This is a genomic window from Archangium violaceum Cb vi76 (assembly GCF_000733295.1).
In the GTDB taxonomy this organism is placed as follows: Bacteria; Myxococcota; Myxococcia; order Myxococcales; family Myxococcaceae; genus Archangium; species Archangium violaceum.
This window is the reverse complement of the sequence record NZ_JPMI01000017.1, coordinates 1-57,671: the sequence shown is the minus strand read 5'-3', so window position 1 is coordinate 57,671 and position 57,671 is coordinate 1. Positions and strand designations below refer to the sequence as shown.

Annotated in this window: 38 protein-coding genes, 2 tRNA genes and 1 pseudogene (1 of these 41 running past the window's edge); 28 read left to right on the top strand and 13 right to left on the bottom strand. The window is 69.4% G+C overall.

From position 1 onward, the window contains the following. The 7 genes from Q664_RS03405 to Q664_RS03375 form a co-directional block, all read right to left on the bottom strand. Positions 1-3,148, bottom strand: the 5' end (the start) of a protein-coding gene (locus tag Q664_RS03405; protein ID WP_043389797.1) for a tetratricopeptide repeat protein. Its footprint begins 9,119 nt before the window's first position; 3,148 of the gene's 12,267 nt are visible here — the first part of the coding sequence; its start codon is at positions 3,146-3,148; its stop codon lies off the left edge, out of view. Between the two features lie 95 nt (positions 3,149-3,243). Beyond that, the gene (locus tag Q664_RS03400; RefSeq protein ID WP_043389794.1) at positions 3,244-5,175 is read right to left on the bottom strand and encodes a tetratricopeptide repeat protein; all 1,932 of its coding nucleotides are present in this window, start codon (positions 5,173-5,175) and stop codon (positions 3,244-3,246) included. Positions 5,176-5,187: 12 nt separating this feature from the next. After that, entirely contained in the window at positions 5,188-5,802 is a 615-nt protein-coding gene (cglE, locus tag Q664_RS03395) for an adventurous gliding motility protein CglE (protein WP_043389793.1), read from the bottom strand. 111 nt (positions 5,803-5,913) lie between these two features. Next, entirely contained in the window at positions 5,914-7,833 is a 1,920-nt protein-coding gene (gltG, locus tag Q664_RS03390; protein WP_043389792.1) for an adventurous gliding motility protein GltG, read from the bottom strand. Positions 7,834-7,902: 69 nt separating this feature from the next. Further along, positions 7,903-8,181, bottom strand: coding sequence for an adventurous gliding motility protein CglF (gene cglF, locus Q664_RS03385; protein ID WP_043389790.1), 279 nt, complete (start codon positions 8,179-8,181; stop codon positions 7,903-7,905). A 113-nt stretch (positions 8,182-8,294) separates the two neighbouring features. After that, positions 8,295-9,713 carry an adventurous gliding motility TPR repeat lipoprotein GltE gene (gene gltE, locus Q664_RS03380; RefSeq protein ID WP_425117391.1) on the bottom strand — a complete coding sequence of 473 codons (1,419 nt, stop codon included), beginning with the start codon at positions 9,711-9,713 and terminating at the stop codon, positions 8,295-8,297. Positions 9,714-9,727: 14 nt separating this feature from the next. Then, positions 9,728-13,324: a tetratricopeptide repeat protein gene (locus tag Q664_RS03375; protein WP_235216533.1), complete on the bottom strand. Its 3,597-nt coding sequence runs from the start codon at positions 13,322-13,324 to the stop codon at positions 9,728-9,730. A 279-nt stretch (positions 13,325-13,603) separates the two neighbouring features. On the opposite strand from Q664_RS03375, the gene Q664_RS03370 reads away from it, so the two are divergent. After that, complete coding sequence (locus Q664_RS03370; protein WP_043389787.1) at positions 13,604-14,254, top strand: hypothetical protein; 651 nt, start codon at positions 13,604-13,606, stop codon at positions 14,252-14,254. Positions 14,255-14,324: 70 nt separating this feature from the next. Continuing rightward, positions 14,325-15,272, top strand: coding sequence for an ATP-binding protein (locus Q664_RS03365; protein ID WP_043389785.1), 948 nt, complete (start codon positions 14,325-14,327; stop codon positions 15,270-15,272). Between the two features lie 101 nt (positions 15,273-15,373). On the opposite strand, the gene Q664_RS03360 is transcribed toward Q664_RS03365, so the two are convergent. Beyond that, a complete protein-coding gene (locus Q664_RS03360) occupies positions 15,374-17,920 on the bottom strand; it encodes a N,N-dimethylformamidase beta subunit family domain-containing protein (protein WP_043389784.1) in 2,547 nt (848 codons plus the stop codon). A 168-nt stretch (positions 17,921-18,088) separates the two neighbouring features. Between Q664_RS03360 and Q664_RS03355 the strand changes: the two genes are divergently transcribed. Next, a complete protein-coding gene (locus Q664_RS03355) occupies positions 18,089-21,592 on the top strand; it encodes a LamG domain-containing protein (RefSeq protein ID WP_043389783.1) in 3,504 nt (1,167 codons plus the stop codon). 25 nt (positions 21,593-21,617) lie between these two features. On the opposite strand, the gene Q664_RS03350 is transcribed toward Q664_RS03355, so the two are convergent. The 5 genes from Q664_RS03350 to Q664_RS03330 all read right to left on the bottom strand — a co-directional run bounded on the left by Q664_RS03350 (position 21,618) and on the right by Q664_RS03330 (position 26,686). Then, positions 21,618-22,826: a hypothetical protein gene (locus tag Q664_RS03350; RefSeq protein WP_043389781.1), complete on the bottom strand. Its 1,209-nt coding sequence runs from the start codon at positions 22,824-22,826 to the stop codon at positions 21,618-21,620. Positions 22,827-22,845: 19 nt separating this feature from the next. Further along, positions 22,846-25,218, bottom strand: coding sequence for a hypothetical protein (locus Q664_RS03345; RefSeq protein WP_052517617.1), 2,373 nt, complete (start codon positions 25,216-25,218; stop codon positions 22,846-22,848). 22 nt (positions 25,219-25,240) lie between these two features. After that, a tRNA-Lys gene (locus tag Q664_RS03340) sits at positions 25,241-25,312 on the bottom strand. Between the two features lie 19 nt (positions 25,313-25,331). Then, a tRNA-Arg gene (locus Q664_RS03335) sits at positions 25,332-25,403 on the bottom strand. 89 nt (positions 25,404-25,492) lie between these two features. Beyond that, on the bottom strand, positions 25,493-26,686 hold the full coding sequence (locus Q664_RS03330) for an aspartate kinase (RefSeq protein ID WP_043389779.1): 1,194 nt from the start codon (positions 26,684-26,686) through the stop codon (positions 25,493-25,495). Between the two features lie 207 nt (positions 26,687-26,893). Here Q664_RS03330 and Q664_RS03325 point away from each other — a divergent pair, with 207 nt between their 5' ends. The 25 genes and pseudogenes from Q664_RS03325 to Q664_RS62020 all read left to right on the top strand — a co-directional run. Next, complete coding sequence (locus Q664_RS03325; RefSeq protein WP_235216532.1) at positions 26,894-27,625, top strand: ABC transporter ATP-binding protein; 732 nt, start codon at positions 26,894-26,896, stop codon at positions 27,623-27,625. Between the two features lie 39 nt (positions 27,626-27,664). Continuing rightward, positions 27,665-28,459 (top strand): ABC transporter permease, encoded by a 795-nt coding sequence (locus Q664_RS03320; protein WP_043389777.1) that lies wholly within the window; start codon positions 27,665-27,667, stop codon positions 28,457-28,459. A gap of 21 nt (positions 28,460-28,480) precedes the next feature. Next, complete coding sequence (locus Q664_RS03315; protein WP_043389776.1) at positions 28,481-30,064, top strand: GldG family protein; 1,584 nt, start codon at positions 28,481-28,483, stop codon at positions 30,062-30,064. Further along, positions 30,061-31,560, top strand: a complete 1,500-nt coding sequence (locus Q664_RS03310; RefSeq protein ID WP_043389775.1) for a DUF4340 domain-containing protein — start codon at positions 30,061-30,063, stop codon at positions 31,558-31,560. The genes Q664_RS03315 and Q664_RS03310 overlap by 4 nt, the downstream gene beginning before the upstream one ends. Before the next feature lie 142 nt (positions 31,561-31,702). Then, a complete protein-coding gene (locus Q664_RS03305; protein ID WP_052517616.1) occupies positions 31,703-32,695 on the top strand; it encodes a sigma-54 interaction domain-containing protein in 993 nt (330 codons plus the stop codon). 285 nt (positions 32,696-32,980) lie between these two features. Continuing rightward, on the top strand, positions 32,981-33,574 hold the full coding sequence (locus Q664_RS03300; protein ID WP_043389772.1) for a Pvc16 family protein: 594 nt from the start codon (positions 32,981-32,983) through the stop codon (positions 33,572-33,574). After that, the gene (locus Q664_RS03295; protein ID WP_043389770.1) at positions 33,571-34,380 is read left to right on the top strand and encodes a hypothetical protein; all 810 of its coding nucleotides are present in this window, start codon (positions 33,571-33,573) and stop codon (positions 34,378-34,380) included. Before Q664_RS03300 ends, Q664_RS03295 begins: the two co-directional genes overlap by 4 nt. A gap of 14 nt (positions 34,381-34,394) precedes the next feature. Then, positions 34,395-36,440: a phage tail sheath family protein gene (locus tag Q664_RS03290; RefSeq protein ID WP_043389768.1), complete on the top strand. Its 2,046-nt coding sequence runs from the start codon at positions 34,395-34,397 to the stop codon at positions 36,438-36,440. 15 nt (positions 36,441-36,455) lie between these two features. Continuing rightward, on the top strand, positions 36,456-38,456 hold the full coding sequence (locus tag Q664_RS03285; protein WP_043389765.1) for a phage tail sheath family protein: 2,001 nt from the start codon (positions 36,456-36,458) through the stop codon (positions 38,454-38,456). A 20-nt stretch (positions 38,457-38,476) separates the two neighbouring features. Beyond that, entirely contained in the window at positions 38,477-38,929 is a 453-nt protein-coding gene (locus Q664_RS03280) for a phage tail protein (protein WP_043389764.1), read from the top strand. Position 38,930: 1 nt separating this feature from the next. Then, complete coding sequence (locus tag Q664_RS03275) at positions 38,931-41,738, top strand: hypothetical protein (RefSeq protein ID WP_043389763.1); 2,808 nt, start codon at positions 38,931-38,933, stop codon at positions 41,736-41,738. After that, positions 41,739-42,224, top strand: coding sequence for a phage tail protein (locus Q664_RS03270; RefSeq protein ID WP_043389762.1), 486 nt, complete (start codon positions 41,739-41,741; stop codon positions 42,222-42,224). A gap of 2 nt (positions 42,225-42,226) precedes the next feature. Then, on the top strand, positions 42,227-42,955 hold the full coding sequence (locus tag Q664_RS03265) for a CIS tube protein (protein WP_052517615.1): 729 nt from the start codon (positions 42,227-42,229) through the stop codon (positions 42,953-42,955). 33 nt (positions 42,956-42,988) lie between these two features. After that, positions 42,989-43,162: a hypothetical protein gene (locus tag Q664_RS58805; protein ID WP_160174323.1), complete on the top strand. Its 174-nt coding sequence runs from the start codon at positions 42,989-42,991 to the stop codon at positions 43,160-43,162. Positions 43,163-43,168: 6 nt separating this feature from the next. Next, the gene (locus Q664_RS03260; protein WP_043389760.1) at positions 43,169-44,248 is read left to right on the top strand and encodes a phage late control D family protein; all 1,080 of its coding nucleotides are present in this window, start codon (positions 43,169-43,171) and stop codon (positions 44,246-44,248) included. Then, positions 44,245-45,048 (top strand): phage baseplate assembly protein V, encoded by an 804-nt coding sequence (locus Q664_RS03255; protein WP_043389758.1) that lies wholly within the window; start codon positions 44,245-44,247, stop codon positions 45,046-45,048. Before Q664_RS03260 ends, Q664_RS03255 begins: the two co-directional genes overlap by 4 nt. After that, entirely contained in the window at positions 45,045-45,815 is a 771-nt protein-coding gene (locus Q664_RS03250; RefSeq protein ID WP_043389756.1) for a hypothetical protein, read from the top strand. The genes Q664_RS03255 and Q664_RS03250 overlap by 4 nt, the downstream gene beginning before the upstream one ends. Positions 45,816-45,820: 5 nt before the next feature. Beyond that, on the top strand, positions 45,821-46,213 hold the full coding sequence (locus Q664_RS03245; RefSeq protein ID WP_043389754.1) for a GPW/gp25 family protein: 393 nt from the start codon (positions 45,821-45,823) through the stop codon (positions 46,211-46,213). 8 nt (positions 46,214-46,221) lie between these two features. After that, positions 46,222-48,618 carry a baseplate J/gp47 family protein gene (locus Q664_RS03240; protein WP_052517614.1) on the top strand — a complete coding sequence of 799 codons (2,397 nt, stop codon included), beginning with the start codon at positions 46,222-46,224 and terminating at the stop codon, positions 48,616-48,618. A gap of 524 nt (positions 48,619-49,142) precedes the next feature. Beyond that, positions 49,143-50,846, top strand: a complete 1,704-nt coding sequence (locus tag Q664_RS62580) for a phage tail protein (RefSeq protein WP_326938660.1) — start codon at positions 49,143-49,145, stop codon at positions 50,844-50,846. Between the two features lie 29 nt (positions 50,847-50,875). Beyond that, positions 50,876-52,237 carry a hypothetical protein gene (locus Q664_RS03230; protein ID WP_152621885.1) on the top strand — a complete coding sequence of 454 codons (1,362 nt, stop codon included), beginning with the start codon at positions 50,876-50,878 and terminating at the stop codon, positions 52,235-52,237. Then, positions 52,234-53,538 carry a hypothetical protein gene (locus Q664_RS03225; RefSeq protein ID WP_043389751.1) on the top strand — a complete coding sequence of 435 codons (1,305 nt, stop codon included), beginning with the start codon at positions 52,234-52,236 and terminating at the stop codon, positions 53,536-53,538. Before Q664_RS03230 ends, Q664_RS03225 begins: the two co-directional genes overlap by 4 nt. Positions 53,539-53,572: 34 nt before the next feature. Further along, positions 53,573-54,730: an IPT/TIG domain-containing protein gene (locus tag Q664_RS03220; RefSeq protein WP_043389749.1), complete on the top strand. Its 1,158-nt coding sequence runs from the start codon at positions 53,573-53,575 to the stop codon at positions 54,728-54,730. Positions 54,731-54,747: 17 nt separating this feature from the next. Further along, entirely contained in the window at positions 54,748-56,013 is a 1,266-nt protein-coding gene (locus tag Q664_RS03215) for a hypothetical protein (RefSeq protein WP_043389748.1), read from the top strand. After that, positions 56,000-57,671: pseudogene (locus tag Q664_RS62020) on the top strand (hypothetical protein); the annotation flags it as partial. The gene Q664_RS03215 and the pseudogene Q664_RS62020, both read left to right, overlap by 14 nt.

Sequence of the window (57,671 nt, the reverse complement as noted above, 5' to 3'; positions counted from 1 at the left end):
CCTTCGTGGCCTCGTAGGCGGGAATGAGGGCACGCGCCGCCTCCTCGCGGGCGTTGCCGGAGCCGAGCATCCCCTCGAGCGCGGCACGGGCGTCCACGTCGGAGGGGCGCTGGCGGAGGATGTCCGCGAAGCTGCGCACCACGTCGGTGCGGTCGCCCGACGAGTCCTGCAGCACCTGCGAGCGCTTGAGCGTCAGGCGCGCCACGCGATCCAGGTCACCCGCGTCCTCCGCGAGCGCGATCTGCCGCGCGAGCACCTCGCCCAGCTCCCGGTTGCGTCCGGCCTTCTCGTACAGCTCGGCCAGGCGAGGCAGGTGACGCACCTCGTCCGCGCCGGAGTGGATGGCGGCCTGGAGGGCCTCGGCGGCCTGCTGCGGCCGGCCCAGCCCGGCGTTGAGCTCCACGAGCTGCATCTGCAACTCGATCTTCTCCGCCTTCGTGGCCGTGGCGATCCGCTTGCGCAGCAGGGCATCCGCGTCCGCCGCGCGCCCCGCCTTGCCGTACAGGGTGATCAGCCGGCCGAGCACGTCGGGAGACTCGGGCTGCCGCTGCAGCGCCGTCTCCAGAGAGCCGATGGCCTCCGGGAGCGCTCCGGACTGCTCGGCCAGCGTCGCCGCCTCGGAGAGCAGCTGCACCGCGAGCGCGGGCGCCTCCGCCTCGGTGGCCAGCGCCCGCAGCACGCGCACCAGCTCGGCGTGGGAGGACAGGTCATGCGCCAGACGCGACGCCTCCGCGCGGTTCACCTCGTCCGCGGGAGCCTCGCGCAGGGCCTTCACGCGCAGGTCGAAGGCGGCCCGGCCATCGGCCAGCTGCTTCTCCTGGATGTTGGCGATCTGGCCGGCCAGCCGCTGCCGCAGCGCCACATCCTTCGTGGCCTCGAGCTGCTGCAGCAGTGCGGACACCTGACGCTGGTGGTCGCCCGCGCGGCCGTAGTGGCCGGCCAGCGCCTCGGAGATCTCCGCCGTGCGCACACCGGCCGCCGAGAGCCGCTCGAGCCCGCCCAGCACCACGCCCGTGGCGACGTTCTCCGCGAGCAGCTGGAGGAAGATGCCCACCGCGTCCTGCGGACGGTTCAGGCGCTCGGCGTACAGACGGGCCTGGCGAGCCGCCCAGTCGCTGCGCTCCACCTGCGTCTCGGCCAGCTTCGCCAGCTTGCCGGCCAGCGCCGCGGCCTCCTCGAACTTCGACAGCGCGACACACACCGCCTGCAGGCGCCGCACGGGGCCCGGATCCTCCGGAGAGAGCTTCACCAGCTCGCGCACCATCGGCTCCAGCTCGGACGGAGCCACGCCGGTGGCCTCGCGCCGGGAGATCTCCGCCTCCAGACGTGCCTTCGGGTCATCCGCGAGCGCGGCGGCGGCCCGGAGCGCCTTCACCGCTTCCTGCGCGGCGTTGTCGCCCGGAGCACGCGCGAGCACCTCCCGCCAGGCCGCCTCGGCCCCCGCTGGATCCGCCAGCGTGCCCTGGAGCAGCTGCGCGAGGTGCCGCCAGAGCGAGAGGGCCGACTCGGGAGGCGCGACCACGGCCGCCCGGCGCAGCGCCACCGCCAGCGCGGGCTCCGCGTGGGCCTTGCCCGCCTGCTCCATCACGGAGTCCAGCAGCATGGGACGGCCGGGCTCCAGTGCCAGGGCCCGGGCGAGCACCTCGAAGGCACCGCGCGCGTTGTCCGCCTCCTCGTAGAGGAGCGCGAGTCCCTCGCAGAAGGCCACGCGCTCGGCGCGCGGACGGGGAGCGAGCAGCGCCAGATCCAGCAGCGGCTCCATCGCCTCGAAGTTCTCTTCCTCCGCCAGGAGACGGGCCAGCTGGAAGGCCGCGAGCGCGTTGGCCGGGTCCAGCTTGAGCGCGGCCTCGAGGTGCGCGCGCGCCGCGTCTCCATCCTTCTGATGCAGGCAGAGGTCCGCCAACCGCAGCCGCAGGGCCACCTGCGTCACGCGATCCTTCACCGTGCCGAGGTAGCGCTCCAGCAGGGCGAGGGCATCCGCCGCCCGGCCCTGCTCGAGCATCAACTCAGCGCCGAGGCTCGCCACGTCCGCGCGCGCCGGATCCACGCTGGTGGCCTTCTCGAAGGCGGCGAGCGCCCCGGCCACGTCGTTGAGCCGGGTGAGGCGCAGCGTGCCCAGCCGCAGCCACAGGTCCACCTGGGCGTTGCGCTCGCGCGCCTCGCCCGCCATCGTCTCGAACCAGCTCTGCGCCGGCCCGAAGTCACCGTTGCGCTCGGCCACGCGCTCGATGAGGTTGAGGGCCTCGGGCATGCCGGGCCACAGCAGGAAGCAGCGGTCCAGCGCCTCCTTCACCTTGTCCGCGGCGGCCGGCTCGTACCAGGCATGCAGCTTGGCCACCAGGAGGGACAGCCGCGCCGCGCTCTTGCGATCGCGCTCCTCCAGGGACATGCCGCGCAGCATGCGCGCGCGCTCGCGCCACGCCTGCTCGAAGCGCTGCAACGTCTGCGTGGCCTTCTCCGCCCGGGCATTCTGTGGCTCCAGCTCCCGCACGACGGCCAGCGCCTGCTGCGCGAGCACGTGCTCGGTGGGATCCTCCACCAGCCGCTCGGCGAAGGCGGCGTACTCCTCCACCATGCCCTCGCCACCGAGCGCACCACGCTCCCGCTCCAGCGACTCGAAGACGGGCTGGAAGCGCTCCTCGGACATCAGGAGCTGACGGGCGCGCTTGAAGGTGGCGCGCTCCGGCTTCGCACGCGCGGCCCGCTGCAGGCACAGCACCGCGCGATCCCTCCGGAACAGCTTCTGCTCGTGGAGGTTGGCCGCCTTCATGAAGAAGGCCGCGGCCTCGTCACCGTGGCTCAGGCCGCCGAGCCGCTCCAGCACGTCCACGAGCCCGACCATGTCCTGGCGCGCCTCGTAGACGGTCTTCAGCCCGCGCAGCACCGGCCGCGGGTCCTCGGCGATCAGCAGCGCGCGCCGCAGCAACTCCTCGGAGCGGCCAGGGTTGCGCAGCCGCTCGTAGGCAAGCTGTCCGGCGCGCACCAGCACCCGAACCGCCTCGGCGTTCGGAGTCTCTCGTGCGCGTCCCTCGTAGAGACGGATGAGGTCCTCGACGCGGCCAGCCTTCTCGAGTGAAGCCTCGACCTCGGCGAAGGGCCGGTCGGAAGCGACACGCTCAGCGGGTCGACGGAGGTTCGACTGATCCATGAAGGGCGGGCCTCGCAAAAGAAAGGGGCGGGAGCGGACTCTACAGCCCGCTCACCGCCCCCAGCAATCGCGTAAATCCCGCCAACTGTCGAGATTTATTGGCTTTCTTGCTCGTTTGCAGCCGGAGCGGACGAGCTCCCCTCGGAGCCCTTCGCGCCCTCGGAGCCAGTCTCTTCGGCCTCTTCGGCGGCCGCGGCGGCATCCGCGGGCCGCTTGGGCGGCGGAGTGGCGGGCAGGGTCTGGGCACGCTGCACGCCCTCGTTGTCACCGAGCCTGGTGAACAACTCGGTCGCCTTGTCCCTCAGCTGGAGTTCCTCGGCCAGGGCGGCGGCCTTGGGCAGGTGGCCAATCTGCTCGTAGAGCACCATGGCCTTCTCCTTGCGGCCGATCTCCTCGTAGAGCGCCGCCGCGGTGGCGGACTCCCCGAGCAGCTCCAGCCACCGGGCGCGGCCGGCGGGCTTGTTCTCCGCCTCGGCGCGGGCGAGCTCCTTCTGCGCCAGGGCCTTGGCCTCGTCCGCCAGCTTCAGCCGGTTGAGGAAGTGGAAGGCCTTGGGAGGCGGCAGCGTCCCGAGCACCTCCACGGCCTCCTTGCCACGGCCGGCGTTCACCAGCAGGGTGGCCGCACCGAGCCGATCCCCGCGCTCGACCAGGGCCTTCACCTCCAGGTCCCGGACGCGGTTGGCCGCCGCGAAGTCGCGGGTGCGCTCGTACGCCTTGCGCGCCAGCGCCAGCTTCCCGGCACGCTCGTAGGCGAGCGCCGCCTGATCGAACTGACGGGCCCGCTCGTACAGCCGGGCGACGTTCTCGAAGTCACCCTTGCCGATGTAGATCTCCATCAGCAGCTCGTAGGCACCCGCCTTCTCGAGCACCTGGGGCACCTGCTCGGCGGGGATCGTCCCCATGAGGCGGCGGGCAGCATCGTTGTCCTTGCCCGCCAGCGCGCTGCGCAGGGCGCTCTTCACGTCGCCACCGGCCTCGAAGAGCCGGATGGCCTCGGTGAAGGAGTTGTTGCGCTCGTGCATGCGCGCCGCGTCGCGGGTACGGCCCATGCCCTCGAGCTGCTTCGCCTGCTCCGACCAGTCACCCGTCAGCTCGGGCAGCGGCTGCCGGCGCTCGCGCTCGCCACGCTCCCGGCGCTCGCCCTCGGGACGCTCACGACGCTCGCCACGCTCCCGGCGCTCGCCCTCACGTCCCTCACGACGCTCGCCACGCTCACGTCCCTCGCGGCGCTCACCCCGCTCACCCCGTTCCCGACGCTCACCGCGCTCACCCTCGCGGCGCTCTCCGGCGGGAGGACGGGCGGCGGCGGGCTCCTCGCGCTCGGGCTGCGGCTCGCGGCCGCTCAGCGCGAAGGCCGCCGAGGCGCGCTCCGGATCTCCAGCGGCGCGCCAGGCACGGCCCACCAGGTACATGACGTCCACGTAGGCCTGGAACTTCTCCTTCACCGGATCCGCGGCGGGAGCCGCGGGCGTGGCGGCGGCCTCCGCGGGAGCGGCAGCGCCCTCCGCCGGAGCAGCAGCCTCACCCCCGGTGGCCTCCGCGGGAGCCGGAGTGGCCTCGGCGCTCGCCTCGGGAGCGGCCGGAGCGGCTCCGGACTCACCCGCCGCCGGGCTCTCGGGCTGGGGCGGCCGCGTCTGGCGCTGCACGCGCAGCAGCGTGGTGATGAGCCGGCCACGCACGTTGAGATCCAGCTCCTCGAGCGACTTCACCCGCATGGTGCGCAGCGAGCGGACGATCGACTCGAGCGGCGACTTCTGGGCGGCGAAATCGCTCTTGCCCAGCGCCTTCTCCAGGGTGCTCAAATCAGCGATGACGCGCTGGCCCGGACCGATGGGGCCTTCCGCACGATCGCGCCCGCGACCCCGGGGACCATCGCCCCGGCCGCCGCGGCCTCCGTCGCGACCCCCGAAACCCCCGTCACGACCACCGAAACCACCACCCGGACCCTCACGGCGCGGCCCCTGGCCGGGCCCACCGCCCGGTCCACGCCCACCGCGCGGTCCACCGCTTCCATTCTCCTGAGGCACGTGTTTCTCCCGCTAAAACGCGTAGCGAAGGTTCGGCGTCACCGCGAACCCGAATGACTGAGACCTGACGAAGAAGCTGCCCGTCACCTCGATACCTACCGAGAAGTGGCGAAGGCGTGTGTAGTACTCCAGTCCCGGTCCGGCGAATACCAGAATGTCGGGGTCCGGCAGGAGTTGCTGCGGCCTGAACAGGGCGTACCCGGCGCCGCCGCGGACGTAGATCCACGTACGCTGGACCTCCTGGGCATCGGCCAGACCCACCAGGTGGAAGCGCGCCACCGCGCCGGGCACCAGCATGGAGAAGTCACCTGAGGCAGCGCCTCCCGAGTTGCCCACGTACTCCGAGCCCGCCCGGTTGGAGGCACCCATCACGAAGACGCCCAGTGACAGGCGCTCGCCAATGTCCACGCCCACCTCCAACTGGGCCGTCAGCCCGGGAGAGAAGGGCCGCGGGCCCGAGGTGGACGGCGGATTGACGATGAAGAACGGGCCACCGAACACCGAGAAGTAGATGCCGCGCTCGATCTCCTCGAAGGACTCGGCTGGCCTGTCACCAGCGGCCTGCGCATGCGCGAGCGCGGGGAGGGTCAGTGCGGCGCAAACGACGAAGGGGCGGAAGGCTTTCATGCGGGGGCGGACGTTAGCCCAGCAGCGCCTGGACGCCAGTGCCAAAAAGCAGGTGGGCGGCCCCGCCGTGGCGGAACCGCCCACCTGGATGTTTTCACTGCTCAGCGGAGGCTACTCGCCGGCCGCCTTGAAGATGAACGGGTAGGTGACGGTCACCGAGCCGCCGCCCTTGGGCTTGGGGAAGGACCAGGTGCGGACGCGGCCGGCCACGCACTGCTCCAGCTCGGAGTTGCCCGCGGTGGACTGGGCCACGGAGGAGCTGATGACGTTGCCCTCGGAGGCGATGATGAAGCGGACGGACACCTTGCCGCCCAGCTTCGGGTAGCGGTTGAGCAGGCTCTCGTAGCAGTACTTGATCTGCGACTTGTTGCGCTGGATGACCTGACGGATGAGCTCCTTGTCGAGCGAGCCGCTCACCGTGGCGTCCTCGGCCGCGATGCCCACGTCCACGCTCTGCTTGCCACCCAGGCCGCCCACGCCGGAGCCGTAGCCACCCATGCCGCCGCCGCGGCCCTTGGTGCCGACCGCGCCGATGCCGATGACGCTACCACCGCCACCGCCACCGCCACCGCCGCCCTTCAGACCGAGGCCACCGAGGCCGCCCACCATGCTGCCCTTGCCAACGAGGCCACCCATGGCGCTCTTCAGGTCACCGCCGAGGCCACCACCGCCGAAGAGGCTGGAGGCGCCGCCCTTGCCGCCGAAGATCTTGGCCGCCATGTTCTTGGCCGCCGCCTTCTTGTCGGACTTGGCGGGGGCCGAGGGCTGGTTGGTCTGCTTGACGACCTCCTTCTTGGCCCCGTCGTCCTTCTTCGCCTTGGCCTTCTCGGCCTGCTTCTCCGCCTTCTGCTGGTTGAGCTTCTCGAGGAACTTGTTCTTCTGCGTCTCGGGCGGCTTGACGATGAGCTTGGCCAGGCGCGAGTTGTTGCCCGCCAGCTCGTCCGCGTACTCGTCACCGGCCGCGGCGTGGTTGGCCGCGGCGATGACGAACATGGCGCCGAGGAAGAACGTCACCAGGAAGATGTTGATGACGGTGAAGTCCATCGACTCGCCCAGCGCCGCGATGGCGCGCTTGGGAGCGGACTCGTGGGCGACCTCCAGCGTCACGCCGCCCAGGTCCACCCAGAGGAAGTCATCCTCCTTGAGGGTGAGCGCGTAGGCCTCGCCCTCGTGGGTGGCCTTGCCGGACTCGATGACGGCCTTGAGGTCCGTGCTCTCGCCCTTGCGGGTGAGCTCGCCCTTCATCTTGCCGGTGAAGAGCACGGTGAAGCCCTGGCCGTCGGTGCGCACCACCTCGAAGCGCTCGCCGCCCAGCTTGGCGTCACCCATGATGAAGTCGACGCCCTTGGCGGTGCCGACGGTGAAGGAGCGCTTCTGGCCCGCGGCGAGGAAGAAGTCGCCCACGCGCTGGTCGCCCCACATGAAGTGGAGGCCCAGGCCGAGCGGACCATTGCCCTTGCGGATGGCCCGGCGCACGCGCGGAGCGGGCTCGGCGGGAGCATGCTCCACGGGAGCCGCCACCGGCTGCGCGGCGGCCTTCGGAGCGGGAGCGGCCACCGGCTGCTGCACCACCACCGGCACGGGGGCGGGCGTCACGGCGGCCGCGGCGGCCGGGGACACCGCCGCCTGGGACAGGCCCACGGCCAGCGGGGTCTCGGCGACAGGGGCCACTGGAGCCGTCGCTGGCGGGGTGCTCGCCGCGGCGGTCGCCAGGTTCACCGCGGCCACGGCGGCGGGATTCTCCAGGCGGATGGTGGTGCCACCGACCTTGATCTCATCACCGAAGGCCAGCTGACCCTTGTTGACGCGCTTGCCGTTGACGTAGGTGCCCTCGACGCTGCCCATGTCGATGATCGACAGGCTGCCGTCGGCGGCTACCTCGATGACGGAGTGGATGCGGCTGACCTTCTCGTCCTCCAGGCACAGGTGTGCGGAGGCGAGACGGCCGATCTTGATGATGTCACGCTCGAAGTCCTTCGCGGTGACGAGTGTCTCACCCTTGAAGACCTTGAGTGTCAGAGGGACGGGCATGGAAATTCCCCAGTTGGCTTTCGGCGATCTCTAGGACAACGCGTGCGGTGGCGGGTTCCCGGCTTTTTTCTACAGCTCACCCACCGACTGCATCACCTTGTCCTCGAAGTCCTCGCGGATGCGGATCAGGTTGGAGTGCTGGACCTTGCTGCGCGCCTCGACGTACTCGCCGTCGGGCTTGGTGAGGTCACCCTCGATGGTGTCGTCCTCGAAGTCGATGCTCTGGGAGCCGCCCTTCTGGGCCTTGCCACCCCCACCCGCCTCCCGGCGAGGCGCGCTCTCTCCCTCGTCCTGGGCAACAGCCGGGCTCACCGCGAGTACCACGCACAGCATCAGGAGCTTCCGCATGACTTTCTCCGAGCGGTTCCCTCTCCGGGGTTCCGCAGCACGTCCGCCAGCGCCGGAATCCGGCGCCAGCGGACGAAGGTTCGCATCATTCCCCCCACCCTCGCCACACACTCCTAGAAGATGTCGTCAGACGGCTCGGCGGGTTCCGCCTTGGCTGGATTCTTCTGCGCAGGCGCGGTGGCGGGCTGGCCGTCGGCGGGCGGAGTGGTGGCGGCGGGAGGCGGAGTGCCACCGGCCGGGGTGGTCTGCGCCGGGGTGCCGGAACCCGAGGCGGGGGTGACATCGCCACCCTGCCTGGCCTCCTCGGCCTTCATCGCCTCCTGCTGCTGCTTCTGGAGCGCCTCGAGCTGCTTCTGCTGCTCCTCGGCGGCCAGGGCCTCGCGCTGGGCCTGGACGATGGTCTCGGCCTCGCGCAGCAGCCCGAAGATGGGGTGCTCGGCGTTGAGGGCCACCTCACCGCCGGACATGGCGATGTACTTGCGGTACAGCTCGATGGCCCGCTCCGGAGCGCCCTTGTGGCGGTGCAACAGGACAGCGCGGTTGAAGTGGACGGCGGCCATGTTCGGGTCGAGCTTCTCCGCCTCGTCGTACTCCTGCATGGCCTTGTCCAGCTGGCCCTGGCCCTTGTAGGCGATGCCGAGGTTGAGGTGGGCGGCGGCGTTCTTGCTGTCGGCCTGGAGGATGCGGCGCAGGTGCTCCTCGGCGCCGGGGTAGTCCTCCGAGTCCAGCTCCATCTGCGCCAGCTGCACGCGCGAGGGCACGTAGTCGGCGCGGACCTCGATGGCGCGCTTGAAGGACAGGCGCGCCGCGTCCTTCTTGTCCTCCTGCAGGAGGACGAGGCCGATGGTGTGGTGCAGCTCGGGATCGTTCTGGTCGATCTTCATGGCGCGCAGGGCCACCAGCTTGGCCATGGCCAGCTGCTTGCGCTCCAGGTAGCTGCGCATCATCACCTTGTAGGCGGTGACGGACTGGGGCTCGCGCATGAGGGCGGCGCGCGCCAGCTCCATGGCCTTCTCCTGGTCACCGGTCTGCCGGTAGATCTCCGCCAGACGGGCGCGGGCGTTGCCGTCGTCCGGGTAGATCTTGAGGATGCCCTGGTAGAGGGACACCGCGCCGGAGACGTCACCCGCGTTCTGGGCGATCACCGCCAGGTTCTCGGAGGCCTGGCGCAGGGTGGGCTTCTTCTTGAGGGCCGCCTGGTAGCGGGAGACGGCCTCCTGCGTGTTGCCCTGCCGCTCGGCGAGCACACCGAGGTTGTACTCGGCCTCGGCCACGTTCGGGTCCGCGTCCAGCGCGGCCTTGAACTTGCGCTCGAGCGACGGGTAGTCGAAGGCGTTGGCCTTCTTCTGGGCCTCCATCGCTCCGAGCGCGTCCTCGAAGAGGAGCTTGGCGCGGTTGGAGATGGGGACCGGCTCGTTGGGCTTGACGTTCGTCTTGCCAGCGGTGGTGCCGGTATCCGAGGCGGCCTTGGTGCCCGTGCAGCCCGCGGCGAACAGCGCCGCGAGCGAGGCCAGGAGGAGTGAGCGCATCATGGGGGGGCGATTCATTAGAGGAAGTCCTCCGGTTCCTGCTCGTCCGTCCCGGCCTTCTTGGGCGTCCCCTCCTTGGTGGGAGCGGACGGACCATCGACCTGGGTGGCCGTCTGCTGCTGCAGCCGCCTGGCGAGATCCGACACGTCCTCGGCGGCCTGCTGGGTCTGCGTCTGCTCGGCCGCGGCCGTCTCGACGACGGGCGGCGGCACGTCCTGGATGGCGGTGAGCAGGTCTCCACCGATGACCAGGTCACGGCCCTTGGAGAGGGCCACCTTGTCCTCGACCATCGTGGGGAACTGATCCGGGCGGTAGGTGTTGCGCAGCATCTTCAGGCTCTCGGCCGCGCAGTTGTTGAAGATGTCCAGCTCGCGGGCCTTGGCCACGGCGTTGCCGAAGGCCTCGGCGGCGCTCTCCTTGAGCGGCTGGGCGTTGTTGCCGAACTCCTCGCGCAGCGCGCCCTCCGTCTCCTCGTCGATGCCCGGGGGCATGGGCGCGTTGATGAGCTTGTCCGCGAAGTTGTCGTACACGAGACCCAGGCGGTACAGGGCGCAGATACCGGGCTCGGCCGCGCCGATCTGCACCGTCTGCACGTACTTCTTCTCCACCACCGCGCGCGAGTCGTTCTTGTCCTTGATGGAGGCCTTGAACTTCTCCGGGCTGGCCGGCCGGCCCCAGGACAGCTTCACGCGCGAGTAGAACTGGAAGTCCGGCTCCACGCTGCGGAACTGGGCACGGGCCACGGGCTCCAGCGCCGACTTCTCCAGCGACTGCTGCAGCCGCCTGGGCAGCTTCTCGTAGTAGTCGAGGATACGGTTGTAGAGGCGCTCGGTGTCCTTGGGACGGCGCAGCTTGTTCTCGTAGATGTCGACGATGCGGCCCTCGGCCATGAGGAACTTGCTGGGGCTGCGCATGTACTGGCGCTCGTACTCCTCCAGCTGCGTCATGGCCTTGATGTAGTTGCCCGTCTTCTCGTGCAGGTCCACGATGGCCAGGAACACGTCCTCGGCGTCCTTGGCCTTGGGCCAGAGCGTCAGGTAGCGCTCGCGCAGGGACAGCGCCTCCTTGAGCTGGCCGAGCCCCTCGCGGTAGGTGGCCGCGTTGAAGAGCGCCACCTGGGCCTTGGCCTCCTCCCACTTCTGCGGGGCACCGGGCTTGTCGGACACCACGACCGCCTTGCCCTTGCCCTTGCCCCTGCCCTTCCTGGCGCGGGCGGGGGCCGACTTCGCGGCGCCACCACTCTTGCTGGCCTCGTAGCCGTCCACGTACTGCTCGTACACGTCCGCGGACTCGAGGAAGTCACCGATGGCCTCCAACGCCTCCGCGTTGTTGTAGATGCACTCCGGCACGAAGCGCGAGGACGGGTACTGCTCGATGATGCGCTGGCGGACCTGGATGGCCTTATCCAGCATCTTCGCCTTGTAGTAGTCCACCGAGGCGTTGAAGAGCGCCACGTCGGCGATCTCCGTCTGCGGGAAGTCCGCCACGAAGGCCAGGTAGGCCTCGGCCGCCTTCTCGAACTGGTTCTTCGCCTCGAGCTGGCTCACCAGCTTGAAGGCGGACTGCTCGATCACCTTGGAGAGCTCGTCGCGGAACTTGCCGGTGGCCAGCCTGTCGTTGGCGTAGAACTTGCGCGCCCACTCGTTCACCTTCGCCCAGTCCTCGAGCAGGTTGTACGAGTCGAGGATCAGGTTGGCGGCGATCTCCGCGGCGCGCTCGCCGGACTCGAACTTGTACTCGGGCGAGCCGAGCGCGATCTCGCTGAAGCGCAGCACCGCCTCGTCGAAGTGGTTGTGGCGGTAGTAGATGTTGGCCGCCTTGAAGGCGATCTCCACCTTCTTGTCACCCTTGGGCACGTACTTCAGGTAGCGCTCGCAGGCCTCCAGCAGATCCTTCTTGCCCTGCGGGATGTTGGCCTTCTTGCGGATGTCCTTGCTGATCTCATCCTTGAACATCCCCTTGGCCTCGGCGTCCTTCACCATCTCGTCATAGGCGAGCACGGCGTTGTACGCGGCGTTGTTGAGCCACTTGCCCGGCTTGCCGGGCTTGGGGTTGCCCTGCTCGTCCTTGGCCTCCAGCAGCTTCACGTCCTGCAACACGACGAGCGTGTAGTTGGCCGCGGCCTTGTCGAACTTCTGGAGGTTGTCGTTGAGGAGCTCGGCCCAGAAGAAGCGCAGATCATACGCCTTGGAGCTCTCCGGGAAGAGCGTGAGGTAGTCCGAGTAGATCATGTCGGCGTAGCCGAACGTGGCCTCCTCGCGCGTCTTCTTCGCCTCGTTGTGCCAGGTGACGGCGAGGTTGGACAGGGTGCGCTCGGCCAGATCCTTGGCCTCCGCGAGCGCCTTCTTGTCCTTCTCCTCCTTGATGACGCCGGAGCCCTCGACCTCCTTCATGATCTTCACGAGCCGGCGCACCTGCGTGACGGTGCGCTCCTTGTTGCCCATGCGGAGGACGATGTCGACGATGCGGCCCTGGAAGCCGGGAGCCTCGGGAGAGAGCGGCTTCTCCTTGATGAGGCTGTTGTAGGTGATGGCGGCCTCGCGGTCCTTGCCCTCGCCGTAATACATGTTGGCGAGCGTGCGCATCATCGCGAAGCGGTCCTCCGGGTTGGTGGCGACCTTGGAGAAGTCCTCGCGGGCCAGCGTCACGTCACCCTCGCGGGCGTAGGCGCGGACGTAGTCGGTGCGCGCCTCGCGCGCCAGCGAGTTGCCCTTCTTGTTGGCCGCGCCGTCCTTCTCCAGGGCCTGCGCGCCGGCCAGCTCGCCGTAGAGCACCACGGCCTTCCACTTGTCCTTGGCGTTGGTGTAGTCGCCGAGGTTGAAGTAGCACCAGCCCTGCTTGTAGAGCGCGAAGGCGTACACCTGGCTCTCGGGGAACTCGGCGGCCTTCTTGTAGGCGGCGAGCGCCTTCTCCAGGTCCGAGTGCTTGCCCTTCGAGTTGTTGAAGTAGTACTCGCCGAAGGCCAGGTAGGCGTCGGGCATGTACTTGGACTTCGGGTACTTCTCCACCAGGCGCTTGAAGGCCACCAGCGCCTTGCGGGCCTGGCCGTCCTCCATCAGGTACGTGCCGAGGAAGAAGAGCACCTCGTCCGAGCGCTCGAAGTCCGGGTACTCCTGGACGATCTTCGTGTACTGCTCGAGCGCGAGCCTGCCGTACTGCTTCTGCCGGGTGAGGAGCTCGGCCTTGCCCGCCTTGGCGCGGCTCTGGCCCGCGGAGTCACCGCGGTTCATCGCCTCGATGAGCTCGTCGTCCTTGCGGTTGGCCTCGAAGAAGTAGAACTTCGACTCCTCCCAGTATAGCTCGCCCAGGCGGAAGAGCAGCGCGGGCTGCTCCTTCTGGTCCGCCGAGAGGGAGATGATCTTCTTGAGCGACTCGATCTGCTCGCGGCGCTTGGTGGCCACCTGCCCTTCCACGCCGAGACGGAACTGGTCGTATTGGAGGGCGGGCGCGTTGTCCTGCTTCTCCTTCTTGCGGCTGATATCGCCAGCGAGCGACTTGTCCACCACGGCCGTGGAGCTCTTCTTGCCGAGGTTGGCGTCGCGCGGCGCTTTCTTTTCCTGCGCGTTGGCCGTCGTGGCCAGGAGCAGAAGGCTGAGGAGGAGCGTGCGGCGCATGGGGTTCCTCTGCTGGGTTCTTCCGGCCCGGCCCCTCGCCTGCTCGGCAAGTGTCCGGGACTCTTCGGGAATTTCCATCTGGAAGGCGCGCACTATGCGCGGTGCGTTGGGGCCGGTCAACAGCCCCTTGGGGGCATGCCGGGCTGCTTGGACCCAGCCGGAAAGTTTTCAAAAGGGCTGTGCGGAAAGCGTTCCGTGGGTTGCGCTGTCAGCCCCTCCTGGTAAGGGGGAATCTTGCGCCCGGCCGTCCGGCTGCCCACCAGGGAGATGTAGCACCCCATGAGCCTCCTGCCCGAGAGCGCCAGCTTCGAAGAGCTGGTGCAGGACTACTTCCTCGCCATCCGTGGCAGCGGATTGATGCTGTCCGCGCTCGACGTGGAGCTTTTGACGTCCTGGGCCGAACAGGGAGTTCCCTTCGAGGTGGTGGCGCGGGGCATCACCCGCTCGGCGGAGAAGGCGATGTGGGACGCGCGCCCCGGGGAGCCGGTGCTGCGCAGCCTCCGGGCGTGCCGCAAGCAGGTGGAGGCGGAGATCAAGAAGCACCGCGAGCGCACGGCGGGCGCGGGCACCGAGAGCACCCGGCGCGCGGCCCGGACACGCTCGTGGGAGGAGCTGCGCCACGCCCAGTTGCAGGCCTCGCTGGAGCGGCTGGCCGAGCGGGAGCCGGCGCTGGCCCCCCGTGTCCACCGGCTGCTGGAGGTGGTGCTGCGCGAGGTGCCCACCGAGTTCGCGAAGATGGAGACCCTGGAGACGCTGGTGGGGATGATGCTGCTGCGCGCCCTGCCCTTCTCCGAGCGGCGGGAGCTGTGGCGCACGGCCCGGGGAGAGGACACGGATCAGCAGTACATGTCCCTCCGGGCGCGGCGGCTGTCTCGGCGCTTCCGGCTACTGGCGGTGGTGCGCCGACGACTGGGGCTGATGGATTCGTAGAGAGGTAGGTCGCTGAACGTCCATGTAGGAGGCTGACGAGCGTCAGGATGCTCTGCTATGGCCTGCGGACATGGGCATCAAGGCGAGCGGCGAGGTGTGTGGCGAGTGTGGTGGGCGGACGTACCTCATCGAGCGGCGCGGAGACCGGGCGAACGCACGGGTGTGCACGTGCTCGGCCCGGTGCGGGCTGTGTGAGGGACGCGGGTACGCGTACGAGACGCGCGAGGAGACCTTCAGCGCGAAGGTGGGCCCCAAGCGCTACGAGGTGCTCGTGCCCTGTGTCTGTCAACACCGGGCCAGGCGCATGGAGCACTTCAACCAGGTGGGGCTGCCCGGCGTGGTGGCGCACTCGAACTTCGAGAACTACCGGGCCTTCAACGAGGCGCAGGACCGGGCCCGCAACCTGGCGATGCACTTCGCCCACCACTACAGCAAGGGCGGGGTGAACAAGGGCTTCGTCCTCAGTGGCCCGGTGGGCACGGGGAAGACGCACCTGCTGGCCGCCACGCTCAAGCACCTGGTGCTCGAGGTGGGCCTGGAGGCGCGCTACGTGGAAATCTCCCTGCTCTACGCCACCATCCGGCGAGGCTTCCAGGAGGGCAAGAGCGGCGGGGAGATCATCGGCCCCCTGTCGGACGTGGAGGTGCTGGCCATCGACGAGCTGGGCAAGGGCCGCGGCAGCCAGTTCGAGATGGAGACGCTCGATGAGCTGATCGCCCGGCGCTACAACGCGGGGCGCACCACCCTCTTCGCGACGAACTACTCGCTGGAACCGGAGCGCAAGAGCGTCCGGACCGCGGCGCCGAGCGGCTACCGCACCACCGAGGACGCGAAGAGCGCGGCCCGCGACGTGGAGCTGCTGCGCGAGCGCGTGGGTGAGCGCATCTACAGCCGCCTCTGCGAGATGTGCGGCTTCGTGGAGCTGCCGAAGGAGACGCCGGATCAGCGGCGCATGCGGCAGGAGCTGGACGTCCGCCCCGGCCCTCCTCCGGGCGGCATGCGCGGCCCCGGACGCTGAGCCCGCCGGGGCCGACCACGAGCAACTGGTCCAACAGTCGGACCAGTTGGTGAAGCACGGGCCCGGGAGGCCGGCGGGTCTCGAGCACTGGGTGAATCAGCTCACGGCGTGATGGCGCGCAACAGCGCGTTGCCCGATTCCGCCACGTACAGCGTTCCGTCCGGGCCCACCGCGAGCCCCGCGGGCAACACCAGCTCCGCGTCGCCCCCGTTTCCATTCCGCGAACCGAAGCGGCCCGAGCCCGCCAGCGTCGTCACCTCGCCACTCGGGGTGACGCGCCGCACCCGGTAGTTGCCCGGATCCGACACCGCCAGGCTCCCGTCCGCCAGCACCGCCAGACCCAGGTACGGCAGCATCCGCGCGTTCTCCCCGGTACCGTCCGCGAAGCCACCCGGCGGAGAGCCCGCCACCACGCTCACCGTGCCGTTGCGCAAGGCCATCACGCGCGCCATGCCCGTCTCCACCACGTACACCGTCCCGTCCGGCCCCTGCGCCACCGCCGAGGGCCGGTACAGCCACAGGTTCGCCGGCAGCGTCGTCACCGGACTGTCCGGAGCCAGCAGCTCAATCCGCCGGATGACGCCATTGCCCAGGTCCGCCACCAGCAACTCCCCCTGCGGCGTGATGGTCAGCCCCGCCGGCTGGTTGAAGCGCGCCTGCGCCGCCGGCCCATCCACCAGGCCCGGCTCCATCACCGCCCCGGCGAACACCGTCGTCGTCCCGTCCGGCGTGATGCGGCGGATGCAGTAGTTGTCCGAGTCGGAGACGTACACGTTCCCCTGCGCGTCCGCGGCAATCCCCATCGGGCCGTTGAGCCGCACCGACGAGAGCGTCGAGATGCTCCCATCCGGCGCCACCCGCTTCACCTTGTTGGCCAGCGCGTCCGCCACCGCCCAGCCACCACCGGGCAGCACCGCCACCGCCACGGGCGCCGCCAGCAGCCCACGCCCCGGCCCTCCATCCTGGTCTCCTCGCCGCCCCGCCTCTCCCGCCACCGTGCGTACCACTGGCGCGTAGGAGCCTCTCGGCTTCGGCAACGGCGCCGCCTGGAGCACCACCAGATCCTCCGGCACCGACCTCCCCAGCGCGCGATAGAGCACGTTCGCCACCAGGCGCGCCGCGCGCGGATCCGCCGCGTCACTCGTCCCCAGCGTGTGCACGAAGTCGATGCCTCCCGACGAGAACACCCACGCGTTCCCCTTGCGGAACACCACCATCTGCCCGAAGCCGAACGCCCCCTGCAGCGACAACGCCGGCGACTCCGCCAGCACCTCCAGCCCCGCCGGCGACTGGCCGTTGTCCACCACCTGGTCCTGCTCGTAGCCGTTCGCCTTCCACAGCGTGTCCCCGTTCCTCAGCCCCGTCCCCTCGAAGGCCCAGTGGTTCGCATTCGTGATGACCGTGGGGAACGCGAACTGGTGCCACCGGCTGGAGAACATCACCCCCAACAGCGCGTTCTCCGGACGCGGCGTGGCCAGGTCCCTGAACTTCGCCGTCCGATCCGGACTCCTCACCCCCGAGGGATCCAACGCGTCGCCCTTGTAGCAGGTGACGATGCGCCTCGGCCGCCCATCCGCCGCCGGCTCCAGCCGCACCTGCCAGTAGGCCTGGTTCGCTCCGAGATTGATGAGCGACCGGCCCTCGGCCACCGCCTTGTCCGCCCGGTCACGGATCGTCCGCGTCCAGTACTCGTCGTGCCCCGACATCACCAGCACCTTCGCCTCGGTCAGGGAGTCCCCGCTCCGATCCAGCTCCTCGTTGGTCACGTACGCCACGTCCAGGCCCTGGGCCTCCAACCACATGATCAGCCCCTGCTCGTCATCCAGCAGGTGCCCCGAGCCGTAACCCCGGTGGTACGGCCGATCGTACGAGGACTGGAAGGCCCGGCCCTTCCCGGTGACGCGGAACTTGTCGTCGTAGAGGCTCGTGCCACCCCAGGTGTTGTAGGCCGCCCACGTCGCCGTCGGGATGATCACCGTCACCTCCGAGCGCGGCTGCACGTCCCTCACGAAGAACGGCACGTAGCGCTGGTAACCGTCATCCCGCACCAGCTTCACCACGTACACCCCGCGCACCCAGCTCGCGTTCGTCTCGAGCTCCAACGTGGGCGTCCAGTTGCATGCGATGATGCCCGTGGGCTTCCGCGGCGGGCACGGCGCCTGCGGCACCGCCTGCAGCGGCCCTCCGCGCACCACCTCCCGGCCTCCCTGCCCTCCGTAATAGCCGAGCCGGTACACCTCCCAACTGAACTTGTGCGGCCCTCCCGTCACCGAGACCGCGATCGGCACCCGCTCGCCCTGCGTCACCGTGGAGACGAGCGCATACCCTTCAATCTCGTTGTTGTTGGCGGCCCGCCTGGTGATGCGCCACGCATTCGTCCCCGGACGCGCGTTCTCCTTGCGGATCGCCTGCCCGTCATGCGGGGGAAGTGGAACCGGATCCGTCCCCCCGTCCAAGGGAGGAGGCGTCGTCGGCCCCCCGTCCACGATGTCCGGCTCTCCGCCATCCGAGCGCTGCACCGGGGAATTGTCGCGCCCGCCACCATTCGGCTCGCCCGTCCCCGTCCCGGTCTCCTCGCAGCCCCCGGCCAGGCCCAGGAGGCAGAGTACGGCAGCCAACACCCCGATGATCCGAACGCCTTTCGCCATGCCCGCCTCCCAACCCCTCTGGGGCTGCGAGGGTAAGCACGAGCACCAGCATGGGAAGTGTTTCTCCCTCCCTGGGAGGCATGTCGGACAGATCAACGCCGCGACAGCCGCACCGGAATTGAATGGTTCACATTGGATTCCTGATGTGCGGGTCTGTTAGACGGCCACATGCGTCCAGAATCGAAGCTTCCAGCACCCCGCTCCTGGCCTGTCCTGCTCCTGCTGGTGGTCTCCGCGGCGTGCACCGAGACACCGGCGCCCACCCAGGAAGAGCAGCCCGGCACGGTGGAGTCGGCACTCGACACTCCCACGCTCTTCACCGACGTGGCGCTCGTGGGCACGGCGCCGTGCTCCACCGACTACAGCCGCATCGACAACTGCTACAACGAGGCGAATCCGCAGCGGCCCAGCATCTTCCGGGAGTTGTCCGCCGCCTGGCGGCCCTACCAGACCCCGGGGCAACCGCCGACGCTGCTCCCCTCCACGCTCGTGGGCAAGGTGCAGCCCTACCCTCCCTTCGAGTACTTCTGGGACGGCCCCCGTCTCCCTGCCGCCTCGGACGCCAACGGAGCCCAGCAGGTACTCCCCTTCACCCGAAGCACCAACGACGGGCGCCTGTCCCTGCGCGGCGGCTGCCGCGGCTGCGGCGAGGGCACCACGCTCGTCACGTTCCGCCCCGAGGTGCTCGGCCAGGACCTCAAGTACGACTTCGCCGCCAAGGGCTCCCTGTTCTCGCAGCCAGGTCATCAGCCCGGCAACCACCCCTTCATCTACTACAACCCGCTCTTCTCCTCGCTGCAGACGCGGAACAACGGCTTCTTCCCCGACGCCCTCCACAGCACGCTCTGTGAGGACTCGGCGCCGGCCTACGTCTCCAGCAAGCACAATCCCCTCAAGTGCCAGGCGCGCTACGAGGCGGGTTCCCCTCTCATCACCGGCGACTGCTACGACATCTCGTTCCTGTATGGGCTCACCGCGGCGGAGGACCCCAACCGGTGGGAGCTGCGCTCGGTGGACGTGACCGTGTTCGTGCGCGACCCGAAGAAGCTGTCCGCCGGAGAGCTGCAGGGCTGGGATTCGAGCGGCTGGGGATTGTGGATCTACCCGCGCAACCCCGAGGGCGAGGTGAAGTCCCTCCCTCAGTGGGAGCTGCCTCCCTTCCGGCCCTTCAACGTGCATGAGACGCCCTGGAGTGATCTGGATGGCAACAACCCCACCTGGACGCACTCGGGCACCAACCAGGTCAACTGGGCGAAGGTCCTCAGCAGCCATCCCGGCTTCAAGTGCTACGACCAGGTCCTGCTGGGCAATATCTTCGGCAAGCCCATCTACACCTATCCCCGCGCCACGGGCCCCAACATTCCCAAGTGGTGCCAGTTCTTCGACCGGCAGTCCTCGCGCTCGCGCTTCCAGGTGGAGGATGACGAGGACTCCGTCATCGGCAACGGCGGCTACTGGAACGGCGTCCACACGCGGCCCGCCTCGGGCGAGGGCAAGCCCCTCTTCCTCTTCGAGCCCACGGTGAGCGGAGACGGCCGGCTGCTCGTCCTCAACATGGACGGGCTCTTCTACTCGTACTCGCCCAATGCCTGCCGCGCGGAGGGCTGGGCGCACATGAAGCCCATCAGCATGATGCCGATGGATCCCGAGGTGAACGGCCGCTACGAGATCGCGAAGTCCCAGGTGATCGGCGGAGTGCCGCGACCGTTCCGCGACTCGATGGGCAACGCCATCCCGTTCGGCGTGCGCGACCAGGGCGCGTACGCGTGGCTCGACCGCGAGGGCAAGAACCTCTTCTTCGCGGCGAAGAACAATCCGCACGACGGCTACTACGCGCGCCAGATGCTCCTCCGGGAGCAGTCCGGGCCCAACGTCTCCACCCAGACCCTCTCCGCCCCGCCGCGGAACGACTGGGAGCGCGCGGCGTTCAACCCGGACCGCTCTCCCGCGCAGGCCATCTCCGTGCTGGGCGCGTGGACCCACGGCAAGGCCGTCATCCTCGACAACGGGTTGAACATCACCGACCTGGGAGGAAACCGCTCCGACGGCCTCACGCGCACCTTCGGGCTGCGCCTCTACGCCGGTGATGACCTCTCGCTGACGCCCCAGGGCAGCTCGGCCATCTTCTCCTTCGAGAACCAGCTCAACCACTTCGACGCGCTGCGGCCCACGCTGCCCTTCGACGTGGTGTGGAACGTCCAGTCCAACACCCAGCGCACCTCCGAGGTGGCCTTCGACGAGTACCTGAACAAGCAGGCCTTCGTCGTCGCCCACATGAACGCGCCCATGCGCATGGACGTCTCACCCTTCGGCGCCCAGCGCGCCGAGACGTTCCCCAAGGACGGGTTCGTCCCCATGCGCAATGCCTGGGCCTACGTGCGGGGCGGGGACATCGCGGACTTCCGCTTCGCGCGCAACCCGCTGGTGCAGAACGCGGCCACCACCAGCGCCGCCCACGGCACCGAGAACCTCCAGGGGCCCAGCTCGTTGCGGCTCCGCGGCGGCGCGCGCATCGAGCCCGTGGCCCTGGGTGGCGTCAGCGGCAAGGGCGTGTGGCTGGACGGCGTCAACGACTTCATGGACATGGGCTACCCCGTCCAACCCTCGCGCCGTGACTGGTACCTCGGCCTCTGGCTCGACTCGCGCCAGCCGTTCCCCACCAAGGTCATCTTCGCCACCGCCCGCACCCTCCCGCGCACCCTCTTCTACTTCCCGGACAACTCGTGGATCGGGCTCGTCGCGGCGAAGGACTTCACCGGTGCCACGTGGCACGAGCTGGCCGTGTACAACGGCGCCACCGGAAGCCAGTACACGGTGAACCTCGGCTCGCTCGTCCAGCAGGGCCAGTTCTTCCACCTCGGCGTGAAGATCTTCACCCGGGCCGGCCAGCGCACGCTCCAGTTCCACGTCAACGGCACCCCGGTCACGACGCTCGCCGTCGCGCCCACGGACACCGGCTTCAACCTCATGGAGGACACCGTCAACGGTTGGACGTGGATGACGGTGGGCGATCCGGGGCCGGCCTTCGTCCCGGGACAGTCGAGGCTCCCGTTCTTCGGCTGGGTGGATGAGTTCCGCGTCTACTCCCTGTCGGCCCAGGACGCGCAGGCCGCGTGGCTCGACGAGCACATCTGCAACAACGCGCTCGGGACGCTGGTGGACATCACCACGTACACCGGAGAGTCCTCGCACCCCGCCCTGTTCAGACTCCGGGACCTGGCGAACCAATACCCGGGATTCCCCACGCTGGTGTGTGAACAGATGCGGCTCGGCTCCCATGTGGATCCACGCGACTACCCCGCCCAGTACGGCGAGCACCTGTGCATCGACCGCGTCCACAAGAACCCGCATGCGAACCCGTCCCTGGCCTCCCGGTGCAAGCGCGCGCAGAAGCTGGCCCTCCCCACGTTCCAGGCGGCCTCGCCCCGGCCCGATACCAGCGCCAACACCTTCTGCCTCACCTGCCACACCTCCACCGCGCCCCTGCCCGGGTTGCGTCCCGGTGCGCTCACGGCCGGCTCGGGGCCCCGCTACCAGGATCCGCGGCGCCAGCCGATGAACGTGCCCGCCGTGATGGGCGGCGTCGTTCCGCCGTGGCTCATGGGAGGCATCACCCTGCCCGACGGCACGCGCACGATGGACCACCACTTCGATCACTACCTGGCCCCCTGACGGGCCGTCCCCTCCGGACCTCGCTTCAGACCACGAAGCGATGTCCGGCCAGCTCGACGCGCGAGAGGGTCATCTGGAAGGGTACTCCGTCCCGCTCGAGCCCTCCGAGTGAGACGGAGCGCTCGACGAGCACTCCCTCCAGGCCCGAGTCCTCCGCGAGCTTGGAGGCCACGTTGACGGGATTGCCCGCGATCTCCCGCTCCCCGTTGGCCAGGGGGAAGAGGTAGACCTCTCCCCGGGCCACGCCCACGTGGGCCTCGACGCCCAGAACGCGGTTCCCCTCGATGATGTCCCGCGCGAACGCCACCGCTTCACGGCCCTCGTCGAAGAGCACGATCGCCAGCGTGCCGTTGGACTTCACGACGTCCGCCCCGTGCGACGCGGCGATCCGGCGCACCGTGAGATCGATGAGCGACATGTCCGTGAACGAGTCCAGCAGGAACTCGCGCGGGGCGTGCTTCGCCTTCACGAACACCACCGTCCGTGTCTTCCGGTACTCGGGGAACGCCTCCGTCCCGAGCTCCTCCACGGACATCGAGCGCAGCCGCTGGAAGAACGCCGCGTCGAAGGGCGTCGGGTAGTTTGGGTTGCCGCCTTCCACGGCCTCCACTCGCCCGGAGAAGTCCTTCAACGACCACAGCGCCCCGTGCGCCCGGAGATCCTCGCGCACCCGGGCCGCGTCGCGAAGCCCTCCCGGGAGCCACTCGAGGATCGCCCCGGATACGACGATCTCTCCACCCGCGGTCTCGTCCTCCGCGATGGCCTCGATGAAGTCCGCCCCCTCGCCAAAGAGGCCGCCTCCCACCCGGTAGCACTCACAGGTGTGGATGCCCATCCCCACCTGCACCCGCAGCGCCTTCACCCGCTCCTGCACCGCGAGCATCTGCGCGACGACCCGCGACGGCGCGATCTCCTCCCCGAAGAACATCTGCGAGTTGTCCGCCGCCCAGATGCCGATGGCCTCACCGCCAAGCGCGGTGCCGTAGGCGTGGATCACCTCCTTGGGCTCGGAGACGAGCTTCATCACCTGGGCCAGGGAGTAACGCTGGGTCAGCGTGGACAGTCCCGCCGAGTCCGTGGACACCAGCGTGCCCCGCTTCCGGAAGGGCGCCAGCAGCTGCTCATGCCGGGCGGAGGTCTTCTCCTGCCCGTTCCAGCTCAGCACGAGCCCGGCCGGGATGAGCCCCGCGATGTCCTGCCGCAGATCCGCCAGGGAGATGTTGTACGTAGCCATCAAGGGGCATTCTTCAACGTCACCCCTCGAAGAGCCAGTGCCGGCCGTCGGACCAGCCCAGGAACCGGCGGGCGATTCCCTTCGGGCCTCCCCGGCCGCTCGCGTCGAACGCGTTGCCAGCGGACACCCACTCGAGCCCGGCCAGCACCGGCTCGAAGCGGCGCCCGAAGGCCTCGCCCTGCTCCTCGACGTGCTCACGTGCCAGGTCGAGGAACTCCCGCAGCTCAGGCGGGTGCACGAACGAGAGGAAGAACAGCATCTGCCGCCAGGCGTAGGCCGTGTTCTTCACCATCTGGAGCTGCGCCTTCCAGTGGTCGATCTTCATCGTCTGCTGCCGGACCAGCCAGAGGAAGCACCGCTCGGCGAGGTGCGGCAGGGCCGGACGCAGCGTCTCCGCGAGCTTCAACTCCTCGAACAGGACCGCGAGGTTGTGCGTGGTGAGGATCTGCGCCTGCTCGAGGATGGTGCCGTTGCGGGCGACCGACCCGCGCCCCCGCTTCGCCCCCGCGCGCTCGGTGCACAGCTCCGCGAAGCCCGGCGAGGTGTCCTTGCCCCACTTCTGCTCGCGATCGTCCAGCGTGAGGAGGTACTTCGTGGGGACATCATAGTACCGGGCGTAGAGCGTGCCCTCGAGCAGCCGCGCCGCCGCTCGCGCCGCGTCGAGGTACTTCATCGAGAACGTGCCCATGAAGATGTCGGCGGCGATCTCCTCCACCAGCGGAAGCCGCAAGTCCGCGCCCTTCGCGAGCGCGGACAACTCCTGGATGAGCTTGTTGGGAATCAGCGTCTGGGGGAAGGAGGCGATCGCCAACGTCGAGACCTGTTCGAGCGTCTGGCGCGCCAGCACTCGCGCACCGAGCTCGTTCTTGCGGTACGGACGGATCGCCTCCACCCACGGCAGCTCGTCGAACCGGACCTGGTGCTGCAGGTTCAACAGCAACAGGGAGCGCCGGCGCCGGAACGCCGCGTAGAGGGCGGTGTAGAGCCGGCGCAGCTCCGGGTCCTCGATCCCCGCCGCCCCCACCTGGGAGGTGATCTGCGGCAGCACGGTGGCGAGCACCTCGCCGGAGCCAATCACCCCGCGCTCCACGAGTTGATCGATGGGCGCCTCGAGGCAGCGCTCGACCTTCCCGAGCAGATGCGGAGGGATGGGACGGCCGGGCGCGATTCCCAGGCTCGCGCTCTCGTCCTCGCGAACCGGAGCAGCGGCGAGGTCCAGCGAGCCGAGCCCCTCATCACCCGGCAGCGTCCGCAGGCGGTTCACCACCAGGACCGCGAACTCCTTCATGGTGGGTTGTTCGGCCATCCGCGCCTGCTCGTCACGCACCCGCCGGAGCCGCTCCGAGCCGGGGGCTCCGTGGCGCGTCACATACGAGGCGAGAATCTTGCGGATGGAGCCCACGTCCCGGCCCGTGAGCGAGCGCGCATCGGCGACGCACCGCTCCAGGAAGCCGCGCAGCCGGGCGAAGTTCTCCTTCGGGTGCTCGGGCTTGCCGCACAGCTTGTGATTCTGGCGCTCGGCCTGGTAGTCGCGCAGCAACCGCCGCGCTCGCTCGTGCCAGCCTTCCGGCCAGTTCTGGCAGGGCCAGCCGCCCTCGACCCGGCCCTGACCATCCGGGCGGCGGACCAGCTCACCGTTCTCCTCCGCCAGGTGGGGGAGCGCTCCCTCCACGGTCTCGAGGAACAGCTCGACGGCGCGGTCGTAGAGCGGATTCCAGACCCGCAGCGCCTCGTTCATCTTCGCGATCCGCGGGCGCCGCTCGATGGAATCCAGTTGCCGCACGGTGTTCCCCACCGTCTGCACCCGCACCACCGCGCTCGAGGAGAACGGACGGGGGTCCGGCACGGGGTAGAACCGCAGCCGATCCGTGAGCGGCGCCAGCGTCTCAAGCAACTCCAACGCCCGTTCCGCCTCGCCACGGCCGATCAGCCAGGCCACGGTCAGCAGCGCCCCCTCCTCCGGGATACGCACCCGGTAGCAGCCACTGCGCAGCGCCTCCGCGAGCTCGCGCTGGCCCTCGTCCCCCAGGAACCACGTGTTCAACCGGGAGCGCTCGGTGGCGTCCGCCTCGGCGGGCGCGGGGAGCGAGTCCAGCCGCTCCCGCTCGTGCGGCTCCAGCGGGCCCTCGGCGAGCAGGTGGCCCGTGGCGAATCCACCCTGCGCGACCTCCAGGGTGACCCAGGCGGGAATCCCCTCGAGCGGCGTTCGCGAGCCGACCGAGAGCGTCCCCGAGGCCAGCTCCTCCAACACCGAGCGCCACCGCTCGACCTTCGCCGCCGCGCGCGCCCGGACAGCCGGGTCGGAGTGGTTCAGGCTCGTCTCGAGCCCACGGCGGAGCTGGTCGAGCACATAGCCGGTGTTCACGCGAGGCGACGAGGAGTCGGTGGGCATCGGGATCGAAGAGAAGGAGAAAGCTTGGAGGCAGGATTCGAACCCGCGCCCTGCCGGGAAAGAGCCGGCTGCTCTACCGCTGAGCTACTCCAAGGGCTGAAGCACACCGCACAACTTGGAGGCAGGATTCGAACCCGCGCCCTGCCGGTCCGAAGCCGGCTGCTCTACCACTGAGCTACTCCAAGGGTAGGAAGGACCCTAGCACAACGTGGACGACCCAGGGTCCCGTATACCCTCACCCCCGGCCCTCTCCCAGAGGGAGAGGGAGTGGCGCTCAGGCCCCGAGGAACTCCCGGTGCAGCCTCGCCGTGAGCGGTTTGAGGTGCTGCTTGTCCACCAGCAACGTCAGTTGCAGCGGCGACGTGTGCACCGCGTGCACCCTCGCGCCCAGCTCCTCCGCCACCCCCAGCGCCCTCCTCAGGTAGCTCCAGTCCGCGTTCATCCCCGCCCCCACCGCCGTCACCGTCCCCACCTCTTCCCGCAGCGCCACCGCCTCCCCGAAGCGCGCTCCCACGTCCCGCTTCAGCGCCTCCAGCCCGTGCACGTCCTGCAACGGCACCGCGATGAACGTCCTCCCCTGCCCCATCAACCCGTCGAAGGCCAGCGCCCTCCCGCGCACCCCTCGCGCGTCCAGGAACTCCAGCAGCTCCGGCAGCTTCACCGCCTCCACCGCCGCCGATAGCACCGCCATCTCCGCCTCCGCCGTCACCCCCTTCACCCGCGTGTCCGACGGCGCCACCAGCTCCTGCACCGCCGTCCCCGTCCCCGCCGCATGCGCCGTCCTCGCCAGGATGACGATCCCCTTCGCCTTCGCGAACTCCACCGCCTGCGCGTTCAGCACCTTCGCCCCCGCGCTCGCCAGCTCCTGCATCTCGTCGTACGAGAGCGTCTCCAGCTTCCTCGCGTCCGGCACCACCCGCGGATCCGCGCTGAACACCCCGTCCACGTCCGAGTAGATTTCACACGATTCCGCGCTCAGCGCCGCCGCCAGCGCCACCGCCGTCGTGTCCGAGCCCCCTCGCCCCAGCGTCGTCACCTCCCGCTTGTACGAGACGCCCTGGTACCCCGCGACGATCACCACCTTGCCCTGCGCCAGCTCGTCCTGGATGCGGTACGGCCTCACCTCCACGATGCGCGCCTGCGAGTGCGCGTCGTTCGTGATGATGCCGCTCTGGCTCCCCGTGAAGCTGATGGCCGGCACCCCCTGCTCCTGCAGCGCCATGGACAGGAGCGCCATGGAGATGCGCTCCCCGCACGTCAGCAGCATGTCCAGCTCGCGCCGGGGCGGGTCCGGCGACACCTGCCTGGCCAGCGCCAGCAGCTCGTCCGTCGTGTCCCCCATGGCCGAGACCACCACCACCACCTGGTAGCCCCGCTCCCGCGTCTGCTTCACCCGGAGTGCGACCTTGCGGATCTTCTCCACATCGGCGACCGACGAGCCGCCGTACTTCTGAACCACGATTGGCATAAAGCACCCGCTGCTTTGTTCCTAGGGACCGGCGGAGGTCACAGGTAACCTGCCGGGCGTGTCCGCCCAGACACACTGGAAGTCACTCATGCACAAGGCTCGCCAGCGCCCTCCCGTGACCCGCCCACGCCTGCCCGCCCGCCTTGACAGTCCGAGACCGGCTCTTATATCGGCCGCCGGTCGAACGCTTCTTTCCGGAGCTTCCTCATGCCCATGATCGAGGTCCAGAACCTCACCAAGCGATACCGGGAACGGGTCGCGGTGGACGCCCTGAACTTCTCGGTCGCCGAGGGAGAGATCCTCGGGTTCCTCGGCCCCAACGGCGCGGGCAAGTCCACCACCATGAAGATCCTCACCGGGTTCCTGCCCCCCTCCGAGGGCACGGCGAAGGTGGCGGGCTTCGACGTCTTCGAGCAGCCCCTGGAGGTCAAGCGGCGGATCGGCTACCTGCCCGAGACCCCGCCCCTCTACCCGGAGATGACGGTGGCCGGGTACCTGAAGTTCGTGGCCGAGCTCAAGCGGGTGCCCGGCCGCGGCCTCCGCGCCGAGGTGGAGCGGGTGTCCGGCCTCACCGGACTGGCGGACGTCATGGGCCGCGTCATCCAGAACCTCTCCAAGGGCTACAAGCAGCGCGTGGGGATTGCCCAGGCCCTGCTCGGCTCCCCGCCGGTGCTCATCCTCGACGAGCCCACCGAGGGACTGGATCCCGCCCAGCGCGCCGAGGTGCGCGGCCTCATCAAGGGGCTGGCCGGCAAGCACACCGTCATCCTCTCCACCCACATCCTCCCCGAGGTGACGATGACCTGCGAGAAGGTCCTCATCATCAACCAGGGCCGGGTGGTCGCGTACGATCAGATCCGCAAGCTCGCCAAGGTACACGGCGGCAAGGCGGAGAACGTCTCGCTGGAGGAGATCTTCATCAAGCTGACCGCGGCCTGAGGCCCGCGCGTTCCCCCCGCACACGCTCCTGGAGGCCTCATGCGCACCGCGCTGGCCATCGCCCGCAAAGAGCTGTCCATCTACTTCACCACGCCCTGGGCCTACGCCGTCTTCACGGCGATGCTGGCCGTGTCGTCCTTCTTCTTCGTCAACTCCCTCTTCGATTTCCAGCGCGCCCAGGAGATGGCGCGCACGTACGGCTGGGACCGCATCCCCCAGGAGTTCCGCAACCTCACCGACGGCGTGATGGTGCCCTTCTGGTCCACGGTGGTGATGATCACCCTCTTCGTGGTGCCCTTCCTCTCCATGCGGCTGTTCGCGGAGGAGAAGCGGAACAAGACGTTCGAGCTGCTGATGACGGCGCCCGTGCGGCCGGTGGAGATCGTCCTGGGCAAGTACCTCGGCGGCCTGGGCATCATCACCACCACCCTGGGGCTCACCATCTTCTTCCCCGTGCTGCTCACCGTCTTCGGCAAGGCGGACTCCGGCAGCGCGCTCGAGTGGAGCACGGTGCTGCTGGGCTACGGCGGGCTGCTCTTGTGGGGCGCCACCTGCATGGCCGTGGGCATGTTCATCTCCTCGCTGACGGAGAGCCAGATGGTGGCCGCGCTCGTCACCTTCGCGGTGCTGCTGCCGTGGATGCTGCTCCAGGGACTGGCCCAGGCCACCGAGGAGCCCGTGCGCTCCTTCATCAGCTACCTGTCCTTCGGCGCGCAGTTGCAGGGCCTCATGCGCGGCGTGCTGGACCTCAAGGCGATCGTCTTCTTCTGCTCCGTCATCTTCTTCTCGCTGCTGCTCAGCCACCGCACGGTGGAAGCGCAGCGCTGGGCCTGACGTGCCCTCTCGGGACCGCCCATGAAAGCGTCCAACATCGGCAAGATCCTGGGTGGCTTCGGGCTGCTGCTGCTGTTCTCCAGCCCCTTCACCCTCTTCTTCTCCTCGGGCTCCTTCGCCATCGCCGCCGTCAAGGTGGTGGCCGGCCTGGTGCTCCTGGGCATCTACTTCGCCACGAACTTCAAGCAGTTCGGCCAGTTCGCCTCGCGGCGCTCCAGCTTCTTCTTCGGCAGTTCCGCGCTCACCCTGCTGCTGACGCTGGGCGCCCTGGTGGCCATCAACTACATCGCCCACAAGAAGAACCTGCGGTGGGATCTGACCGAGCAGAAGATCTTCACGCTCTCGCCCCAGACGATGAGCACGCTCCGGGGCCTGCGCGAGCCGGTGCGCGCCATCGGCTTCATCCCCACGGACCACCCCGCCTACGAGGCCCTGCGGACCACCTTCGACCGCTACCACGCGGAGGCGCCGGACAGGTTCGACTACTCCTTCAAGGATCCGCGCCGCTACCCGGACCTGGCCGCCAGGTACGACCTGCACGAGGGGCAGATCACCGTGGTGCTCACGCGCGGCGAGGGCGCCAGCGAGTCCCATACCGCGCTCAACATCATCAGCGAGCAGGAGCTCACCAACGCCCTCATCAAGCTCACCCGGACGAGCGAGCAGAAGGTGTACTTCGTGGTGGGCCACGGTGAGTGGCCGCTCAATCAGCCGATGCCCATGCCCGGCCAGCGCGGCCGGACGACGAGCCTCTCGGAGATGAAGCAGCAGCTCACGCAGGAGGGCTATGTCTCCCAGGAGCTCAACCTCGCGGGCGGCACCACGGTGCCCCGGGATGCCGCGCTGGTGCTCGTCGCCGGAGCCAAGGGGCGCTTCAGCCCCTCCGAGGTGGACTCGCTGCGCCAGTACCTGTCCGCTGGCGGCCGCATGATCTACTTCGCCGAGGCCTACGGTGAGCCCGGCCCGGAACTGTCCGGCCTGCTCGCCGAGTACGGCGTGGGCATCGACCCGGGGGTGGTCGCCGATGCGCAGTTCAACAGCGGCAGCCCCTACGTCGTGCTCTCGCTCTTCTACGGCCAGCACGAGATCTCCCTGCCCCTGAAGCAGCGGGAGCTCAACATCGAGTTCCCCACCTCGCGCGCCCTCGACGTGCTCACCCAGGGGCTGGCCGAGGGCGTGAAGGTGGTGCCGGTCGTCAGCACCTCGCCCTTCGGCTGGGTGGAGCTGACGCCGGACGACAAGCCGGCGCCCGGCGAGGGCGAGCGGACCGGCCAGATTCCCCTGGTGACGGCCACCACGCGCGGCACCTCGGGGGCGCCGGACAGACGCTCCGATGAGGCGCGGCTCGTGGTGGTGGGTGACTCGGAACTCCTCATGGACTCCAACTGGGGCCACGAGGGCAACCGCAACCTGGTGATGAACGCGCTCGGCTGGACCACCAGCCAGGAGGACAAGGTCACCATCCGTCCTCCGGACCGCGCGGCCTCCACCCTCCAGCTGGATGCGGACATGCTCCACCGCATCCGTTTCGTGTCCACCGATGTCCTGCCCCTGTCGCTGCTCGGCGTGGGCCTGGCCATCTGGCTCTCGAGGCGAAACAAGTGAACGCCCAACAGAAGAACCTCGTCACGTTGCTGGCCGCCGCCCTGGTGGCCGGTGGGCTCGGTCTCTACGCGTACTTCGGCGTGATGCGTCCGGAGCAGCAGGAGGCCCAGCGCAAGGAGTCGGAGGAGAAGGTCTTCGCCCTCCAGACTCCCGGAGAGACCGGCACCGACGGCGGCGCCGCGCCCGAGCCCGTCTTCACCTGGCTCTCCGTCGAGGTGGCCCTGGGCAAGACGGTGATGGAGTTGAAGGACGGCACCTGGCGCATCACCTCGCCCATCTCCGCGCGGGCGGACAAGAACGAGGTGAGCACCCTGCTCAGCCAGCTGTCCGCCGCGAAGTTCAAGGCCACGCTCGAGCAGAACCCCACCGACGCGGACCTGGAGCGCTACGGGCTGAAGCAGCCCCGCGGCACCATGACGGCCCGCGCCTACGTGCCGGACGCCCAGGGTGGCGGCGCGGACGATCCCTCGCGCCAGCGCTCGACGACCGTCTACCTGGGTGTCGAGAACAACTTCGACGGCTCGGTGTACGTGCGCCGCGAGGGAGATCCGCGCGTGTACTCCGCCCAGGGCGGGCTCCGCTTCGTGCTGCTCAAGCACACCAACGAGTGGAGGGACCGGATGGTCTTCCCCGTGGAGGAGGCCTCGCTGCTGCGCATCGAGGCGAAGGCGCGCGAGAACGCCTTCACCCTGGAGCGCACCACCACCGAGAAGCCATGGAAGCTGGTGCAGCCGGTGGAGATGCGCGCGGCCGCCGACCAGGTGAAGAAGGTGGTGTCCACGCTCGAGGGGTACCGGGCCCTCTCCTTCCCCGAGCCGAAGCAGGAGGAGAAGGTCCGTCAGGCCCTGGAGAAGCCGATGGTGCAGGCGACCTTCGTGCGCAAGTTCGGCGAACCGGTGCGCGTGCGCATCACCGAGCTGGAGCTGGACGGCATCAAGCAGGTCTTCGCGCTGTCCGAGTGGGATTCCGAGTCCGTGCTCTCCCAGGTGGACTCGCTCGCCCTGAGCGTGCTGGACCTCGAGCCCAAGGACTTCAAGGATCGCAAGGCGCTCGCCTTCACCATTGGCGACGTGGCCCGCATCGTCATCCACCCGGCCACGCCCACGGGCGATACCATCTCCGTCGTGCAGGCCCCGGACACCGGCAAGTGGGAGGTGGCCAGCCCCCTGGTGGGCAACGCCAAACAGTTCAAGGTGGCCTCGCTGCTGGGCTCGCTGGAGAAGCTCGAGGCGGCGGCGCTCGGCGAGTCCAACCCGAAGAACTGGGGCAAGTACGGCATCGGCACCACCGGCCGCGGGGTGACGTTGCAGGACGCCCAGGGCCAGGAGCTGGCCCGGCTGCGACTCGGCACCGAGGTGAAGGGCAACCCGCGGCGGCTGTGGGCCCGCGGCTCCTCCGAGGAAGTACTCGAGGTGGACAAGTCCGCCATCGACGCCCTGCCCCTCGCCCTCACGGAGCTCATGGACAGAGCGCCCGCCGCGGCCGGCACTCCCTGAGTCTTCGCCTCACACGCCTCACGAGGCCAGGCCATCGAGCTCCCCTTCCCGGGTGGGCACCTGTCGTGGCCACCACACTTGCCCTGTTCCTCGGTCCGATGCCCACCGGGTGTCGCGTCGCGCAATGTGACAGGCCTCGCATATGACGACGCTCATCCTGGGCACCAGCAACGTCCATGATCGGCTGCTGGGGCTCGTCGCCTCCGCGGCGGGCTCGGACGCGGAGGTCCTCCTCCAGGGCCCCAGCGGTGTGGGCAAGGAGCTCTACGCCCGCCGCATCCACGAGCTCAGCTCCCGCGCCAGCGCCACCTTCGTCCCCGTCAACTGCGGCGCCCTCCCCGCCGACCTCTTCGAGAACGAGCTCTTCGGCCACGCGGGCGGCGCCTTCACCGGTGCCCGGGCCCGCTCCGCCGGGCTCGCCGCCGAAGCCCACCACGGCACCCTCTTCCTCGATGAGATCGACTCCCTCCCCCTCTCCAGCCAGGTCAAGCTGCTCCGCTTCATCCAACAGAAGGAGTACCGGCCCCTCGGTGACTCGCGCCTGCGCCGCTCGGACGCCCGCATCATCGCCGCCACCAACACGGACCTCGTCACCGCCGTCCAGGAAGGCCGCTTCCGCGCCGATCTCTTCTTCCGCCTGCGCGTCCTGCCGCTCGCGATTCCGCCCCTGCGCGAGCGCCGCGAGGACATCCCCCCCCTCCTCGAGCACTTCCTCCGGCGCTACTCCGCCGAGTACGGCAAGCCGCCTGTCTCCTTGTCCCGCGAGGCGCTCCGGCGCCTGTGCGCCTATGACTGGCCCGGCAACATCCGCGAGCTGGAGAACTGCGTCCGCTACCTGGTGTGTACCCACGGTGGTTCCACCGTCCACCCCGAGGCGCTCCCGCTGTTGAGCCACCTCGGGCAGGAGACCGTGGCCCCGTCCCTCCCCGCTCCCGCCGCGCCGCTCCACCAGGAGACGTTCCAGTCCGCCAAGCGCCGCGTCGTCTCCGCCTTCGAGCGCCAGTACCTCCAGGCCATGCTCCAGGCCCACCACGGCAACATCGCCGCCGCCGCTCGCGCCAGCGGCAAGCACCGCCGCGCCTTCTTCGAGCTCATGCGCCGGCATGGGCTCACCCGCGAGCCGTGCGAGCAGTGAGCGCCTCCCCACGTCATTAGAACCGTCCCCCAGGACTCTCGCCGCGCGAGAGCCGTGGGACACGTGTCCGCGCGCGTCCCCTGGACAAATCCATCCACCCTCTTCGCTCGGGCGCGCACGCGATTGTCTCGCGGGGGTGGATGATTTCGTCCCACGCCTCGAGCCATTGGAAGCCCAGCGCACATTCGAACCACCTGTAACCCCGAAATTCCCGGCCCGCCGAGGGCTGGCCTGGGTGTTGCTCATGTCAGGGACCTGGATGCGCAGAAGAGGGGGGCACGTTGGATGGCGACCTACGCGGCAATCCCAGCCATCGGGCAGGCGCTCCTCGGACTGTTGAAGCAGTCCTGCCCCAGGCCCGAATTCGAGGGCGCCATCTTCGAGCTCTACCAGGCCAGCAATTTCAAGAAGCCCATGGAGGAGGGCATCTCCCTCTTCCTCTACCGCGTCACGCCCAGCACCGCCCGCCGCAACCTCCCGCGCCGCGTCGACGCGAAGGGCCACCGCTTCCGCCAGCCCCTGCCGCTCGATCTCCACTATCTCCTCACGCCCTGGGCCCGCACCGCCGCCCAGCAACACAAGCTGCTGGGCTGGGCCCTGCGCTTCCTCGAGGACAATCCCATCCTCCCGGCCACCGTCCTCAACCACTACGGCAGCCAGGGGATGGATCCCTTCCTTCCCGACGAGAGCGTCACCCTCGTCTTCGATCCCCTCGGCATCCAGGACTTCCTCAACGTCTGGGAAGTGGGCAAGCCCAACCTCCAGGTCTCCGCCACCTACCTCGCCCGGCTCATCGCCATCGACTCCTCCGTGGTCGAGGAGGAGCCCCCTCTCGTGGGCAAACGAGACATCCAGCAGGGAAGGCTCGACGAGACATGAGCCCCTCCGTGCACTTCCTCGAGTGGGTGAACCACGAGGCCCGCTTCGGCGTGCGCTTCCGCGACGCGGCCTTGGGGCATTACGTCAGCGACGGGCTGGTGGTGAGCGTCTGGCACGAGTCCCGGCCCGGGCTGCGCCAGCGTGCCCAGGTCAATCACTCCAACGTCTGGGTGGTGGGAGCGCTGCCCGGGCAGCGGGAGCTCTCGCCCACGAGGCCCTTCTGGGTCGAGGTGCAGGACACCCTGGGGCGCTTCCTCCCCTGCTCCTTCCAGGTGGAGCTGCCCTCCCAGAAGCTGCTGACGCTCGGGTGTCTACCGGACACGCCCCTCTCGCCCATGCGCCCACCGGAGCCGGCCATCCCGCTCTTCTCCGCGCCCGCGCGCCAGGCCGACTCCACGCTGGCGGTGCTGCGCGCGGATCTGTGGGACACCTCACGCGACAGCGCCGCCGCCTGGGCCCGGCTCGACGTGATGAACATGAAGGGCCTGCTGCTGGTGCGCGGCATGGCGGACGACAAGGGCCGCGCCGCTCTCTTCTTCAACTACCCCAACATCCTCAAGGACGCGGCCTTGCACGAGCTGTCCTGGCCGCTCCGGCTCGAGGCCTACTACGCGCCGCCCCCGAAGCCCGTGCCCCGGGTCCCGGAGCTCTGCGCCGCCCTGAACCAGCCTCGAGCCTGGTTCAAGCCCGACACCTCCAGCGCCAAGGCCCACCTCGAGCTCACGCTGCACTACGGCCAACCCCTCGTCGTTCGTACCCAGCAGGACCCTCTCTCCCGGCTCCGGCTCACGCCCGCCAATCCTTAAGCGAGGAACCACCGATGCCCGAATATCTCGCTCCCGGCGTATTCGTCGAAGAGACCTCGTTCCGCTCCAAGAGCATCGAGGGTGTCAGCACCACCACCACCGGCTTCATCGGCCCCACGCGCTACGGCCCCGTGGAGCTGGAGAACGAGCTCATCACCAGCCTGGGTGAGTTCGAGCGCACCTACGGCAGCCGCCAGCAGCTCGGCTTCGGTACGGACAAGCACCACAACTATATGTGGCATGCCGTGCGCGCCTTCTTCGAGGAGGGCGGCAAGCGCCTCTACATCAGCCGTGTCTTCCATCCCACGGAAGAAGGCGACCAGAAGGCCAGGTACACCGGTTTCGATACCGAGCTCGCCGTCGTCACCACGGACAAGCCTTCCTACAAGGACGGGTACGCCCGGACGCGGCATCCCGCCACACCGACGCTGGCATCGCCGCGCTACCTCTTTCTCGCCGCCCGCTATCCCGGGGCCTCCGGCAACATGCGCGTGCGCATCACCTTGAACCTGGGCCAGAACATCCTCTCCTATAACCAGGCCGGCGAGGCCCGCGTGGGCGCCCTGCAGGACAGGGATGTGGTCTTCATCCACGAAGTGGGGGCCGAGGCCGCGGGCGACTTCTACCAGGCCAACCTGTCCTCGAGCGGCGCGTGGACATTCACCCCCACCGACACGGCCAAAGCGCTGAAGCTCACCAGCCTCAATCTCACGCTGCCCACTCCAACAGAAGAAGGCGAAGGCGGAGGGGAAGGCGGCGGAGGGGAAGGCGGCGAAGAAGAGGGAGAGGCGCCGCCGAGGAGCGAGATCCACGTCATCACCGCCACCGTCAGCCTCCTCCCCACCATCGACTCCGAAACGTCCCTGGTGTGGAGCGAGCTCGCGCTCGACTCGAAGCACCAACGCGCGGGGACAAAGGACGCACTCAAGGAGCGCTTCCTCGTTGATCCGCAGGACCTCTCGCGCAACCGGGAGATTCCCGTCGTCATCGAGTTGCATCAGCTCGTCAAGAAGGAGGAGAGGACGACGGGCCAGAGGATGGACGATTGGAATGGGTTGGATCTGCTCCATGCCCTCAAGGACCAGGCTGCCCTCACCCAACTGAAGAAACCGGACGCCACGGACGAGGAGCGTTCCGTCAACGTGCTCCTGGCGGGCGGAAACGACGGCATACGGCCCACCGAGGACGACTACAAAGGCTGGGACGTCCCGAGCACCACGCGCAAGACGGGCCTGAAACAGTTCGAGGACCTGGAGGACATCTCCATCGTCGCCGCGCCCGGCTCCACCTTCGGCTACGAGACCGGCCCTGGCCCCAGCGTCGTCAGCTCGCTCATCTCCCACTGCGAGCGCATGAGGTACCGCATCGCCGTGCTCGACAGCGGCAACGATCAGACACTGCAACAGGTCCGGGAGATGCGGGCCAAGTTCGACTCCAGCTACGCCGCTCTCTACTACCCCTGGGTCAAGGTGATGGATCCGGTCACCCGCCAGCCCATCGTCCTGCCTCCCAGCGGCTTCGTGGCGGGCATCTACGCGCGCAACGACGTGCGGCGTGCCGTCTACAAGGCTCCCGCCAACGAGGTGGTGACCACGGCCCTCGGCTTCGAGTCCATCCTCAATACCGCACAGCAGGAAGCCATCAACCCCGAGGGCATCAACGCCTTCCGCTTCTTCGAGGGCCGCGGCCTGCGCCTGTGGGGCGCTCGCACCATCAGTTCGGATCCGGAGTGGAAGTACGTCAACCTGCGCCGCTACTTCGCCTACCTGGAGCGCTCCATCGACAAGGGCACCCAGTGGGCCGTCTTCGAGCCCAATGGTCCCCAGCTCTGGGCCAACGTCCGCCGCTCCATCGAGGACTTCCTGCTCAACGAGTGGCAGAGCGGCGCTCTGCTGGGGGACCGCCCGGACGCCGCCTACTTCGTCAAGTGCGACCGCTCCACCATGACCCAGAACGATCTGGATAACGGCCGGCTCATCTGCCTGGTCGGCGTTGCTCCCTTGCGCCCCGCCGAGTTCGTCGTCATCCGCATCGGCCAGTGGACCGGTGACCGGAAGTAACAAGAGGAAAAAAAGATGCCCGAATATCTCGCTCCCGGCGTATTCGTCGAAGAGACCTCGTTCCGCTCCAAGAGCATCGAGGGTGTCAGCACCACCACCACCGGCTTCATCGGCCCCACGCGCTACGGCCCCGTGGAGCTGGAGAACGAGCTCATCACCAGCCTGGGTGAGTTCGAGCGCACCTACGGCAATCGCCAGCAGCTCGTCTTCGATGAGACTGGCGAGCGCCACAACTACCTGTGGCACGCCGTGCGCGCCTTCTTCGAGGAGGGCGGCAAGCGCCTCTACATCAGCCGCGTCTTCCGCCCCACGAAAGAAGCCAGCTACACCGGCTTCAACCTTGAGGAAACAGTGAATGCCGGTGAGAAGACCGGCTACCCGGACGGGCACTCCCGCACGAGCCTCTCCCTCAACCCAGAAAATACGGAGGAGACGGAGCCGCGGCCGTCCCTCCTCTTCGCCGCCCGCTACCCCGGGGCCTCCGGCAACATGGGCGTGCGCATCACCTTGCGCGTGGGCCAGAACATCCTCTCCTACGATGGCAACAAGGTCCTCGGTGTGGGCGCCCTGCAGAACAGGGATGTGGTCCTCATCAACAAGGTCTGGGAGGAAAAGGGAGAGAGGAAAACAAGCGACTTCGAGTTCGACCTGGCCCAGAAAGACGCGAGCGGCGAGTGGACCTTCACCTTCAACGCCACCGTCGACAACAAGCCGGTCAAGGCGGAGCGGTCGCTCTCCAGTCTCGATGTCAGCCAGGGGAAGAAGAGCGAAGTCCACGTCATTACCGCCACCGTCAGCCTCCTCCCCACGCGCGACTCCGACAGCTCCCTGGTGTGGAACGGGCTCGCGCTCGACCCGGAGCACAACAACGCGGGTGCCGCGGATTCCCTCACCGCTCGCTTCAAGCATGAGAAGCGGACGCCCTCACTCAACCGGGAGATTCCCCTCATCATCCATCCGCTGAACGTGACCGATGGACTCGATCTGCTCAAGCTCCTGCGGACACAAATCCCGGCCGGTGCACTAGCGGGTGAAACCAAGACCGTCGGCGATTACCTCACGGACTTCCAATCCTCGGACCCACAGCGCTCCGTCGATATCCTCCTCGAAAGGGGCCATGACGGCACGCTGCCCACCGAGGATGAATACAAAGGCTGGGACGTACCGAGCACCACGCGCAAGACGGGCCTGAAACAGTTCGAGGACCTGGAGGACATCTCCATCGTCGCCGCGCCCGGCTCCACCCTCAACTACGAGACCGGTCCTGGCCCGAGCGTCGTCAGCTCGCTCATCTCCCACTGCGAGCGCATGAGGTACCGCATCGCCGTGCTCGACAGCGGCAACAACCAGACGCTGCAACAGGTCCGGGAGATGCGGGCCAAGTTCGACTCCAGCCACGCCGCCCTCTACTACCCCTGGATCAAGGTGATGGATCCGGTCACCCGCCAGCCCATCGTCCTGCCTCCCAGCGGCTTCGTGGCGGGCATCTACGCGCGCAACGACGTGCGGCGTGCCGTCTACAAGGCTCCCGCCAACGAGGTGGTGACCACGGCCCTCGGCTTCGAGTCCATCCTCAACACCGCACAGCAGGAGGCCCTCAACCCCGAGGGCATCAACGCCTTCCGCTTCTTCGAGGGCCGCGGCCTGCGCCTGTGGGGCGCCCGCACCATCAGTTCGGATCCAGAGTGGAAGTACGTCAACCTGCGCCGCTACTTCGCCTACCTGGAGCGCTCCATCGACAAGGGCACCCAGTGGGCCGTCTTCGAGCCCAATGGTCCCCAGCTCTGGGCCAACGTCCGCCGCTCCATCGAGGACTTCCTGTTCAACGAGTGGCAGAGCGGCGCGCTGCTGGGGGACCGCCCGGACGCCGCCTACTTCGTCAAGTGCGACCGCTCCACCATGACCCAGAACGATCTGGATAACGGCCGGCTCATCTGCCTGGTCGGCGTTGCTCCCTTGCGCCCCGCCGAGTTCGTCATCATCCGCATCGGCCAGTGGACCGGTGACCGGAAGTAACCCACACAGGAGGATCCGAGATGGCCACCTTTCGAGAGCGTCCCTATGTGCAGTTCAACTTCCTGGTCGACCTGGGCACCGGCACCACGGAGGGATACGACGCCGGCTTCCAGGAAGTCAGCAACGTGGGCATGGAGGTCACCGTCGCCGAGTACCGCAATGGCAATGAGAAGGAGAACGCCGTGCGGAAGATCACCGGCCTCAACAAGTCCACCGACGTCACGCTGAAGCGCGGCGTCATCGGCTCGCTGACGCTCTACAACTGGTTGAATCAGATCCGCAACGGCGACCAGAACGCGCTGCGCACCGTCACCATCCAGTTGCAGAACGAGGACCACACCTCCGTCGTCCAGACGTGGAAGCTGCTGCGCGCGCGCATCATCAAGCACGTCAGCGGCCCCTTCAACGCGAAGGGAACGGACGTGGCCCTGGAGGAGCTGACGCTGTCCTACGAGCGCCTGGAGATGGAATAACGTGAGCAGCTCCTCCACCAGACGCCTGCCGGGCATCCGCTTCGAAGCGCAGCCACCGTCCGCACCGGACGAGCTGCCACGCATGGACGTGGCGGCGTTCGTGGGCTTCGCGGCGTCCGGGCCGCTGGATCATCCGGTGCTGGTGGAGGACGTGGCTCGCTTCCAGGCCATCTTCGGACAGGACCTGCCCATTGCCTGGGACAAGGAGCGCGGAGAGACGGTCCACGCCTACCTGGCCCCCGCGGTGCGGGCCTTCTTCCGCAACGGAGGCCGGCGCTGCTGGGTGGTGCGCGTCGCGGGCAGAGGCGCGAGCTACAACCGTTTCCTCATCCCGGGGCTGCTCCGCCTCGTCCCCAGCGGCCCGGAACAGACAACGCCGCGCGGCCACCTGCCCCCCTTCGCTCCCGCCTACGCCCGCGCCCGTTCGGAGGGGAGCTGGTCGGACCCGCTGTTGATCTCGGCCAGCCTCTCCGCCGAGCCCCTCACGCTCCTGGGCCGGACCACCATGCCTGCACGGACCGGGCTTCGGCTGGCATCTTCCGCGGAGCCCGCCCGTGGGGATCTGCTCCGCGTCCGCTTCGAGACGACGGCGTACACGCTGCTGCTGCCCGTGGAGCAGGTGGAGAAAGAAGAAGAGGGGTGGTGGGTCCACGAAATCAGCCCCCAGTGGCTGCGCTCGGGAGTGAGCCCGGAACCGCCCCCGGAAGTGACGAGTCCCGAGGACGAGTGGACGCTGACGCTCCTGTGGATGGGAGATGACGCGGGGCTCGACACCCGGCTCCTGACCGCCACGGTGAAACAGAAGGACACCTCCACGCTCGAGCTCGAGACGGAGCTGCCCCTCACGGCCGCTCCTGGCCCCGGAGCACTGCTGTGCACCCAGGATGAGGAACGGCTCTGGTTCATCGTGAGGAACGTCCGGCCGAAGAAGGAGGGCCTGACGGTGACGGGTGAGTGGGTGGAGCTGATGCCATCCGCGCCCTCCCCCGACGAGCTCCTGTCCCTGAGGGGAGGCATGTGTGAGCGGCTCACCTTCGGCCTCTGGGTACGGCGCGGAGCCGAGTCCCCGACGCGCCTGGAAGGACTGGGCTTCTGGTCCCGACACCCGCGCTACTGGGGCGCGCTGCCCACTGACCTCGCGTGGATCCAACGGGCCGCGCAGGAGGGGCCTTCCCTCGCCTACACGGAACCCGAGCTCCACGATGAGCTGCGACGGAGCGCGAGCGAGCCGCGCTTCCCGCTCGCGGGCTCCCGGGACGAGGATGACTCCTTCTACTTCCCGCTCGCCATGGCGGCGCTGCCCGAGCCGTACCTCGGCCGCGTCCAGACCTCCGAGCACGCGCTCGTCCGCGACGGACTGGAGCGCTTGCGGGACATCCCCTTCGTCGACGAGGCGATGCTCGGGGGTCCCCTGGCGATGCTGGCGCAGGCGCACTTCATCCAGTACCAGAGCCCCCAGCCTCGCGCGCTCAAGGGCATCCACTCGCTGCTGTCCAAGGAGGAGGTCACCCTCGTGGCGGTGCCGGACGCGGTCCACCGCCCGTGGAACGACAACCTGGAGAAGAAGGCGCCCCGGGCCGCGCCTCCCGCCCTCGCGCCCCCCGCTCCGGCTCCGGACAACGTCCAGGGCGACTTCCAGGACTGTGTCCACCCCGAGGTGCCCCTGGCTGGACATCTCTCGGCTTCTCCCAGCTCGCCCGTCCTGGGTGAATCCTTCGAGCTGTCGTGGTCCACGCCCAAGGGCAAGCAGGAGCCCGTCCTCTACACCCTCGAGGAGGCCACCCGCGAGGATTTCGAGAACGCGCTCGTCCTCCACCAGGGGCCCGCCGAGCGCATGACGCTCTTCGCGCAGAAGACGGGCACCTACCACTACCGCGTCCGCGCCAGCCGCGGCGGCCTCCTCGGCCCCTGGTCCCAGACCCTGGACGTCTCCATCGGGGACAGACCCGGATACACGCTGAGCAGCGCGGAGCACTATGGCGGCCACCAGGAGCACCTGGTGACCCTCCATCACGCGCTCATGACGATGTGCGCCGCGCGTGGAGACCTGCTGGCCGTCCTCTCCCTGCCCGAGCACTTCCGGGAGGACGAGGCCATCGGCCACGCCGAGCTTCTGCGGCGGTACTCCCCCTTCCAGGGGGCGTCCTCTCCCCTCCGCCCGGGGGTGAACATCCTCAGTCACGGAGCCCTCTACCACCCCTGGCTCCTCGTCTCCGAGGTGGAAGCACCCGGAGCCCCCCGCCGGATGCCACCGGACGGAGCCGCGTGCGGCGTGCTGGCGCGACGCGCGAACGAGCGCGGCGCCTGGGTGACACCCGCCAATGAGCCCTGGCGCGACGTGGTGGCCCTCTCGCCCAGGCTGGAGCGCCAGCGGTGGCCGGAGCTGCTGGACGCCCAGGTGAACAGCCTCGTCCAGGAGCCCCGTGGCTTCGTCTCCCTCACCGCCTCCACGCTGACGGAGGAGCCGGACCTGGTGCCCATCCATGTGCGGCGGACGCTCGCGCTCCTGCGCCGGGCCGCGCTCCGGCTCGGCACCACCTACGTCTTCGAGAACAACACCCCGGTCCTCCATCGCTCCGTCCAGCGCGGCTTCGAGCAGTTGCTCAGCCGCCTCCTCACCCAAGGGGCCTTCGCGGGGGCCACACGGGAGGACTCCTTCCAGGTGGTGATTCCCTCCGGCCCCGACACCGGCTCCGGACAGGGCCGCTTCCTCGTGGAGCTGCGGGTGGCGCTCTCCTCTCCCCTCACCTTCCTCAACATCCGCCTGGTCCAGCACGAGGACCGGAGCCTCTTCACCCAGGAGAGCTGAATGCCCAATCCCTCCTACGAGACCGTCCAGGCTCCCTTCACCGCCTTCAACTTCCGGGTGGAGCTCAGCGTCGAGAACTCCCAGGTCCACCTCTGCGAGGCCTCCTTCGCCGAGTGTGACGGCCTGGAGATGACCCTCGACGTGAAGACGATCCGCGAGGGCGGCAACAACGGCCAGCAGATCCGCCTCTTCGGTCCCGTCAGCTACGGCCAGCTCACCCTCAAGCGCGGGATGACCCCCAACTACGATCTCTGGCTCTGGTTCGAGGCCGTGGTGGCCGCCCCCAAGACGAAGCGCGCGCAGGGAGAGGTCACCCTGCTCGCGGCCGATGGGTCCACGCCGCGGGCGCGCTTCTTCCTCGACAGGTGCCTGCCGGTGAAGCTCAAGGCGCCAGCGCTCAATGCCAAGGACGGCGTGGTGGCCATCGAGGAGCTCCAGCTCGCCTATCAATCCCTCACCCTCGTTCCGCTCCGCGGAGGTCCCTAGCCATGCCCCTGCCCACGGCACTCGCCAAGGCCCAGCTGCGCCAGATCGTCCATCTCGGGCCGAAGCAGATCCCTCCCGAGGTCAATCCCGACAACTGGGTGACGGTCCAGTTCAACCCCGAGACCCTCAAGGTCAGCCTGGCCAACCAGCTCAAGACGCCCGAGGGCAAGGGCGATCAGAACGGGACCGCGGCCCTGCAGTACGTGGGCGAGGGCACCACCAAGCTGTCGCTCCAGCTCTGGTTCGACGTCACCGACCCGGACACGCCCCCCGATGTGGAGGATGTCCGCCGGCTGACCCGGAAGGTCGCCTTCTTCATCACCCCGACGGAGATCACGAAGGAAGGTCAGGGCATCCCACCGGGCGTGCGCTTCATCTGGGGCTCGTTCCTCTTCGATGGGATCATGGAATCCATGGAGGAGTCGCTGGAGCTCTTCTCCGCGGATGGCCGCCCGCTCCGGGCGAGTGTGACGCTGGGGATCTCGCAGCAGCGGATCGATCCCTACCTCATCATCAAGTCCGACTCGCCCATCGTCGGGCCGGGCAACCGGCTCGCCGGCATCGAGCGCCTCACGCCCGCGAGGGAGGGCAGCAGCATGCAGAGCATGGCGGCGGGCGTGGGCCGGCATGCGGAGTGGTGGGAGATCGCCGAGGCCAACCGGATCGAGGATCCGCTGCGCATCCCCACGGGACAGCTGATCAACCTGAAGGCCAGCGGGCCAAAGCGCTAGGCCCGGGCCCCCACCCGCGAGAGGAACGGCACCATGCCCGTGGTCATCAACGAGTTCGAGGTCGTCCCCGAGCAACCTCCCTCGGCGTCCGCCAAGGGCAGACCGGAGCCTGGCGCCGAGCCCGTCTCCGAAGTCCAGAAGGCCACGGAGCTCCACCGGCTTCTCACGCGCGGCCGGGAGCGCCAACTGCGCGTCCGCGCGTACTGACCCGCCATGGCCGACGGAACCTACTCCACACAAGTGCTCGCCGCGCGCCCCACCTTCCACGTGGGTGGCCAGGAGATCGCCCCCCTGGGCGCCGGGCTGCTCGCGCTGGCCATCGAGGAGGACACCCAGGGGCTGTACCGGTGCGAGGCCACCTTCGGCAACTGGGGCGCCAGCGGCGGCGGCATCGGCTTCCTCTACTTCGACCGGAAGACGCTGGACTTCGGCAAGCCCTTCCAGGTGCGGCTCGGCCAGGACGTGCTCTTCGACGGGCTCATCACCGCGCTCGAGGGCCGCTTCCGCGACACGAGCCCCCCCGAGCTGTCGGTGCTCGCCGACGATCGGCTCCAGGATCTACGGATGACGCGGCGCACGCGCACCTTCAACGGCATCAGCGACGCGGACGTCATCCAGCAGCTCGCCTCGCAGCACGGACTGGGGGCCCGGGTGGACGTGCAGGGGCCCCAGCACGACGTGCTCGCCCAGATGAACCAGAGCGACCTCGCCTTCCTGCGCGAGCGGTGCCGGGCGGTGGACGCGGAGCTGTGGGTGGAGGACAGGACGCTGCATGCGCGGCCGCGCACCGATCGCGCGGCCGGGTCCTCCCTGTCGCTGGGCCTGGGAAACGAGCTGCGCGAGTTCACCGTGCTCGCGGACCTGGCCGGGCAACGCACCTCGGTGACGGTGAGTGGCTGGGACGTGCGGGCCAAGAAGGAGCTGAAGTACGAGGCCCGGGACGCCGTCCTCGGCGGGGAGCTGGACGGAGGGAAGAGCGGCGCGAGCCTGCTCTCCTCGGCCTTCGGAGAGCGCGCGGAGGTGCTCGTCCACACGGTGCCCCTGGGGCATGCGGAGGCGAGGGCTCGCGCGGAGTCCTTCTTCAAGCTGGGAGCACGGCGCTTCGTCACCGGCCGCGGCACCGCCCAGCCGACGTCCGGGTTGCGCGTGGGCACCCGCGTGGAGCTGCGGGGGCTGGGGGCGCTCTTCAACGGCAAGTACTACGTCACCGGGGTGAAGCACCTCTTCGATGGAACGAATGGGCTGCGCACCGAGTTCACCGCCGAGCGCCCGGCACTGGGAGGAAGCGCATGAGTGGGCACCCTGCATTCGAGGCCATCATCGACGAGCGGGTACCCGAAGGGCTCGGGGGGCGCATGTACGGCCTCTACCCGGCGCTCGTCACGGACGTGAGCGATCCGGACAGCCAGGGCCGCGTGAAGGTGGTGCTGCCCTGGGCACCGGACCCGAGCGGCGGGCGCTACGAGGCCTGGGCCCGCCTGGCCACCCTCATGGCCGGCAACGGGCGCGGCACCTGGTTCATCCCGGACGTCAACGACGAGGTGCTGGTGGGCTTCGAGGCGGGAGATCCCCGCCGCCCCTATGTGCTGGGCGCGCTCTGGAATGGCAGTGACGCCCCGCCCGAGTCCATGGACGGAGCGGGGCGCAACGCGCGCAAGGTCATCCACTCGCGCAACGGGGTGACGCTCACCCTGGATGACACGGACGGCCAGGAGTCGCTCGTGCTCCAGACGCCCGCGGGCCAGACGGTGACACTCAAGGACGGGCCCGGCTCCATCGAGGTGAAGGACGCCAACGGCAACACGGTGAAGCTGGAGTCCTCCGGCATCACCCTCACCACCTCGTCGAAGCTGTCGGTGAGCGCCAGCACGGTGGAGATCTCCGCCGCGTCCAAGCTGTCGGTGACCTCCGGTGCGGTGGAGTTCTCCGCCAGCTCGTTCAAGGTGACCTCCGGTACGGTGGAGCTGTCCGCCGGTTCCATCTCGGCGAGCGCCGGCATCTCCAAGTTCGCCGGGCTCTTGCGCGCGGACGCCGTGATGACCAACAGCGTCATCGGCACCACGTACACGCCGGGAGGAGGCAACACCCTATGAAGGCGCCGCCCATCCCACCCATCCAGTGGCTGAGCGCCGCCACGTTGTGGGACCCCAACGTGAAGGACGATCCGGTGAAACAGAACGTCCCCCTCCTGCTGCGCTTCGTCTCCGAGCGCTTCATGGAGGAGTTGAGCACCCGGCTCCAGACCCCGCCGGTGCCGGACCTGTCCGGGTTGATCGCCGTCCCGGAGCCCCCCCCCGCCGAGCCCAAGCCCACTCCGGAGCTCAAGCTGTACCTGCCCGTGCATGGGCGCCTCTACCTGGTGACGGCGAGGCTGGTCTGCCAGATTGGCAGGGAGTCCGACTACATCCCCAACACTGGCAAGGGCGATGAGGTGGGCTTCGTGGTGCGCCGCCCGCGCGCGACGGGGGGTGAGGACGCCTGGGTGTCGCCGCCGCGGCATGACGTGGAGCCCTCCTGGCTCGAGGTCCCCGGGGATGGACGGAAGCGGCTCGCGCCCCACGAGGTGCTGTTCTCCCTGTTCCCGCTGTCCTTCGGCACCGGCGAGCGGCGCCGCCGGTTGCTGATGGGCCTCGTGCCCGCGGGCTCCCGCGCCACGTTCGCCGCCGCGAAACCTCCCGGCGATGGCAAGTACGTCATCCGCCTCGTCTGGCACCGCACCGTGGAGGGCGAGGGGCCCGAGCTGCCGCCCCTGATCAGTGCCCCCTCGGAGCCCTTCGTGCTGGCGGAGCTGGAAGATCCGGACGCCCCCCACTGGCCCGGCACTCCTCCTTTTCACAAGGTTTCCCAAGCCGAGAGGTGAGAGCCATGGACGCCGGAAGTCTGCTGGGACGAGGCATTGGCTTCCCACCGCGGGTGGGCCCCGACGGGCGCCTGCGCTGGTCCGAGGGCGAGCGCAACGTGCGCGAGTCCATCCAGATCATCCTGACCACCGAGCAGCGCGAGCGCATCATGCAGCCCGACTTCGGCGGGGGACTGGGCACCTTCCTCTTCGAGCCCAACACCGTGGCCACCCGCCACCGTCTGGAGGAGCGCATCTCCCAGACGCTGGCGCTGTGGGAGCCCCGCATCCAGGTGCAGTCCGTCACCGTCGAGGCGGACCCGGCCGATGCCCGCACCGCCGTGGCCACCATCACCTACCGGCTCGTCGCCACCCAGGCGCTCGAGCGCGTCAGCGTCGGCGTGTCGCTCGCCGGATAGGAGCCCCCATGCCCTTGAGCGTCCCCAGCCTGGACATCCGCCGCTACCAGGAGCTGCTCGACGAGGCGCTGGCGCGCATCCCCGTCCACAATCCCGAGTGGACGAACTTCAACAAGAGCGACCCGGGCGTCACCCTCATCGAGCTCTTCGCCTTCCTGACGGAGAGCCTCCTCTACCGCGCCAACCAGATACCGGAGCGCAACCGCAGGAAGTTCCTCTCCCTGCTCGGCCTCCCGCTGCAACCGGCCACCTCCGCGCGGGGGCTCGTCACCCTCTCCAATGAGCGGGGACCCCTCCAGGTCTTCACGCTCGGCGAGGGCGTGGAGATGCACGCGGGGCAGGTGCCCTTCCGCACCACGCGCGCGCTGGACGTGCTGCCCATCGAGACCCGGGTCTTCTACAAGAAGCGTGTCACTCCCCCGCCCGAGACGCGTGAGTACTACGAGCAGCTCTACGCCTCCTTCCGCACCCAGGCCACCCCACCCGAGCTGCTCCAGTACAGGACCACCCCCTTCCCCACGCGCCCCGGCGCTCCGGTGGACCTGAGCACCGAGGCGATCGACAACTCCCTCTGGGTGGCCCTGCTGCTGCGCCCGGTGGACAAGCCCTACGGCAGGGAGCAGTTCCAGCAGGTGCGCGAGGAGCTCAAGGGCCGCACGCTCAGCCTCGGCCTCGTGCCCGCCAGGAGCGCCGACGAAGCCGGCCCGCGGCTGCTCCCGGGCGGACTGGAGAACCCCCAGTCGCGGCTGAAACTGCTCGTGCAGCTCCCCACCCCGGGTGCCCTTCCGAAGGAGCAGGAGAAGCGCAACGCACGCTACGACACCATCGCCAGCGAGAACGTGCCCACGGAGCCCACGGTCATCGAGGTGCCCCTGCCCGCCGCCAGCGAGAATCTCACCTCGTGGTTCGACCTGGAGCCGCTCGAGAAGGGGATCCGCGACTTCCCGCCCCTGCTCGAGGACGAGGATCAGGAGCGGCGTGTCATCACCTGGCTGCGCATCACCAGTCCCCCGCCCGCCCGGTTGAGGCTGCTCTGGGTGGGATTCAATGTCTCGGAGGTGAGCCAGCGGGCCCAGGTGCGCCGCGAGCCCCTGCCCCCGGGCACCGGCGAGCCGGACCAGCAGGTGAAGCTCGCGCGGGCGCCGGTGCTGCCCGGGAGCGTGCGGCTCACCGTCACCGTCAACGGCAAGTCCGAGCCGTGGGAGGAGCTCGACGATCTGGCGGCCGCGGGACCAGAGGTGGCCGTGGTGGATCCCCGCCAGCCCCCGGGAACCCCGCCGCCGGCTGACGCGCCCGTGAAGGTCTTCGCGGTGGATCCCGAGTCGGGAACCCTCCGCTTCGGCGATGGGGTGCACGGGGCCCGGCCTCCCAGGGGAGCGGAGCTGCGTGTGGACTATGACCATGGCGTGGGCCGCGCGGGCAACGTGAACGCGGGCACCATCACCAGCGCCCCCACGCTGCCCGCCGGCCTCAAGGTCACCAACCCGCTGCCCACCTGGGGCGGCGCGGACGCGGAGACGGTGGCCGAGGGGGAGAAGCAGCTCCCTCGCCACCTCCAGCACCGCGAGCGGCTGGTGAGCCAGCAGGACTTCGAGACCATCACCTCGCGCACGCCGGGCGTGAACCTGGGGCGCGTGGAGGTGCTGCCCGCCTGCAAGCCGCAGTCGAACGAGCCCGGCCATGACGCCGGCGCCGTCACCGTCGTCGTCATTCCGCGGAACGAGTCGGAGCCGCCCCCGGCGCCGGGAGGGCCGGATCCCCTGCTCGACGCGGTCGCGTGCTGGCTGGCCCCCCGGCGGCTCGTCACCACGGAGATCTTCGTGCGGCGGCCGGAGTTCGTCCCCCTGCGGCTCTCCGTGGGCATCAACCTGGAGGCCGGCGCGACGTTCGTCTCCGTCCGCACCGCGGTGGAGCAGGCCCTGCGCGACTTCCTGTCCCCGCTGCCCGAGCCGGACACGGACAGACCCGACGCGCGCCGGGGCTGGCCGCTGCGCCGGTCCGTGGTGGCGCCGGAGCTGGAGGCCGTGGTCAGCCGGGTGAAGGGCGTGGCCTGGGGACAGGTACGGCTGGCCCGGACGGACAGCGGCGAGCTGAATGAGGTGCCGCTCGAGAAACTGCAGCTACCGAGCGTGGCCAGCCTCGTCGTGGTCGCGGGCGAGGCGCCCCTCCTGGAGAAGCCGGACTCCACCCCCCCCCGTGACACCCGGCCCCATCCCCGTTCCCGTTCCCCCGCAGCCTCCGCTGCCCGTCCCCGCCATTCCCGAGGAGTGCACGTAACGTGGACGCCAACGGCACCCGCTATCACCTGCTGCTCGGGCGCGACGACTGGGCGAGCTGCTACGTCCAGGGAAACGACCCGGACAACACCCTCTGGAAGGGGGACGGCGCGGTGCGGCCACCGGTGAAATGGGATGGCGAGCGCTCCGAGCTCATCCTGTGGCCCCGGCTGTACCGGTTCGTGGTGGAGGACCCGCCCGGGACATCCACCCAGCCGGCGGCGGTGAAACCCGAGGAGCGCCGTGGCGCCGGGCGCGATCAGTTCGGCAACACGTACTGGGTGGATGATGCGTGCACGTCCATCCGCGTGCAGTCCAGCGGCTCCGGGAAGAGCAGCGTCTTCTGGTCCGTGGAGCCGCCGGCAGCGCCTCCCGCCGCGGCCCCGGGCGAGTTCGGTCCGGTGTGCGCGCCTCCGGCGTCGACGAAGCAGCGCCTCGGCGGGCTGGCCGTCACCCCGCACCATTACCTGGTGGTGGGGACCCACGCACCGGCGGGGCTGCTCGTCTTCGATCTTCATGCCGGCGGCCCGCCCCTGGAGCTGCGCTGGCCACCCGAGGTGCCCTTCGCCCCCTTCGATCTCGCGCCCACGCCCGAGGGGGGAGTGCTGGTGCTCGACCGGGCCCACCGCTGCTACTGGAGGCTGGACGCGGGCATGAACGTGGTGCGCGCCAACCCCCAGCACACGCCAGCGGAGGAGCTCTTCCAGCCCGTGGGCGGGCAACCCCTCACGGGGAGCCGCCCCTTCGTCTTCCCCGCGCTCTCGTCACGAGACGCGACGCAGCTGCCGCCAGCGGAGGACTTCATCGCGCTGGAAGCGCTCCCGGACGAACGCGTGCTCCTGCTCCAGGTGAGCCAGGTCCTCGTGTACCGGGATGGTGCCTCCTCGGGGGAAGTCCTCACCCTGTCCCTGGGTGACATCCTCGAGGAGGGCGCCGCCTTCACCCTCCAGGCCCATGACTTCGCCTACGTGCCGGCGGAGAGGAGCGGGGAGCCCGGCCGGCTCGCGGTGGTCGCCGTGGACGGCAACCAGGCCTTCGTCTTCAGCCTGGACCTCAGCGGCGGCCAGGCCCGCCTCACTCCGCTGCCCGAGTACCTGCCCATGAGACTGTTCGAAGGCAGGGCCCTGGTGAGCGCCCAGGGGCGGCTCTTCTATGACATGGACGGGGGCTTCATCCCGCTCGTCGCCCAGCGGCTCCCGCGCTACGAGAAGAAGGCCGTCCTGCTCACCGAGCCCAAACGCCTCGATGGCCGCCAGCCCGGCTGCGTCTGGCACCGCCTCTTCCTCGACGCCTCCATCCCTCCGGGAACCTCCGTCCAGGTGCGCAGCCGCGCGGCCGACACGCCACTGGAGTTGATGAACACGCCCTTCTCCCAGGAGCCGGAGCCCTACCTGCGCTCCACCGGCCCGGAGCTCCCCTTCGCGCCTGGCGTCTCCGGTGAGCACCGCGGCACCTGGGAGCTGCTCTTCCAGCACCCGCGCGGACGCTACCTCCAGCTCGAGCTCACCCTGTGCGGCACGGGCGGCGTCACGCCTCGCCTCCGGGCCCTGCGCGCGTACTACCCCCGCACCTCGTACGCCGAGCGCTTCCTGCCCGCCATCTACCGGGAGGACTCGGACTCGGTCGGCTTCCTGGAACGCTTCCTCGCCAACCTGGAAGGCATCCTCACCCCCATCGAGGATCGCATCGCCGCGGCGCAGGTGCTCTTCGACGCGCGCAGCGCCCCGGCCGAGGCACTGGAGTGGCTGGCGGGCTGGTTGGGCTTGGCGTTCGACCCGGCCTGGGAGAAGGAGGAGCGCCGCCGCCGGCTCCTCATCCGCCACGCCCATACCTTCTTCCAGTGGCGCGGCACGCCCCGGGGCCTGCGCATGGCGCTGCGGCTGGCGCTCGACGAGCGGCCCGACGCCTCCCTCTTCGAGGAGCAGGAGGATCCCCTCCGCTCCCCCATCCGCATCGACGAGCACTTCCGCTCCGCGCGCGGAGCCCGGTCCTCGAAGGCCACCGCGCACCGCTTCACCGTCTTCATCCCCGTGCCCCGGGAGGTGACGGAGGAGCAGCTCGACACGCTCCTGGCCCGGGCCCGGCGCGTGGTGGAGTTGGAGAAGCCGGCCCACACCGTGTTCGACGTGCGCTTCTACTGGGCCATGTTCCGCGTGGGCGAGGCACGCCTGGGCGTGAACACCCCCGTCAGCCTGGGCAGCCGCGCGCCAGAGGCCCGGCGCGCGGTGGTGCTCGGACGCGCTCACCTGGCGGAGGCCTTCCTGCACCCGAGACCCGGACACGCCGCCGCCGGCCAATGGGAGCTCGGGCGTCATCAGCTCACACACCATTCCACCCCTGGAGGGGAGCTCCGATGAGCGCAACGTTCGGATCCGCGTCCACATCCGTGCCAACGAAGTCCACGGATCCCACCAAACACGTCAACTACGTGCTGGGCATGGTCCTGGGCCAGGACGACTTCACCCAGGAGTTCTCCTACCTCTCCGAGCGGGATCGCTGGCTGGTGCGCGAGCTGCTCGGGTACGGGACGGCGTGGGGACTCGCCGTGCAGTGCAGGAAGGCGGACAAGAAGGAGCCCCCCGAGCTCGAGGTCATGGTGGCGCCGGGCGTGGCGGTGAGTCCCAGTGGTCAGCTCATCCGCGTGACGCCCGCCCAGTGCGCCTCCCTCCATGGCTGGCTGGCCGCGCACTCCGAGGAGGTGCAGAAGCGGATCTGGAAGATGGAGGGCTCCGACACCGACAACGTGGCGGCCCTGCGGCTGTACGTGGTGCTCGGCTACCGCGAGCTGGAAACAGACAAGGTTCCCATTCCCGGCGAGCCCTGCCGCTCCGAGGATGACGTGATGGCGCCATCGCGCCTCACCGACGGCTTCCGCCTGGAGCTGCGGTTCGATCCACCCGAGCAGGCCGAGGAGCAGGGCATCCGCGAGCTCATGCGGTGGCTCCAGTTGCACCTCGAGCCCAACCCCCTCGCGGCAGGCACCACGCCCGCCACCCTCGATGAATTCCTCGGTGCGCTGCGCACGCAGTGGGGCGGGAAGGAACAGCCCGCGCCGCCGAAGAAGCAGGTGATTCCCCCCGGGGAGCTCGAGGCCTACCTGCGCGCGGCCTTCCGCGTCTGGGTGACGGAGCTGCGGCCGGAAGCGCGCCCCACCAGCGACGAGGCGAAGAAGGTCGAGGACGTGGTGCTGCTCGCCGGGCTGGACCTGCCCTTCATCCTCGAGGGCGGCCAGCAGGGCACCTGGGAGCTCGCCACCACCGACCCCGAGCAGGTGCACCTGAGCGAGGAGCAACGGCCCCTGTTGCTGAGCCTGCGTCTGCTCCAGGAGTGGCTGCTCCGGGGGCTCTTCATCCCGGTGGGAGCACCTCCCGTGGCGCCGCAGCCACAGCCCAAACCCGCCCCTCCCGTCTACGAGGTCGTCGCGGCGGGCGTCGTCAAGGGCATCGACGAGCCCGGCCGGGAGGACACCTACGGCGACCTGCGTGCCCTCTGGACCAAGGACGGAGAGGTCGTCTTCACCTTCGAGGACTACGAGGATCCGCAGTTCCGGCAGAGCTACATCGTCAAGGTGCTCCCGAAGGGCTGCGAGGCCGTGATGCCGCCCACCGTCATCTTCTGCGGCTACATGAAGCAGGGCTTCGTCGTCAGGGTCTTCGAGCCGAACGGCAAGCCCATGGCCGCGAAGAAGATCGAGCAGCTCGAGTTCATCATCGAGGTGAGCACCTTCCCGCTCGGAGGCATGCCATGAGCGTCCGGCTCGACACGCCGTACCTCGAGGACGGCATCCTCTCCACCCACTTCTTCAACGGCCGGCTGCTGTCCGGGGAGGATCTGCGCCAGGAGCAACTGGCGCGCGGGGAGTGGCTGAAGCTGCTGGGCCGCTCCGTCGGCGAGGGCATCGTCCACGGCCTGGAGGTGTCGGCGCCGCTCGGCGCGAACTCGACGGCGAAGCTCTCGGTGAAGGTCGGCCCCGGGCTGGCACTCAACCGCGAAGGCCAGGCGCTCGTGTTGCGCGACGCGGTGGATGTCTTGCTGGGCCCGGCCGGAAAACCGCGGAGCGTGTCCACCACCGGCTCGGGCGATTTCCAGGACTGCCGCCCATCCGCGGACCTCTCCGTCACGGGCACGGGCCTGTACCTGCTCACCCTCGCTCCGGACGAGGGCTACGTGGGACGGGCGCCCGTGAGCGGCCTCGGTCCCAACGAGCCGGCGTGCAACGCCAAGCAGCGCGTCGCGGGCGTGCGCTTCCGGCTGCTCAAGCTGAAGTTCGACGCGCCCGACCCCAAGGCGCCACGCCTGCGCAACCAGGTGGCCCACCTGTGCTTCGGCACGAAGGATCCCCGGCGGCTCGGCGCACTCGTCCACCCCTTCGGGAACCCCCCGGAGCGCTACGGACTGCTGGATGACCACCGGCGGCCCGACGCCCTCACCGACCAGGAGGTGCCGCTGGCCCTCCTCTATTGGCAGGAGAGCTTCGGCATCCATTTCATGGACATGGGCGCGGTGCGCCGCCGCCCGACACGCGTGGAGCACACCGGGCGCTGGGCCCCGTTGCTGGGCGAGCGGCGCGCGAGCGAGGCCGAGGCCGTGCTGCTCCAGTTCCAGGAGCACCTCCAGGCGCTGCTGGACATGAGCGCTCCCGAGAAGGTGAGGGCCACGAAGTACTTCGACTACCTGCCGCCGGCCGGCGTGCTGCCGCTCAAGCTCGGCTCCTTCAAGGGCTTCAGCGCCGAGACCTTCTTCCAGGGAATCCCCTGGCGCCAGTACGTCATTGACGGGGACCACCTGGAGCCACTGCTGCGCCAATCCCTGGCCCATGCCCCCATCGAGCTGGCCCGGGACCCCGAGACGGCCCCGCGGGAGTTCCTCTGGGTCTACCTCATCCGCCAGAACCAGCAAGCCGTGTCCGAGGGCCAGGGCGTACAGCCCTACCTCGTCTTCGCCAGCGGACACCTGCCCTACCGGGGCGACGCGCGGGCGGATGTCGCGCGCGCGGAGTACGCCCATGTTGCCATCCCCAGGCCCGGCGAGGAGCCGCCGGCGGGGTGAGGCCCTCCACACCCAACCCACGAGGGACACGCGCATGTCGCCACCGTATTCGAAGATCGAGCCCGGCAGTCTCATCACGGCCGAGCTCCTCAACAGCATGCTCAAGCAGTTGGAGGAGCACGAGCAGCGCCTGGATCAGCTCGAGTCCGCCCTGCCCGGCGGCAAGGCCGGCGTGGCCATCACCGCCATCTTTCCCACCGTCCCGGTGCGGGTGGGCGAGGAGCTGCGCCTGGTGGGCCGCAACTTCGGCCTGCCGATGAACAACGTCGTCACCCTGGCGGGCAAACGGGTGGAGCAGTTCAACCCCGGCAGCAGCGACACGCAGCTGCTCTTCACCGTGAAGCCCCTGCCGGGCCTCGGCGAGCAGAGCACCCCGGTGCAGCTCACCGTGAGCAACCCCCTGGGCTTCGCCTCCGCCACCGTCATCGTCGCCCCCGCGGCGCCCGCCGAGCCCACGGGCCAGGTGATGATCAGCCTCACGGGCGCACCCCAGGTGCACATCCTGAAGGCGGGTCAGAGCTACGACTTCATCTACACCGTCACCGTCCTCACCAACATGGACGAGACCTTCACCTTCACCCCCCTCGTGGAGCCGGCCTGGCGCGCCCGCGTGGTGGATGAGCAGGAGCAGGTGCTGGAACCCGCCGCGCTCCTCATCGGCCAGGGGCAGGCACCACTGGGCACCTCGGAAAAGGTCCGCGTCCGGCTGACCATTCCCCCCGAGCTGCCCGATGACTCCTCGGCACGGCTGCGGCTGGAAGCCGTCTCCCAGCGCAACCCCAAGCTCCGCGGCTCCTCGGGCGAGCAGCACCTCAAGGTGGGCGCCAGGCCTCCCCTGCAAGCGGACTTCCCGCTCGCCCTGCTCGGCGTGCGCGAGGGCGCCACCCTGAAGGAAAACGAGGTGGTGGTGGACCCCCGGAAGCGTGACGCCAGACTGGACTTCCAGGCGCAGTTCCTGGAGCGCGGCGACTACCGCCTCGAGCCCTCCGTGGAGGGAGACCCGGGCGGCCACTGGAAGATCTCCCTCCAGTTCGGCAACCGGCTCTCGGTGGAGGGGCCGGGCTTCGTCAGGCTCAAGGCCCGGCTGTCCGCCGACAACATGGCCACGACGGCGGAGCTCAAGCTGCGCATCGTCTCGGAGAGCCGTCCCGGCGTGGCGAGCGAGGTGTCCCACCGTATCCGTCTGGCCTGAACACAGGAGGTGTCACCATGAGGGCTTGGAAGAAACTGCTGCTGTTGGGACTCGCGCTGCTGCCCGCACGGGCGCTCGCTCAGCGCCTGTGCTTCCCAGAGGCCACCACGCCCCCGGGCAGCGGCGTGAGCACCCCCACGCTGGACGGCAAGGTGCAAGGAGACGTGGGGTGGAGCAACGCCTTCCGTTACGTCTTCCAGGGCCCCGCCAGCGGTCCCCACGCCGCCATGCAGGGACTGCGCAAGGGCTCGGACCTGTACCTCTCCTTCGAAGTGGAGGACGACTCGGGCTTCGACCAGGACGACACCCTCGTGCTGGCCTTCCGCCCCGTGGGGACGGATCAGTACCGGCTCATCGACATCTCCCCCGTGTCTCCCGGGGTGGGCAGCGTCACCGACAAGGCGCCCCTCGAGGTGACGGCCTGGAAGGTCACGGGCACCCCCCAATCCGTCGACTGGAGCAAGGCCACCCCCAGCGCCCATCCCGAGTGGATCGAGGCACGGATGGCCACCTCTGGCGACGGAACGGCACGCAAGGCCTGGACCGTCGAGCTCCGGCTGCCGGACATCTCCCGCACCGAACAGGGGCTGGCGCTGGGCGGGGTCGAGGAGTTCGACTTCCATGCCGCCGTGCTCGTGGACGGGGACCCGGCCGTGGCCCTGGTGTGGCCGCCTGGCGCTCCAGCTCCGGAGGCCGAGGAGCGCCCGGCCAGCACCGCCCCCCCCACCACCTGGCGCAGGGCGTACCTGAAGGACACGGGCTGCGGCGGCGTGTCCCTCGGCCCCGACGACATCCGGACCCTGGAGGACCCCGGAAGCACGATCGACTTCCAGAAGCCCAACCGGCTCGTGGCCACCGTCCACAACGCCTCGGTGAGCACCGCGGGGCTCGCCGCCGAGGCCGAGGGAGTCACCGCCACCTTCCTCGTCTCCAACGAGGGCGTCACGGCCCAGGGCTACAGCCCCTGGCAGCTCCTCCCCGCCCCTGGCAACCCCACGCCCCGGATGACGATACCCGCCGAGGGCAGCCAGTCCTTCTCCACCGGGGAATGGATGGCGACGCAGGAGCAGCTCGACGCCTACGAGTCACATCCCGAGCAGGTCGTGCTCGTGGAATTGGACGCGCAACCGGGCTCGGGCACGTACCTCGCCCACCGGAGCGCCTGGCGGAACATGCGGTTCGGGGAGGGGGGATGCAACAAGGCCGGAGGAGCCCTGGGGGCCGTCACGCTGGGACTGTTCGTGCTCGGCATCATGCGCCGGAGGCGCAATGGGGAGGCATGAGGGGCACCGGCCCGGGGAAGCCGTCATCGGCCGGTTGCGCGTGCGCGGCGGCGGCTGCGAGCCGCTCTCCGCCCGGCTGCGGCTGGAAGGGCTGCTGAGCACCCTGGACTTCTCTCCGGGAGGACCGCCTCCCTCGGCCATCGTCTGCATCCACAGGATGGAGGATCCGAGGCCCCGCACGTTGCGCCTGCACCGGTACGAGCCGCGCCCTCCGGCCGAGTGGGAGCAGGCGTTCCGGGAGTCGCTGCGCGAGCGGCTCGCCCGTGCGGCGAGGCCCGTTGGGGGAGCCCTGCCCGGCGAGGCCCGGGCCGTCGTCTTCGCGGACCCGGCCGAGCTGTACGCCTGTCTCGCGAGCGACCTGGGCTCCGGCCAGGCCGCCTCGCGCTGGTGGTGGGCGAGCCTCTTTCGCGGCTCGGACCCGTACCGGGCGCTGGTGGCGGAGTGGACGCGGGCACCGGAGTACGTCCCGGCCTCGCTGGACCTGGTGGCCCGGTGGGGCCGCGCGGAGGCCTTCCTCCGGCGCCTGGGTGAGACAGAGGCCCGCGAACTCCTGGCGCGGGTGAACCGGCGCTTCGGCCTGCGGGCCCTGGAGGACGCACTGGCGGGGGGACGCGCGGAGCTCCCGGTGGAGCCCCCCGGAGAGCTACGGGCAGGAGCGGGGACTCGGGAGGCGCCAGATGTTGGCACGGGGGAGTCGCCGTGGCGGCGCTGGGCTCCCGAGGTGGATTCGGCGGTGCTGGGGCTCGAGCCGGCGACCCTGCTGGGGGTGGCGCTGATGATCCGCCGTGCCCCTCGGGTGATCGACCTGCCCGGTACCGCGGCGGCGGTGGCCGGATGGCGGGAGCGGATGCGCGGCCCCTCGGGAGAAGTGCGCTCGGGAGAAGTGCGCTCGGGAGAAGTGCGCTCGGGAGGACGCTCCGGCCCCGTGCCCGGCGAGGGTCCGGCCCTGGCGATGGCACGAGCCACGTCCCCTGGGTCCACGCCCGCGAAGCCCCCGCCACACCAGCCCCGCGACTCCGGCCGGGAGGAACCTCGCGACCCGGCCGCACCACCCGCGAATACGAAGGTCGCGCACGTCCCACCCGCGCAGCGCCTGCCCACGCCCTCCCGGTGGCCACGGCTCCCGCGTACGGACGACACGAGCGGCATCGCGGCGGTGTCCCCCATCTCCACGGAGGAACCGCTCGAGGCCGGAGCGCCCTCCCGGACTCCATCCCCTCCGGCCAGGACCGGGGCACACGCCGGGCGCCCGTCCACCCTCCCCGCCACCGCGGAGCCCTCTCCCACGCAAGAAGGCCACCAGGATCCTGCCGGGGCATACGCCCGGACATCCGCTCCCTCCTCCGCGTTCGCGGACATGCCGCGCGCCGAGCCTCGGCCCTGCGTTTCCTTCCGCGAGGCGCTCGCGCCTCCTTCGGAGTCCACCACCCCGTCGGGCGGGAGTCCCTCGCCTTCGGCTCCCACCGGGCTCGACTCCGCGCACGGAACGCCCGCCCCACGCACTCCTCTTCACGCCTCCCCACCCCATGCCGGGCCCAAGCCCCGCGTTTCCTTCCGCGAGGCGCTCGCACCACCTCCCGCACCGGCGTGGCCATCGGAGGGGAAGCCTTCGCACGCGGTTTCCACCGGGCCCGACTCCGCGCACGGAACACCCGCCC

Coding starts and splice junctions, on each gene's coding strand:
- Q664_RS03375 (WP_235216533.1), bottom strand. CDS start 13,324: ATGCGCCGCACGCTCCTCCTCAGCCTTCTGCTCCTGGCCACGACGGCC.
- Q664_RS03365 (WP_043389785.1), top strand. CDS start 14,325: ATGGGCATCAAGGCGAGCGGCGAGGTGTGTGGCGAGTGTGGTGGGCGG.
- Q664_RS03265 (WP_052517615.1), top strand. CDS start 42,227: ATGCCCCTGCCCACGGCACTCGCCAAGGCCCAGCTGCGCCAGATCGTC.
- Q664_RS03300 (WP_043389772.1), top strand. CDS start 32,981: ATGGCGACCTACGCGGCAATCCCAGCCATCGGGCAGGCGCTCCTCGGA.
- gltG (WP_043389792.1), bottom strand. CDS start 7,833: ATGCCCGTCCCTCTGACACTCAAGGTCTTCAAGGGTGAGACACTCGTC.
- cglF (WP_043389790.1), bottom strand. CDS start 8,181: ATGCGGAAGCTCCTGATGCTGTGCGTGGTACTCGCGGTGAGCCCGGCT.
- Q664_RS03370 (WP_043389787.1), top strand. CDS start 13,604: ATGAGCCTCCTGCCCGAGAGCGCCAGCTTCGAAGAGCTGGTGCAGGAC.
- Q664_RS03305 (WP_052517616.1), top strand. CDS start 31,703: ATGACGACGCTCATCCTGGGCACCAGCAACGTCCATGATCGGCTGCTG.
- Q664_RS03240 (WP_052517614.1), top strand. CDS start 46,222: ATGCCCTTGAGCGTCCCCAGCCTGGACATCCGCCGCTACCAGGAGCTG.
- Q664_RS03325 (WP_235216532.1), top strand. CDS start 26,894: ATGCCCATGATCGAGGTCCAGAACCTCACCAAGCGATACCGGGAACGG.
- Q664_RS58805 (WP_160174323.1), top strand. CDS start 42,989: ATGCCCGTGGTCATCAACGAGTTCGAGGTCGTCCCCGAGCAACCTCCC.
- Q664_RS03285 (WP_043389765.1), top strand. CDS start 36,456: ATGCCCGAATATCTCGCTCCCGGCGTATTCGTCGAAGAGACCTCGTTC.
- Q664_RS03245 (WP_043389754.1), top strand. CDS start 45,821: ATGGACGCCGGAAGTCTGCTGGGACGAGGCATTGGCTTCCCACCGCGG.
- Q664_RS03315 (WP_043389776.1), top strand. CDS start 28,481: ATGAAAGCGTCCAACATCGGCAAGATCCTGGGTGGCTTCGGGCTGCTG.
- Q664_RS03280 (WP_043389764.1), top strand. CDS start 38,477: ATGGCCACCTTTCGAGAGCGTCCCTATGTGCAGTTCAACTTCCTGGTC.
- Q664_RS03330 (WP_043389779.1), bottom strand. CDS start 26,686: ATGCCAATCGTGGTTCAGAAGTACGGCGGCTCGTCGGTCGCCGATGTG.
- gltE (WP_425117391.1), bottom strand. CDS start 9,713: ATGATGCGCTCACTCCTCCTGGCCTCGCTCGCGGCGCTGTTCGCCGCG.
- Q664_RS03345 (WP_052517617.1), bottom strand. CDS start 25,218: ATGCCCACCGACTCCTCGTCGCCTCGCGTGAACACCGGCTATGTGCTC.
- Q664_RS03270 (WP_043389762.1), top strand. CDS start 41,739: ATGCCCAATCCCTCCTACGAGACCGTCCAGGCTCCCTTCACCGCCTTC.
- Q664_RS03250 (WP_043389756.1), top strand. CDS start 45,045: ATGAAGGCGCCGCCCATCCCACCCATCCAGTGGCTGAGCGCCGCCACG.
- Q664_RS03355 (WP_043389783.1), top strand. CDS start 18,089: ATGCGTCCAGAATCGAAGCTTCCAGCACCCCGCTCCTGGCCTGTCCTG.
- Q664_RS03260 (WP_043389760.1), top strand. CDS start 43,169: ATGGCCGACGGAACCTACTCCACACAAGTGCTCGCCGCGCGCCCCACC.
- Q664_RS03255 (WP_043389758.1), top strand. CDS start 44,245: ATGAGTGGGCACCCTGCATTCGAGGCCATCATCGACGAGCGGGTACCC.
- Q664_RS03350 (WP_043389781.1), bottom strand. CDS start 22,826: ATGGCTACGTACAACATCTCCCTGGCGGATCTGCGGCAGGACATCGCG.
- Q664_RS03320 (WP_043389777.1), top strand. CDS start 27,665: ATGCGCACCGCGCTGGCCATCGCCCGCAAAGAGCTGTCCATCTACTTC.
- Q664_RS03290 (WP_043389768.1), top strand. CDS start 34,395: ATGCCCGAATATCTCGCTCCCGGCGTATTCGTCGAAGAGACCTCGTTC.
- Q664_RS03225 (WP_043389751.1), top strand. CDS start 52,234: ATGAGCGTCCGGCTCGACACGCCGTACCTCGAGGACGGCATCCTCTCC.
- Q664_RS03295 (WP_043389770.1), top strand. CDS start 33,571: ATGAGCCCCTCCGTGCACTTCCTCGAGTGGGTGAACCACGAGGCCCGC.
- Q664_RS62580 (WP_326938660.1), top strand. CDS start 49,143: ATGAACGTGGTGCGCGCCAACCCCCAGCACACGCCAGCGGAGGAGCTC.
- cglE (WP_043389793.1), bottom strand. CDS start 5,802: ATGAAAGCCTTCCGCCCCTTCGTCGTTTGCGCCGCACTGACCCTCCCC.
- Q664_RS03360 (WP_043389784.1), bottom strand. CDS start 17,920: ATGGCGAAAGGCGTTCGGATCATCGGGGTGTTGGCTGCCGTACTCTGC.
- Q664_RS03220 (WP_043389749.1), top strand. CDS start 53,573: ATGTCGCCACCGTATTCGAAGATCGAGCCCGGCAGTCTCATCACGGCC.
- Q664_RS03215 (WP_043389748.1), top strand. CDS start 54,748: ATGAGGGCTTGGAAGAAACTGCTGCTGTTGGGACTCGCGCTGCTGCCC.